Origin of the sequence: Pseudomonas sp. GM79, from assembly GCF_000282495.1 — a bacterium.
Taxonomy (GTDB): Bacteria; Pseudomonadota; Gammaproteobacteria; order Pseudomonadales; family Pseudomonadaceae; genus Aquipseudomonas.
Window position 1 is genome coordinate 1 of sequence record NZ_AKJE01000058.1, and the last position, 57,671, is coordinate 57,671.

The following is a 57,671-nucleotide window of genomic DNA, read 5'->3' on the forward strand; positions in this document are numbered from 1 at the left end:
CTGCCGGCTGCCGCCAATAATGGCTCGATCTACCAGGCCGGTTTCGAACAGAACCTGTACAGCGACCGCAAGGCGTTCCGGGTCGGTGACATCATCACCATCACCCTGAACGAGCGCACCCAGGCGAGCAAGAACGCCAACTCGCAGATCGACAAGAACAGCAAGACCGACATCGGCCTGAGCTCGTTTTTCGGGGGCGGCCTGAGCACCAGTGATCCAGTGGGCAGCGGTAGCCTGAGCCTGGACGTCGGTTATGAAGGTGACCGCGCCACCAAGGGCGACAGCAAGTCCGGCCAGAGCAACAGCCTGACCGGTTCGATCACCGTGACCGTCGCCGACGTGTTGCCTAACGGCATCATCGCCGTGCGCGGCGAGAAGTGGCTGACCCTCAACACCGGTGATGAACTGGTGCGGATTGCCGGCCTCGTTCGTGCCGATGACATCGCCACCGACAACACCGTGTCGTCGACCCGCGTCGCCGATGCACGCATCACCTATTCGGGCACCGGTGCGTTTGCCGATGCGAGTCAGCCAGGCTGGTTCGACCGTTTCTTCCTCAGCCCGCTGTTCCCTTTCTAGGTGGCTTCTCTGGTGAGCATGTTGAACTTCAAACACCTGATGGTGGCTGCGCTCCTGATGTCCGCAGCCTTCGACGCTCAAGCCGAGCGGCTGAAGGACATCGCCAGTATTTCCGGTGTGCGTTCCAACCAATTGATCGGCTACGGCCTGGTGGTCGGGCTTAACGGCACCGGCGATCAGACGACCCAGACCCCGTTCACCCTGCAGACCTTCAACAACATGCTTTCGCAGTTCGGCATCAAGGTGCCGGCAGGTTCGGGCAACGTGCAATTGAAGAACGTCGCGGCGGTGTCGATCAGTGCTGATCTGCCGGCGTTCGCCAAGCCGGGCCAACAGATAGATATCACCGTTGCGTCCATCGGTAACTCCAAGAGCCTGCGTGGCGGCACGTTGTTGCTGACGCCGCTCAAAGGTATCGACGGCAACGTCTATGCCGTCGCTCAGGGCAACCTCGTAGTTGGCGGTTTCGATGCCGAAGGGCGTGACGGTTCGAAGATCACCGTCAACGTTCCGTCGGCCGGTCGCATCCCTGGCGGTGCGTCGGTCGAGCGTGCCGTGCCAAGCGGTTTCAATCAGGGCAACAGCCTGACCCTGAACCTCAACCGTTCGGACTTCACTACCGCCAAGCGCATCGTCGACAAGATCAACAACATGCTTGGCCCTGGCGTCGCTCAGGCCATCGACGGTGGTTCGATTCGCGTGACTGCGCCACTCGATCCGAGCCAGCGGGTCGACTATTTGTCGATTCTCGAAAACCTCGAAGTCGATCCGGGCCAGGCGGTGGCGAAAGTCATCATCAACTCGCGCACCGGCACCATCGTGATCGGCCAGAACGTCAAGGTTTCCCCGGCCGCCGTGACCCATGGCAGCCTGACCGTAACCATCACCGAAGACCCGATCGTCAGCCAGCCCGGCCCTTTGTCCAATGGGCAGACGGCAGTGGTGCCGCGCTCGCGGGTCAACGCTCAGCAAGAAGCCAAACCAATGTTCAAATTCGGCCCGGGCACCACCCTCGACGAAATCGTCCGTGCGGTGAATCAGGTCGGCGCGGCACCGGGTGACTTGATGGCGATTCTCGAAGCGCTGAAACAGGCCGGCGCGTTGCAAGCCGATCTGATTGTGATCTGAGGGCGGCGACCATGGATATGCGCAAAAGCGGCCTGGTCAGTAGCAGCGATTCGGGTTCCTACTCGGACCTCAATCGCCTGAACCAGCTCAAGGTCGGCGACAAGAACAGCGATGCGAACATGCGCAAAGTGGCGCAGGAATTCGAATCGCTGTTTCTTGGTGAAATGCTCAAGTCCATGCGTTCGGCCACCGAAGCGCTGGGCCAGGACAACCCGCTCAACACGCCGGCAGCCAAGCAATACCAGGAAATGTACGACCAGCAGTTGGCCGTTTCCCTGTCCCGCGAAGGCGGCGGTATTGGCCTGGCGGACGTGCTGATGCGCCAGATGTCGAAGAACAAACCGATGGCGCCGGGTGAGGCTGCGGCAGCGTCTGCCGCCAAGCAAGCTGCCGCGAAAGCCGCCGTGGAAACACCGATTGCCGCCGGTACGGTCGCCACCAACGGGCCGCTGTCGCGTCTCAATGGTGAGCGCCCGTTGTGGGCTTCGCGCTCGGTGAAGACGCCGACAAACGCGGGCGAGGGCGCTCATCGCAATGACATGGCGCTGATCAATCAGCGGCGTCTGGCGCTGCCGCCGAAACTGGCTGATCGTTTGCTCGCCGGGCTGGTGCCGTCGGCATCGACCGCTGCAACAACCGCCACAACGGCGCAGAACACTATCCAGATGCCGCAGAGCACCAAGACCGGTTCCGGCCCTCTGTACAACGGCGATTGGCTGGCTGGGCAAACGGATACAGCGGCCAGCGGGCGTATGCAGATTTATGGGCGTGCCATGGCTCAAATACCGCTGGCACCAGCGAAGAAAGCCTTCAGTTCCGCCGACGAATTCGTCAACACCATGCTGCCGATGGCCAAAGAAGCTGCCGACCGTATCGGTGTCGATCCACGTTATCTGGTGGCTCAGGCTGCCCTGGAAACCGGTTGGGGCAAATCGGTCATGCGCGCCCAGGATGGCAGCAGCAGCCACAACCTGTTCGGCATCAAGGCCAGCAGTAACTGGAAGGGCGATTCGGCGCGGGCGATCACCAGCGAATTCAGAAATGGCGAGATGGTCAAGGAGACGGCCGAGTTCCGTTCCTACGGCTCTTACAAAGACAGCTTCCATGACCTTGTAACGCTGCTGCAAAGCAATAATCGCTATCAAGATGTGCTGAAGTCAGCCGATAACCCAGAACAGTTTGTACGCGAGTTGCAAAAAGCCGGGTATGCAACCGACCCGGATTACGCAAGCAAGATCTCGCAGATAGCCAAGCAGATGACGAGTTACCAAAACTACGCTGCGGCGGGCGCTTCCACTACGCCTTTATAGGCACAAGGCATAAGGTCTGAACCATGAGTTTGCTCAATATCGGGATGTCGGGTCTGGCCGCTGGCCAATCCGCGCTGATGACTACCGGCAATAACATTGCCAACGCCGACACCGCCGGGTACTCACGCCAGCAAACCGTGCAGGGCACCAAGGCTTCGAATCAGTTCGGCAATGTCTACATCGGCACCGGTACGACCCTGGCCGATGTGCGTCGGGTGTACAACAGCTACCTCGATGCGCAACTGCAGACCACCACTTCGCTTAACAGCGACTCGGCTGCCTACGCTGGGCAGATCAGCCCGCTCGATAAGTTGCTCTCGGACAGCGGCACCGGCCTCAATGGCGCCCTGACCAAGTTCTTCGCCTCGGTACAGAACGTCAACGCCAAGCCGGGCGACGATGCTTCCCGCCAACTGCTGCTCAGCGATGCGCAGGCCCTGAGCAACCGGTTCAACTCGATCTCCAGCCAGTTGACGCAGCAGAACGCCAACGTCAACGGCAACCTGGCGGACATGGCCGATCAGGTCAATAAACTGGCCGCCACCGTGGCCCAGCTGAACCAGAAGATTTCCGAAGTTTCCAAAGCCGGCGGCCAGCCCAACGACTTGCTCGATGCGCGCAACGAGACCGTACGCCAACTGTCCACTTTCACCGGTGCGCAGGTGATGGAGCGTGACGGTAACCTCGACATTTACCTGGGCAGCGGTCAGCCGCTGGTCATGGGCAGCACCGCCAGCAAGCTGGAAGTGGTGCCGAGCAAAGACGACCCTTCGCGCTCGGCCATTCAGCTCAATCGTGGTTCGAGCACCATCGACATCACTTCGGTGATGACCGGTGGTGAAATGGGCGGCTTGCTGCGCTATCGCAGCACCGTGCTGGACCCGGCCATGAACGAGCTGGGGCGTGTGGCGCTGGTCGTCGCCGATCAGATGAATACCATCCAGGCCCAGGGCATCGACAAGAACGGTGACTTCGGTTCGAACCTGTTCAACAGCATCAACAGTGCCGCGCAAATGGCTCAGCGCAGCGTCGCCACGGTCGGCAATAGCGCCGGCTCGGGCAACTTTGACGTGAGCATCGAGGACAGCGGCAAGCTGACCATCAACGATTACAAGGTCATTTTCACCAGCGCCACGAACTACACCGTGCAGCGCCTGCCTGAAGGCACCGCCATGGGCGCATTCAGCACGCTGACCACGCCGCCACCAGTGATCGATGGTTTCTCGATGAAGCTCACCGGTGGCACCGCAGCCGCCGGCGACACCTTCAAGATCACTCCGACCCGCAATGCTGCGACCAACATCAAGACCGAAATGACCGACTCCAAACGTCTGGCCATCGCGGCACCGTTGGGTGCGTCCATCGCGGCGAGCGGCAGCGGCAATGGCACCCTGACCATTCCGGCCAGCGGCCAACCGACCCTGACCACCCAATTCGATATCTACGACGCGGCCACCAAAACCGCGATGCAGAACGGCCTGAAAAATTCCACGCCGGCCAAGGTTGTATTTGGTGCGGTGTCCGCCGACGGCACCAGCCAGGCCTACCAGTTTCTGGATGCCAAGGGTGGGGTGATCAGCAGCGGCACCATCAAGCCAGGTGAGAGCAACACCCTGAGCCTGAGCATTCCGCTCAAGGATTCCACAGGTGCGCCGATCCCGCCTGCGCCCGCTACTCAGTACACCGCGGCCTTCAGCATGACCATCGCCGGCTCCCCGAGTAACGGCGCCGGGATCAACGTCTCGCTCAGTCAACCGGGCAGCCTGGACAACCGTAACGGCACCGCACTGGCCGGCTTGCAGACCGCGCAGACCGTGGACACCGGATCCGCCAGCAAAGGCATTTCCCTGACCGACGCCTACGGCAAACTGGTTGAGGGCGTAGGCGCCAAAGCCGCCCAAGGCAAGCTCGACAGCGCTGCCACCGAAGCGATCCTGGCCAACGCCAAGGGCGCTCGCGACTCGTTGTCCGGGGTCGACCTCGATGAGGAAACCGGCAACCTGGTCAAGTATCAGCAGTACTACACCGCGTCTTCGCAGATCATCAAGGCTGCGCAGGAAATCTTCAGCACACTGATCAACAGTCTTTAAGGAGTCGTAGCCCATGCGCATTTCTACCGCCCAGTTTTACGAGTCCTCTGCCGCCAACTATCAGAAGAACTTCGCCAACGTGGTCAAGAGCAGCGAAGAGGCCAGCAGCCTGGTTCGTGTGAATACCGCGGCGGATGATCCGGTCGGCGCTTCGCGTTTGCTGCAACTGGGTCAGCAGGCTTCGATGCTTGATCAGTACGAAGCCAATACCACCACCATCAAGGCGACCCTGGGCACCACTGAAGCAGTGATGACCAGCATCAATAACGTGCTGCAACGCGCCAAGGAATTGGCCGTGGGCGCAGGCAACGCCGGTTATACCGATGCCGACCGCCAGGCCAATGCATCGGAGCTGGGGCAGATCGAAGAGCAGCTGCTCAGCCTGATGAACAGCAAAGACGAGAACGGTAAATACATCTTCGCCGGTTCCAAGGGCGATACCGTGCCGTTCACACGTAACAACGATGGCACCTACAGCTACAACGGTGACCAGGTAACGCTTGACCTGGCGATCGGCGACACCATGTCGATGGCCACCAACAGCACCGGTTGGGATGCATTCCAGCAGGCGATCAACACCAGCCGTAGTGAGGTCACCCGGACCGCGCCGGTCGTGGATGACGGCCGCGTGACCCTGTCCAACGGCCAAGTGTCGTCGAACGTCACCTACAACGCCAAATTCCGCAGCGGCGAGCCGTATACCGTGGACTTCGTCAGCGGCACCCAGCTGAAAATCACTGACTCGGGCGGCAATGACGTGACTGCCGAAGCCAGTCAGGGCGGCGCGTTCGATCCTGCCAGCAAGACCGGCCAGGCCGTCACTTTCCGTGGCGTCGAGCTGACCCTGAACATCAACCTGAGCGCCGGCGACACGGCGGCGACCGTGCTGCCTGGCCACACGTTTACCCTGGCGGCCAAGCCGGACACCTTCAGCGCAACCGGCAGCCCGGGCAACCCTTCGGCGGCGCAGGTCACCACCAGCAGCATCACCAACCCGGCGGATTACCACGCCAGTTTCCCTACAGGTTCGGCGATCCTCAAGTTCACCAGCGCCACCGCCTTCGACCTGTATGCGGCGCCTTTGACGGCCAGCAGCAAGCCTGTGTCTAGCGGAACCATGGCCGGCAGCGTCGCCACTGCATCGGGTGTGAGTTTCACGTTGAGTGGTACGCCGGCTGCCAACGATCAGTTCAGCATCGCGGTCAACACTCACGAAACCCAGAACATCCTGGACACCGTGAACCAGTTGAAAACCGCGCTGAATACGCCAACCAACGGTGATCCGATCGCTACTCAGAAGCTGCAAGCGTCATTGGCTTCCGGTATTGCCAACCTGGCCAGCGGCACCGATCAGCTGTCCAGTGCCTTAAGCTCGGTCGGTGGTCGCGGTGCTGCCCTGGATACCCAGAGCGATACCAACCAGAGCTTGAAACTGGCCAATGCCCAGACCCAATCATCGATCCGCGATTCCGATCCGGCTGAAGTGATGACCCGTCTGACCTTGCAACAAACCATGTTGCAAGCCTCGCAACTGGCCTTCAGCAAGATTGCTCAGTTGGGCCTGTTCAACAAGGTCTGAGCCTGCGCCTGCCGAGCAGTCAACCGTCTTTTTTTAAGCGGTTCCGGGGCCTCTGCCTGAAAGGGTAGAGGCCCGCCGCTCGAGAGTTTCCGCCGTGAATCAACGCCCCCTCGTCAGCATCGTCATCCCAGCCTTCAACCCGCGCTTCTTCAGTCAGGCATTGGAAAGTGCGCTCGCCCAGACCTACGAGCACGTCGAGATCGTCATCTGCGACGATTCGTCCTGCGACGAAATCCGCGACATTGTCGAGACCTTCGTCGAGCCGGCTCACCCGATTCGTTACTTGCGCAATCCGCAGCGTCTGGGTTTGCAGAAGAACGTATTGCGTTGCGTCGAGCAAGCCCGGGGCGAGTTCATTAAAGTGCTGTGCGACGACGACCGTCTGTTTTCACCGAGCATTGCCTTGCAGGCGCAGGTGTTGATTGACCACGCGGACGTGAATGTGGTGTTTGCTCTGCGGATGCTCAGCGACGCCGGCAATTTCATCTTGCCGCCACGGGTCGACAACTGCCGGTTCTCGCCGAACGACGCCTTGCTCAAGGGCGATGACATGCTGGCGATCTTCGAGGGCACGCCGAAGAATTTCCTCGGTAACTTCAGTTCGACCCTGATGCGTCGCGCCGATGTACTGGAGCTGTTGCCGGCGCTGATTCAGGAAGGTGCCGGTTTCGTCGCCATGCTCGATTTCGCCTTGTTCGTGTGCTTGATGCGTCGCGGCAATCTGGTGTCGCTGAGCACTGTGTTGAGCACTGAACGTCTGTACCCGGAGCGCCTGAGCAAAACCCCGGAAATGGTCAAGGCCGCAGCCGTGGAGTGGAGCTGGCTTTCGCAGATGCTCGCGGCGCGCAGCGGTGAATCGGCACCGGCATCGGGTTGGGTGCGCTATATCGAACTGACCAAAATCACCGACCAGCCCCACGCCTGGGAAGAGTTGTGTGTGGTGCGCATTCTGGGCAACCGCAACACGGTGGTGAATGGCCGGGTGGGCGGGGAGAGCGAAAGCTACGCCGATTTCTATCGCGAATGGCTGGCGATCCGCAGGTTCTGCGATGTCGAGCAACGGCTCATGCCGCAGCGCCTCGACAGCTGGACATACCGTCCGCAGATCGTGCCGATCGTGATCGACAGCACCGCTGACGGTGCGGGGCTCAAGACGACGTTGCAGAGCATCAGCCGGCAACTGTACGCGCCTCAGGCAGTACTGGTGTTGTCCGATGCCTTGTGTGCGCCCGACGATCGCGTGGTGCAGTTGCCGTTCCAGGCGGATTGGGCGCAACAGCTCAACGCCGTGGTACCGCAACTGGAAGGTGCTCACTGGTTTTATCTGCTGCACGCTGGCGACACCTTGCGTGAGTCGGCTCTGCTGATCCTGGCCGAACGTATTGCGGGTTCGGCGGGCATTCTCTGTGCCTACAGTGACGAAGGTGCGTTGGTCGATGACGAGTCGATCGATCCGGTGTTCAAACCCGATTTCAACCTCGACCTGATGCGCGCCTATCCCTATGTCGGCCGAACCCTGGCCTTCGAGCGGCAGCGCTTCATGGCGCTGGGCGGTTTCGATCCGGCTCACGGTGAGCTGGCGCCGCATGATTTGTTATGGCGTCTGGTGGAAGAGGCCGGGCCGCAAACCATCGAGCACATCGCCGAAATCCAGGTAGAGTCGACTCAGTCTTTCGCCGCCTGGCTGTCATTGCCCGAAGTGATCGAGAGCAACGCCGGCATGGTCAGTGCGCACCTGGATCGTATTGGCGTGGCGCACGCGATCCGGCAGGAAGCGTTGCCGCTGATCAACCGCATCGACTACCTTCATGGGGTGCGACCGCTGGTGTCGATCATCATCCAGACCGGCGATTCGCTGTACGCGTTGCAGCGGTGCATCGAAGGCCTGATCGAGCGTACGGCTTATAGCCAATACGAAATCCTGATCGTCGACAGCGGCACGGACGACCCGGCGATGCTCGACTGGCTGGAGGCGATGTCGCAGTTGGGTGCCGCAATGCTGCGAGTATTGCGTTACGCCGGTGACGCCAACGACGCGGCGATCCGTAACTTTGCCGCGAGCCTGGCGCATGGCGAGTACTTGCTACTGCTCAGTGCGCAAACAGTAATCTGCGACAGCGACTGGCTGGATGAATTGCTCAATCACGCCCAGCGCCCCGAAGTGGGTGTGGTCGGTGCCCGCATCCTCAGCCCCGAGGGCTCGATCGTCAGTGCCGGGTTGATTCTTGGGCTTGCCGGACCCGTCGGTTCGCCATTTTATGGCGAAGCGGCCGGTTCTCGCGGCTACATGCAGCGTTTGCACGTGACCCAGAACTGGAGTGCGGTGAGCAGTCACTGCCTGATGGTGCGCAAGCAAGTGTTCGATGAACTCGAGCAGTTCGATGAGGTGACCTTCACCCAAGGCCTCAGCGACGTCGACTTGTGTTTGCGGGCGACCAAGGATGGCTACCTGGTGGTCTGGACGCCTTACGCCAGCGTGGTGTGGGTGCCGCAAGATGTGTCGCCGGCACAGCCTTCGACACTGGCGCTGCGCGAGCGTGAACAGGAGGACTTTTATCGCAAATGGCTGCCGAAGATCGCCAAGGATCCGGCCTACAGCCCGGCGCTGAGCCTTGGGATTTCCAGCTTCAGTCTGGAGCCGTCACTGCGCAATAACTGGAACCCGTTTTGTACCCGTGCCTTGCCGTTGATTCTCGGTCTGCCGGTTAACAGCACCGCCGTTGGCCATTACCGGGTAACCGCGCCGCTGGCCGAACTCGAAGCAGCCGGTCGGGTGATCGCGCGGGTGGCCTATGAGTCGCCGTCGACCGTGGAGATCGAGCGTCTGTCACCAGACACGATCATTCTGCAAGGTCGTTACAGCGAAGGCGCCGCGGGTGACATTCTGCGGATGAAAAAGTATTCCAGTGCGCTACGAATTTTCGAACTCGACGACTACATCGTCAGTGCGCCGAAGAAAAACACCCACGCCCGCAACAAACCGGTCAATACCGAGCAGTTGTTGCGCGAAGGCATTGGCCTGTGCGATCGCGTAGTGGTCACCACTCAGCCGCTGGCCGATGCCTTGTCGAGTATGCACAGCGAGATCCGCGTGGTGCCGAACATGCTATCGCCGGACCCTTGGGCGACACTGGCCAGTCACCGTCGCACCTCCAGCAAGCCGCGAGTCGGCTGGGGGGGCGGCACCAGCCACACCGGTGACCTGGAGATCATTGCCGAGGTTGTGCGCGAACTGGCGGACGAAGTCGAGTGGGTGTTCTTCGGCATGTGCCCTGACGCCTTGCGTCCGTATGTTCACGAGTTTCACTCCACCATCGGTTTGCAGAGCTACCCATTCAAACTGGCCAGCCTGAACCTTGACCTGGCGTTGGCACCGCTGGAGTTCCATATCTTCAACGACTGCAAAAGCAACCTGCGCCTGCTGGAGTACGGCGCCTGCGGGTACCCGGTGATCTGCACCGACACCGAGGCCTACCGCGGCCACTTGCCGTGTACCAAGGTCTATAGCAACAGCACGGATGAGTGGCTGCAGGCGATCCGCATGCACCTGGCCGACCCGGATGCCAGCTACCGCATGGGCGATGAATTGCGTGAAGCGGTGCATCGGGATTTCATGCTGCGCGCAGACAACCTCAACCACTGGTTATGGGGCTGGTTGCCGGACTGATTCTGTTATTACCTTCTAAGAATCAATAATCGCAGCCTTCGACAGCTTCACAGCAATGTGTTGACTGGCGAAGGCTGCGATCTTTTTTGTCCTGCGCAATTGGCTCACTTCCTGCAAGTCGCCCGTATATCGCCATAAAACCTTCACCCCCGAGGGGATGACCGGCCCAATGGCTGCGGGTAAATGATGTGCATGACGGCTCGCCGACCCTTGCGGGGGGGCTGCCGCGCCGCGCGAAGAGCAAGAGGACAGCGATGAAGGCAGTAATTCTGGCGGGTGGTCTCGGTACGCGCATCAGCGAAGAGTCGCACCTCAAGCCCAAGCCGATGATCGAGATCGGCGGCAAGCCAATTCTTTGGCACATCATGAAACAGTACTCTGCCCACGGGATTCATGATTTCGTGATCTGCCTTGGCTACAAGGGCTATGCGATCAAGGACTTCTTCGCCAATTACTTCCTGCACACCTCCGACGTCACCTTCGACATGCGCAACAACCGCATGGACGTACACCAGAACTACAGCGAACCGTGGAGCGTCACGCTCATCGACACCGGCGAGGAAACCATGACCGGTGGCCGCTTGTTGCGCGCCGGCCGTTACCTCAAGGACGAAGAGGCGTTCTGCTTCACCTACGGCGACGGCGTCTCTGATATCAATATCCGTCAACTGGTGGACTACCACAGCGCCCACGGTCGTCTGGCGACCGTCACCGCCGTACAACCGCCGGGCCGTTACGGTGCCCTGGAGCGTCACGGCGATCAGGTGCTTGGTTTTACCGAGAAACCCCGTGGCGACGGTGGCTGGATCAATGGCGGTTTCTTTGTGCTTTCGCCGAAAGTGCTGTCATACATCGGCGGTGACGAAACCACTTGGGAAGCCGAGCCCTTGGCGCGTCTGGCCCAGGATGAACAGTTGAAGGCCTTCGAGCACGAAGGTTTCTGGCATCCGATGGACACCTTGCGCGACAAGAACCACCTCGAAGCGCTGTGGCAGAGTGGGGAGGCCCCATGGAAGCAATGGGACTGAGCTCGCAATTCTGGCGCGGCAAACGTGTTCTGCTGACCGGCCACACCGGTTTCAAAGGCAGCTGGTTGACGTTGTGGCTGCAAAGCCTCGGTGCCGAGGTCAGCGGGTTTTCGCTTGATCCATCCACCGAGCCGAGCCTGTTCGAACTGGCCCGCGTGCACGAGGGCATCAATGATCAGCGCGGTGACCTGCGTGATCTCGGTGCCTTACTGGAATTGATCGCCGAAACCCAGCCGCAAATCGTTCTGCACTTGGCGGCTCAACCGCTGGTGCGCGAAGGCTATCGCGATCCGCTTGGCACCTATTCCAGCAACGTCATGGGCACGCTCAATCTGCTTGAAGCGATCCGCCAGGTCGGCGGCGTGCGCGCCTGCGTGCTGGTGACCACCGACAAGGTTTATGCGAACAAGGAATGGCTGTGGCCATATCGCGAGGACGAAGCCCTCGGCGGTCATGACCCTTACAGCAGCAGCAAGGCTTGCTGCGAATTGTTGGCGCAGTCTTACGCCGCATCGTTTTTCCCGGCCGACAAGTACGCCGAGCATGGCTTGGCGTTGGCCACCGCGCGTGCCGGCAACGTGCTGGGCGGTGGCGACTTTGCGCCTGAGCGCCTGATTCCCGATGTGCTCAAAGCCTGGTCGGCGGATGAGCCGGTGACATTACGCTACCCGCAGGCAGTACGCCCATGGCAGCACGCGCTTGAACCATTGGCCGGTTATCTGCAATTGGCCGCCGGCCTCTACGAGCAAGGCCAGGAGTTTGCCGGTGCGTGGAACTTTGGCCCGAGCGAAGCGGACATGTGCAGCGTCGGTGAAGTGGTCGAGTTGCTCGCCAGCCGCTGGCCGCAAGCGCGCGGCTTGCGCATCGAACCGAGTGATTTGCATGAGGCCGGTCTGTTGCGTCTGGACAGCAGCCGCGCCCGTCAACTGTTGGCCTGGCAACCGCGCTGGTCGTTACAGCAGTGCCTGACCCAGACCCTCGATTGGCACCTGGCATGGCAGAACGGCGATGACATGCGTGAAGTCACCCTGAACCAGTTGAACATGTACCGAGGCGCGCTGTGAGCGAATTCCTGTTGAAAGCCTTGCCGCTGGCCGGTCTGTTCAGTGTCCAGCACAAACGCTTCGAAGATGATCGCGGGCACTTCGCTCGGCTGTTTTGCGAAGGCAGCCTGAGCGCCTTCGGCCAGCCGTTTCATATTCGCCAGATCAACCATTCCTGCACACGTTTACGGGGCAGTGTGCGCGGTCTGCATTATCAAAATTCCAATGCGCCGGAAGCCAAGTTGATCACCTGCCTGCGTGGTGAGGTCTGGGACGTGGCGGTGGACTTGCGGCCCGACTCCGAGACATTCCTGCACTGGCACGCCGAACACCTGCGGGCCGGTGACGGCCGCAGCCTGCTGATCCCGGCCGGGTTCGCCCACGGTTTCCAGACCCTCACCGATGACGCCGAATTGCTCTACCTGCACAGCGCCGATTACACGCCTGCGCACGAGGGCGGTTTGAGCGTGAACGATCCACGGCTGGCCATCGCCTGGCCGTTGCCTGTCAATAATCTGTCGGCCAGGGATTCCAGCCATCCCTTGCTCGATGAACACTTCGCTGGAGTGCGTCTATGAATTGCCGTGGTTGCGCTGCACCGCTGAGCCTGCCGCTGATCGATCTCGGGACCTCGCCGCCGTCCAATGCCTACGTGCATGCGGATCGCCTGGAACAAGCCGAGCAATGGGTGCCGCTGAAGGTCGCGGTGTGTCAGCAGTGCTGGCTGGTGCAGACCGAGGATTACACCCGCGCCGACAGTCTGTTCGACGCCGAGTACGCCTATTTCAGTTCGTTCTCCAGCACCTGGCTGGCCCATGCCGAGAAGTATGTGGCCGAGATGGTCGAACGCTTCGGCCTGACCGCCGACAGCCGCGTGGTGGAAATCGCCGCCAATGATGGTTACCTGTTGCAGTACGTGGCGGGGCGCGGCATCCCTTGTCTGGGCGTTGAGCCAACCCGCAGCACCGCGCAGGCGGCGCGGGAAAAAGGCCTGCAGATTCGTGAACTGTTTTTCGGTCGCGACACCGCTGCTCAGCTGAAAAATGAAGGCTGGGCCGCTGACCTGATGGCTGCCAACAACGTGCTCGCCCATGTGCCGGACATCAATGATTTCCTCGGTGGTTTCGCCACCTTGCTCAAGCCGACAGGCGTGGCGACGTTCGAGTTTCCGCAACTGCTGACGCTGATGGCGGGGCAGCAGTTCGACACGCTGTATCACGAGCACTATTCCTATCTGTCCCTGACTGCCGTGCAGACTCTGTGCGAGCGCAATGGGCTGGAGGTGTTCGATGTCAGCCAGCTGACGACTCATGGCGGATCGCTGCGGGTGTTCGTGCAGCGCAAGGACGGTGAACGCCGCGCCGTCCAACCAACTGTGCAACATCAGTTGCAGGCTGAACTGGACGCGGGGGTGAAGACGCCCGAGTACTACGCGACCCTGGCGCCAGCGGCCGAACGCATCAAGCATGACCTGCTGCGCTTCCTGTTGCAGGCCAAGGCCGACGGCAAGCGCGTGGTCGGTTATGGCGCGGCGGCCAAGGGCAACACCTTGCTCAACTACGCCGGGGTCAAACCGGACCTGCTGGCCTGGGTGGTCGACGCCAATCCGCACAAGCAGGGCAAGTATTTGCCGGGCAGTCGCATTCCGATCGTTTCGCCGGCGCAGATCGATCTGGAGAAACCCGATTACATCCTGGTTCTGCCATGGAATCTGTTGCACGAAGTCAGTCAGCAACTGGCGCAAGTACGGCAGTGGGATGGCCGCTTCGTGATCGCCGTGCCTGAGTTGACCGTGCTGTGAAAGTGCTCGTGACCGGTGCCACCGGGTTCGTCGGCCGCCATTTGGTCGAAGCCTTGCTCGCGCGTGGCTGTGAAGTCCGGGCCGTGGCGCGTAACGCCGAAGCCGCTGCGAGTTTGCCGTGGATCAATGCCGTGGAGTTCATCGCGGCAGATATTCACGCCGACGATCTGAACATCGCAGCGCTGACCGATGGCATCGACGCCCTGGCGCATCTGGCGTGGCCGGGGTTGCCGAACTATCAGGCGCTGTTCCATTTCGAGCATAACTTGATGGCCGATTACCGGTTCATCAAGGGTGCGGTCGAGGCGGGCGTGTCCCAAGTATTGGTGACGGGCACCTGTTTTGAATATGGCCTGCAAAGCGGACCGCTCAGCGAGCAGACCGAGGCGCGGCCGAGTAACCCTTACGGGGTGGCGAAGAACACGCTACGGCTGTTCCTCGAAAATCTGCAGCGGATTCAACCGTTCACCCTGCAATGGGCGCGGTTGTTTTACCTGCACGGGGAAGGGCAGAACCCTAACAGTTTATTGGCTGCGCTGGACCGGGCAATCGAGGCCGGGGACGCCAGCTTCAACATGTCGGCCGGCGAACAGCTGCGCGATTACCTGTCGATTGAAACGGCGGCCGGTTACCTCGCCGCGATCCTGCAACAGCGCGAATTTGATGGCGTGATCAATTGCTGCAGCGGCCAACCGATATCGGTCAGGGCGCTGGTCGAACAACGGCTGCGTGAACGCGGCGCATCGATCACTTTGAACCTGGGCCATTACCCTTACCCGACCCATGAACCGATGGCGTTCTGGGGCGTGGCGGACCGCTTGCAACAGCTACTGGGAGCAGAGCATGAGGCATGAGTTGTATCGGGTCGCCGACCTGCCGGTGTTGCAGAACCGTACCTTTGCCGACCCGGAGTCGGCCAGGGCTTCGGCCAGCGCCGACATGCTGTTGGTGCAGGACGAGGCGAGCGGGCTGATCTTCAATCAGGCTTTCGATGCCGACAAGCTCAGCTACGACGCCGACTATCAGAACGAGCAGGCGCATTCCGGCCAGTTCCAGAAACACCTGAGCGATGTCGAAGGGATCATTGCCCGCCACTTCAAGGGTCAGGAACTGATCGAAGTCGGCTGCGGCAAAGGCTACTTTCTTGAGCTTCTCAAAGGTCTGGGTTACGCCATCACCGGCATTGATCCGGCCTACGAAGGCGACAACTGCGATGTGATTAAAGCACCGTTCACTCGCGGCCTGGGGCTGTCGGCGGACGCCATCGTGCTGCGGCATGTACTGGAGCATATCCAGAACCCGGTGAGTTTTCTCGCCGAGATGGCCGAGGCCAATCAGGGCGGGCAGATCTACATCGAAGTGCCGTGTTTCGACTGGATTCTCGAACACCGTGCCTGGTTCGACCTGTTCTACGAACACGTCAATTATTTCCGCCTCGATGACCTGCGCCGGATGTTCGGCACGGTGCATGAGGCCGGTCACCTGTTCGGTGGCCAGTATCTGTACATCGTCGCCGACCTGTCCACGTTGCGCCGGACCCCGGAACAACCGGTGCCGCGCCTGACGCTGCCGGAAGGTTTCACCGCCAGCCTCGACCGCGCCGTGCAGATCATCCAGGCCGCGCCCGAGCAGGGTTCGGCGATCTGGGGCGCCTCGTCCAAAGGCGTGATTTATTCGTTGTTCCTGCAACGAGCGGGCGTGGCGGTGGATCGCGTGGTGGATATAAACCCGGCCAAACAGGGCCGATATCTGCCCCTGAGCGGCGCGCGGGTGTCCTCGCCCCAAGAGGCCATGGATGCCTTGCCCGAAGGCGCCAACCTGTTTGTGATGAACTCCAACTACCTCGAAGAAATCAAGCGGATGACCGGTGGACGCTACGTCTATCACGCCGTCGACAGCGCTTCGTTCCAGTGACCAATGAGAATTTTGAAATGACCGACAACAGCATCAACAAAGCCTTCGAAGCTGAATGCCAGGCAGAAATCGCCCGCCAAGGCGATGACCAGAAACTCACCGGCCTGGCCCGGGATTTCTTCAACGAATCGGCCAAGCACAAATACAGCTACCACTTCTCGTGGATGGGCCGTCCGATCATCCAGCTGCCGCAAGACATGATGGCGATGCAAGAGATCATCTGGCAGGTCAAACCGGATCTGGTCATCGAGTGCGGCATTGCCCACGGCGGCTCGATCATTTACTACGCATCGTTGCTGGAGCTGCAAGGCCACGGCGAAGTGCTGGGCATCGACCTCGACATCCGTGCGCACAACCGTGAAGCCATCGAAAGCCACCCGATGAGCAAGCGTATTTCGATGATCGAAGGTTCGAGCATCGACCCGACCATCGCCGCCAAAGTGCGCGCTGCCGCCGAAGGCAAAAAAGTCATTCTGGTGCTGGATTCCAACCACACCCACCATCACGTGCTCGAAGAGCTGCGTCTGTATGCGCCATTGGTTTCGGTGGACAGCTACTGCGTGGTCATGGACACCGTGGTCGAAGACATGCCGGCCGACTTCTTTCCGGATCGTCCATGGGGCCCGGGCGACAATCCGAAGACTGCGGTATGGAAGTACCTGGAAGAAAACAAGGACTTCGAAATTGACCAGCAACTGCAAAACAAGCTGCTGATCACCGTAGCGCCGGACGGCTATCTGCGTCGCGTTCGTTAATCAAAAGTGGTTTCAGGTTCTTGGCGATTGGCCGGTTGTGGGGATAGAAAGATGCAGGTTCAAAACAGTGCTCAAAACAACGTTGCACCGCTGAACGAGCGGTTTACGGTAGTGGTGATTTCCCACAACCGGAACGCGTTCCTGCGGCGTACCTTGCAGTACTACAGCAGCTATCCCTGCACGGTTCTGGTTCTGGATTCGTCCGCTGAGGGGGACGAGAACATGGCCCGGGACTTCCCGTCGGTCGACTATCGCCACTTGCCTCAATACACCTACAAGGGGCTGCAGGAAAAACTCACCTACGGCGTCAATCAGGTCACCACGCCTTACATGGTATTTGCCGCCGACGATGACTTCCTGCTGCACCGCGCGCTGACCGAGTCGGTGGCGTTTCTCGAAGCCAATCCCGACTACGGCTTGTGCCATGGCTACGGGATCATGTACCTGACCCGTGCCACTGAAGTGAACTACTTCCGTCGCGACCGCAAGGTTCATGAAGATTACAACTCGGAGCAGGCCGAAGACCGTGTGGTGCGGTTCATGGATAATTTCCTGCCGCCGTTCTATGCAGTCACCCGTACCGACTTGCTGCAACAGTGGTACAGCCTTCTGCCAGCGGGCACCAGTTTCGAATGGCAGGAAATCGGCCACACTTTCTACTTGTTGGCCTGCGCGAAGGCGCGGATCCTGCCGATTCCGTTCGCCGTGCGGGAAATGAACTATGGCGCTTCGGACCACAACACCAACGTGTTGACGGTGCTGACTTTCAAAGACGCCAAAAGCGTTGCCGAACGCGAGCAGTTTGCCCAATTCCTGGCCTCGATCCCGACGCCACTCAGCGACAACAAGGATCCGGCCCGGGTCAAACAAATTGCCCTGGACAGTTTTGCCGCCATGGCCGATTGCCTGGTCGAAGGCCGCTCTCTCAAAGGCACCATGATTATTCGCTCGGCCTGGCGCGAGGCGGGGGAAGAGCCGATTCGTTCATTCGGCCCGGAGCAGTTCGTCGAAATGCCGTTCTACAACAAACCGGTGTTCGATCTGCTGACCGAGTTCGAATTCCTGCTGCACGCCATGCCTGCCGGTCGCCTGCAACTTCAGGAGCTGGAAGGCATCCTGCTCAAGCAGCATGAGTTGATGCGCGTTCACCCCAACGACACCGACCGCACAGTGCGTAGCCGGTTGTGGGAGGCCTTGAGCCTGAACGTGTTCAACCGCGCGGTGGTCAAGCGCCTGGCGGAGTCATTGAAAGACAGTGACGAGCAGGAAGAAGGCCTCAAGCTGCAAGCCTGGGCCGAGCGACTGAACGCTTTACCGGGTCAGCAAGACCGCCGACTGCTCGAGAACATGCCGTCCGGCCGCTTGCTGAGCTGGCTCGAAGCGCGCAACCCGGATGCCGCGCAGCTCAAGGCAATCGCTGCACAGTTGGCCAGGCATAATGGCGGTCCTCAGTTCGGCATCCTGTTGCTGGATCTGGATGCCGACATGGTCAAGTTGCAGGCGACCTTCGACAGCTTGGTCGGTAGCCACTGCAAGGCGTTCAAACTGGTGGTGTTCACTGCCGGTGATTTACCGGCGACCACATCCGTGCGCGACACCGTGCACTTCGTCAAAGTCACCGCGACCAATTATGTGGAGCGCATCAACCAGATCGTCGCTCAGTCCACCGCCGATTGGCTGTTGCTGGCCGAGGCCGGTGATCAGTTCACTGCCAGCGGTTTGCTGCGCGCCAGCCTGGAGCTGACCGGTGCCGAGGGTGTACGTGCAGTGGCGATGGACGAGCTTCAGCGTCAGGCCAACGGTGCTCTGGCGGATGTGTTCCGCCCCGGGGTCAATCTCGACCTGCTGCAAACCGTGCCGTCGCTGATGGCGCGCCACTGGTTGATCCAGCGTGATGTGTTGGCTCAGGCCAAAGGTTTCTCGACCGAGTACCCCCAGGCCCTGGAATTCGATCTATTGCTGCGCCTGATCGAGGACGGTGGCCTGGCAGGGCTGGCACATCTTGCTGAACCCTTGCTGATTTGCAATGCCCCGGTAGAAGAGTCCAGCGCTCAGGAACGTCAGGTGCTGACTCGCTCTCTGGCGGCACGGGGGTATCGCGCTCAGGTCAGCTCGACGCTGCCGCAGACTTACCAGATCGACTATCAACACACTGAGCGGCCGCTGGTGTCGATCATCCTCCAGAGCCAGGACAACCTTGAGTCGCTGCAACGAGCGCTGGTCAGCGTGCTGCAGCGCACCCGTTATCAACGTCACGAAGTGCTGATTGCCGACAACCACAGCCAGTGCGAAGAGCTGGCGACCTGGCTGAGCAGCCTTGAAGGCAAGGGCGATCGCCTTCGTGTAATGCGTAGCGGTCAGCGCCTGAGTGCCTCGGCACTGAACAATTTTGCCTGTGCCGAGGCCAAGGGGAACTACCTGGTGCTGCTGTCGGCGGAATCCGAAGTGGTCAATGCCAATTGGCTTGACGCCATGCTCAACCAGGCTCAGCGTCCGGAAGTCGGCATCGTTGGCGCCAAACTGATGGACATTCGTGGTGTCACCACCCAGGCCGGTCTGGTCCTGGGTTTGAATGGCGAGATCGGCTCGGTCTTTGTCGATGAACGTAAGGACGCCAAGGGCTACATGAACGGCCATCAGGTCGAGCAGAACTGTTCGGCAATATCCGGTGCCTGTCTGATGGTTCGCAAGGACGTGTTCGAAGCGGTGGGCGGTCTGGACGAGGAACATTTCGACGAAGCTTTTGGCGATATCGACTTGTGCCTGAAAGTCGCCGATGCCGGTTACCTGACTGTCTGGACGCCACAAGCACAATTACTGCACCCGGGCCTGCTGCCCGATGCGCCTCAAGCACGCGCCGCTTTGCGCGACAAGTGGCAGGCCCGCTTCAAACACGACTCGGCCTACAACCAGAACCTGGCCTTGACCGGCAAGGGCTTTACTCTCAGCGAACCGACCAGCGTGAACTGGGCGCAGTTGCTCGCATAAGCCTGGCTGACAGGTAAAAGGACTCAAGGCATGTTCAACGGTAAATCGATTTTCATCTCCGGCGGCACCGGCTCGTTCGGGCGCAATTTCATCCGCCGCTTGCTGGAGCAATACCAGCCCAAGCGGGTGGTGGTGTTCTCCCGCGATGAGCTCAAGCAATACGAGATGCAGCAGACGTTCAACGCGCCGTGCATGCGTTACTTCATTGGTGATGTGCGCGATGCCGAGCGTTTGCGTCAGGCCATGCGCGGCATCGATTACGTGGTGCATGCCGCGGCCCTCAAGCAAGTGCCAGCGGCGGAATACAACCCCACCGAATGCATTCGTACCAACGTCAATGGCGCGGAAAACATCATTGCCGCGGCCATCGACAACGGCGTGAAAAAAGTCGTCGCACTGTCTACCGACAAGGCAGCCAGCCCGATCAACCTGTACGGCGCGACCAAGCTGCTGTCGGACAAACTGTTCGTGGCGGCCAACAACATTGCTGGCGAACAGCAGACTCGTTTTGCCGTGGTGCGCTACGGCAACGTGGCTGGCTCGCGGGGTTCGGTGGTGCCGTTCTTCAGCAAGCTGATTGCCGAGGGCGCCAAAGAGCTGCCGATCACCGATGAGCGCATGACGCGTTTCTGGATCACCCTCGATCACGGTGTGAAGTTTGTGCTCGACAGCTTCGCCCGCATGCACGGCGGTGAAGTGTTTGTGCCGAAGATCCCGTCGATTCGCATCGTCGATCTGGCGCTGGGCATGGCTGGACATTTGCCGCACAAAAACGTCGGCATCCGTCCGGGGGAAAAGCTCCATGAACTGATGGTGCCGCTGGACGACGCGCGCATGACCCTGGAGTTCGATGATCACTACACCATTCAGCCGTCGATTCGCTTCACTAGCGTCGACGTGGATTTTGCCGTCGACAAACTGGGCGAGCAGGGCCGGCCGGTGAGCGAAGATTTCGAGTACCGCTCCGACACCAACCCGCACTTCCTGTCGGTCGGCCAGATCGCTGATCTGCACGCGGAGTTGTCGGCATGATTCCCTACGGTCGGCAAAGCCTGGATCAGGAAGATATTGACGCGGTGGTTGCCGTGTTGCAGTCCGACTGGCTGACGCAGGGGCCGACCATCGAGCGTTTCGAACAGGCCATGGCCGAGCGTTGCCAGGCCGATTTCGCGGTGGCGGTGTGCAATGCCACTGCGGCGTTGCACATTGCCTGCCTCGCCGCCGGCCTCGGGCCAGGCGATCGATTGTGGACCACGCCGAACACCTTTCTGGCCTCGGCCAACTGCGGGCGTTACTGCGGCGCCGAGGTTGATTTTGTCGACATCGACCCGCTGACCTGGAACCTCGACGCCTACACTTTGGCGTCGAAGCTTGAAATCGCCGAGCGCGACGGCACGCTGCCGAAAGTGCTGGTGGCGGTGGCGTTCTCCGGGCAGAGCTGTGATATGCGCATGATCGCCGAACTGGCCGAGCGCTATGGTTTTACGGTGATCGAGGACGCTTCCCACGCGGTCGGCGCATCTTATGCCGGACGTCCGGTAGGGTGCGGCGATTTTGCGGCGATGACGGTGTTCAGTTTCCACCCGGTGAAGATCATCACCAGCGCCGAAGGCGGCATGGTCCTGACCAACCGCCCGGAACTGGCCGAGCGCTTGCAGCGCCTGCGCAGCCACGGCATGACCCGTGCCCCTGCGCAGATGAATGAACCCAGCCACGGTCCCTGGTACTACCAGCAAGTGGAACTGGGCTTTAATTACCGCATCACCGACCTGCAAGCGGCCCTCGGTCTGTCACAGCTGAACAAGCTCGATGGCTTCATCGAGCGTCGTCGTGAACTGGCGGCGCGTTATGAGCGGTTGCTGGCGTACTTGCCGCTGACCTTGCCCAGTGCGCAGCCCGAGGCCGAATCGGCTTGGCATTTGTATGTGGTGCGCTTGCAGACCGACCGAATCAACCTCAGCCATCGACAGGTGTTCGAAGGCTTGCGAGCGGCAGGGGTGGGTGTGAACCTGCACTATATTCCTCTGCACTTGCAGCCGTACTATCGCGACCTGGGTTTTGCCGAGGGGGATTTCCCCCAGGCCGAACGTTATTACGCCGAGGCCATCAGCCTGCCGCTGTTTCCTCTGCTGAGCGATGAACAACAGGATTATGTGGTCGAGCAATTGCGACGACTGATTCTTGAGGCATAGCAACTTGAGGCATAGCAACTTGAGGAGTACCGACTCTTGAGCAGTGTTGCGATCATTCCGGCCCGCGGTGGCAGCAAGCGAATCCCGCGCAAGAACCTCAAGCCATTCGATGGCGTGCCGATGATCGTCCGTTCGATTCGCACGGCGCTGGAGTCGAACCTGTTCGACCAAGTGATCGTCAGCACCGACGATGAAGAGATCGCCGAGGTCGCACGGGCCAATGGGGCTCAAGTGCCGTTCATGCGGCCCGCGGCGCTGGCCGACGATTTCACAGGGACTGCAGCGGTGATCGTACATGCCTTGCAGCAATTGCCGCCGTTCGACTATGCGTGCTGCGTCTACGCGACGGCGCCCCTGTTGCAGGCGCGTTATCTGCGTCAGGGGCATGAGTTGCTGGTGCAGCATCCGGACAAGTCTTTCGCGTTTTCAGTCGCCGGTTTTGGCTTCCCGGTACAACGGGCCTTGACCCTCGACGAGCAGGGCGCCTTGACCTCGCTCTACCCGGAGTTTCGCGAGATCCGTTCCCAGGACTTGCCTGAAGCTTTTCAAGATGCCGGGCAGTTCTACTGGGGGCGTAGCGAGGCCTGGTTGCGTGGCGATGTGCTGTTCTCGCCGGCAAGCCTGCCGGTGATTCTGCCGCGTCATCTGGTGCAGGATATCGACACGCTTGAAGACTGGACGCGTGCCGAATATCTCTATTGCGCCTTGAAGGCTGGGGGTGAGCTGCAATGAGGGTGCTAATCCGCGCTGACGCGTCGCCGACCATTGGCAGCGGCCATATCGCCCGTTGCCTGACCCTGGCCAGGGTGTTACGCAAGCAGGGCACGCATGTTGCCTTCGCGTGTCGTCAGTTGCCGGGGCATCGGCTGGACAGTCTGCAGGCTGAGGATTTCGAGATTTTCGCGCTGCCGGAGCGCTATCCCGATGAAGACCCACAGCAGGCCATCGAGTCGATGCTGCCGTGGCAGGCGGACATCGCTGCGCTGGGGCAAGCATTGGAAAGTCATCCGGCTTTCGACTGGATCATCGTCGACCACTATGGCCTCGATCAGCATTGGCAGACCGCCGCGCGCCGTTGGGCTCCGCGAATCGCGGCGGTGGACGATTTGGCCACTCGGCAATACAGCGTCGATCTGCTGCTCAATCAAAATCTGTCGGGCACGCCAGAGGCTTATGCCTCACTGCTGACGCCCGATTGCCAGACCCTGCTGGGCCCACGGTTTGCCCTGCTGCGCGATGAGTTCTGTTGCCCGGCAATCGAGATCAAACCTCGGGCCAGGCGAGTGCTGGTGAATTTCGGCGGCTTCGATGCGGCCATGCAGACCCATCACGCGATGTTGGCACTGGCGGACCTCCATGAGCTGGAAGTCGATTTCGTGGCAGGTGCCGACAATCCGGCCTGGGAGCAGATGCAGAGTCTGGTGGACTATCGTCCGAACTGGCGCCTGCACAGTTTTGTCAGCGATTTCTACCAGCTGATGACCGAGGCCGACCTGTTCATCGGTGCCGGTGGCGGTACCAGCTGGGAGCGGGCGGCCATGGGGCTGCCGACGATCTGCATTGCGGTCTCGAATAATCAGCAGGCCAACGGCGAGGTGATGGCGACCTCGGGTGCTCATGTGTTCCTGGGCAATCGCGACCGGGTCAGCGTCGAGCAGTTGCATCAGACCATCGGTTTTGTCGTGGGCAATCAGGGGATTCGTCAGAGTCTGGCCGAACGCTCGCGGCAGTTGGTCGATGGCCGTGGGGCGCAGCGGGTGGCGGCAGCGCTGGCGGGGGCGGTGTTGCAGGTTCGTCAGGCCACTCAGGATGATGCGCAATTGTTGTTCGATGGGCGCAATGCCGAAGCGGTTCGGCGCTGGTCGCTGGACACGCACGTCATTGACTGGCAACGGCATCGGGACTGGCTGGCCGCGAACCTGAGCAATCCGCGGCGGTTGCTGTTAATCGCCGAAGCGGATGATGGCCCGGTCGGTGTGCTGCGTTATGACCTCGACGATGCTCGCGCCGAAGTCTCGATTTATCTGTTCGAAGGCCGATTCGGCCTGGGCTGGGGCAGGGCGCTGCTGGCGCGGGGCGAAGCCTTCGTCACCGCTCATTGGCCGCGACTGGAAGCCATCACCGCTCAGGTGCTGCCGGCCAATTCGGCATCGCTGAAAGTTTTCCGCGAGGCTGGTTTCACTCAGAGTGCTTGCGCGTTCACGCGCGTATTGAAGGATCCAAAACAATGACCAGTTTCAAGATCGGCAACCGCTCGATTGGTGCCGATGCGCCGCCGTTCATCATTGCCGAGATGAGCGGCAACCATAACCAGTCGCTGGACGTGGCGCTGCACATCGTCGAAGCCGCGGCCAAGGCCGGTGCGCACGCCTTGAAGCTGCAAACCTATACTGCCGAGACCATGACGCTGGATCTGTCCGAAGGCGAGTTCTTCATCAAGGACCCCAACAGCCTGTGGGCCGGTTCTTCACTGTACGCGCTGTACGAGAAGGCCCACACGCCGTGGGAATGGCACGCGCCGATTTTCGCCCGGGCCAAAGAGCTGGGCATGCTGGCGTTCTCCACACCGTTCGATGACACCGCCGTAGACTTCCTCGAAAGCCTGGACGTGCCCGCCTACAAGATCGCCAGTTTCGAGAACACCGACCTGCCGTTGATCCGGCGGGTCGCTGCCACCGGCAAGCCGTTGATCATCTCCACAGGCATGGCCAGCATCGCCGAACTCGACGAAACCGTGCGTGCCGCCCGTGAGGCCGGTTGCAAGGACCTGGTGTTGCTCAAGTGCACCAGCACGTACCCGGCGACGCCCGCCAACAGCAATGTGCGCACCATCCCTCATCTGCGGGAGCTGTTTGGCTGTGAAGTCGGTTTGTCCGATCATTCGATGGGCGTTGGAGTGTCCGTCGCCGCGGTAGCGCTGGGGGCGACGGTGGTGGAAAAACACTTCACCCTCGACCGTGCCGCCGGTGGCGTGGACGCCAGTTTTTCCCTGGAACCGACTGAACTCGCCAGCCTGGTGATCGAAACCGAACGCGCCTGGCAGGCCATGGGTCAGGTGCATTACGGCGTGACCGAGGCCGAGCGCAAATCTCTGGTATACCGACGTTCGCTATACGTCACTCAGGACATGGCCGCCGGTGAGCCTTTCACCGTTGCCAATCTGCGGGCCATCCGGCCTGGCCTGGGGCTGGCCCCCAAACACGCTGAAACCCTTCTGGGCCGCCGTGCGCACCAGCCCATCAAGCGCGGAACACCGCTGGATTGGTCGTTGGTTGAATAACCGCTTGTGCGGCTGATTCGGCAAAATAGCGTGACCTGCGAGTCATAACGCGCATCTTCACTGTATTGTATAAAAAGGGGAGATGGCGCCTGGACTGTTTTTAGCCCAGTGATGGCCTTTTATTCTTCCCGCTGTCACCCCCTTGAGGGCGACGTTTATTCGTTGTTTGTCGGCGCCCCTCGATTCCTTGCGAGCGGTGGTATTGGGCTGTTTATTATTGGGAAGCCGTAATGATTGGCATAAAGAGCATTGCGAGCTACGTTCCTGTAGCCGGCGTGGACAATTACGCACAAGGTGCAAAATTCGAAAAGGATGAAGAATTCATCCTGGGCAAGATCGGTTCGGCCTTCCTGCCGCGCAAAGATGCGGGGCAAGAAACTTCGGACCTGTGTGTCGAAGCAGTCAACGCGCTGTTCGCCAACAATCCCGATTTGAAGCGTGAAGCCATCGACGTGCTGATCGTCGTTACCCAGAACGGCGATGAAGAAGGCTTGCCGCACACCGCCGCCATCGTTCAGGACAAACTGGGCCTGCCAACGACCGTGGCTGCGTTCGATATTTCCCTGGGCTGCTCGGGTTACGTCTACGGCATCTACGCCATCAAGGGCTTCATGGAGGCCGCGGGCCTGAAGAATGGCCTGCTGGTGACCGCCGATCCGTATTCGAAGATCGTCGACCCGGAAGACCGCAACACCACCATGCTTTTTGGCGATGCCGCCACGGCTACCTGGATGGGCGAAGACGCGCCATGGCAGTTGGGCAAGGCCAAGTTCGGCACTGACGGTTCCGGCGCGCCGCACCTGAAGGTTTCCGACGGGGTGTTCTTCATGAACGGCCGTCAGGTCTTCAACTTCGCGCTGCTCAAAGTGCCGGCGCATTTGCATGAGCTGCTCGCTGACTCGGGCCTGACGGCTGACGATATCGATGCCTTCTGCATTCACCAGGGCAGTGCGGCGATTGTCGACGCCGTGGCACGGCGTTTCGAGGGTGAGCCTGAGAAGTTCATCAAGGACATGGTAGAAACCGGTAATACCGTGTCGTCGAGCATTCCGTTGCTGCTGGAAAAACACGTGCTCGATTCCAAGTGGAAGCGCGTGGCGCTCAGCGGTTTCGGTGTTGGTTTGTCCTGGGGTTCGGCGATCATCTATCGTCCTTGAGCTTCTAAAAGCCAGGCACAAAAAAAGCGTTCAAGGTGTAACCTTGAGCGCTATTTTTTTGCCCGAATGAAAAGCGAGGCTCCATGAGCGAGTTCTTTGAGCGCAACGTCGAGATCATACAGCGCCGCTGGCCGCTGCTGTCTGCGCGCTTGCTGATTGAGGACGTGAGCCTGTTGCAGGCCGATCTGGTTGAAGGCCTGGGCTCGACGTTGAGCATCAACGGCATTCAGTTGACCAGTCGCCATGACCGCACCCATGAAGCGCAGCTTCAAGCCGAAAGCCTGCCGCTCGACAGTCCGGCGGTGCATGTCTACGGCGCCGGGCTTGGCGATCTGCAGAGGGAGTTGCTGCAGCGCGCCGGGCTCGAGCGTTTGTATGTGCACATCCTCAACGGCGCGGTGTTTGCGCTGGTGCTGCAACTGCTCGATCAACAGCAGTGGCTCAGCGATCCGCGAGTCGAGCTGTTGTATGCCGGCGATCTGGCGGAAATCCAGCTGCCGTTCTTCGCGTTGCCGTCCGAGCTGGTGCTGGCCGATGACTTCAATGCGAAGATTCGTGATCGGTTGATCAGCGAAATACACCTGAGCTTCAATAATCGTGAGTTTGACCCCCAGGATCCGGACATCGTCGAGCGTTTGCAGGCCAGCCTGGAGTTGGTGCAGGCCGATCGGGATGTGACCGGGTTGTTCGGTTCGTGCAAAGGGCAGGAGGTATTCGTCATTGCCACGGGCCCGAGCCTTGAGCAGCACTTCGAGACCTTGCTCGCGATTCGTAATCAGGCCGAACGGCCGTTGTTCATCTGTGTTGATACGGCTTACCGACCACTGATCGATCACGGGATCCGACCTGATGTGGTGGTCAGCATCGACCAGCGCATCTCGGCTCGGCATCTACCATGTGAAGACACGACCGATATCATCCTGGCGTATATGCCCATGGTCGATCCCCTAGTGCTTGAAGCCTGGCAGGGACCGCGCTATGCCAGTTACTCCGCCAGCCCGATTTACCAGAAGATGCGTCGGCAACAGCCCAAAGGCGAGCTGTATGTCGGCGGTAGCGTGATTCATCCCGCGGTAGACCTTGCGGTGAAGATGGGCGCAGCGCAGATCACCTTGTTCGGTGCCGACTTTGCCTTTCCCAATGACAAGACCCATGCGGGCTGGAACGATGGCGACCTGGGACCGCAACTGGGCGCCGCCAAGCATTGGGTGCTCGATGGTAACGGTCAACGCATCAAGACCCAGCTCAATTTTCGCAGTTACCTGTGTGAGCTGGAGCGCTTTATCGCAGGGCATCCTCAGGTGCGCTTCTATAACAGCAGCCGGACAGGCGCGATGATTGCCGGTACGGCTTTTCATCCGGAGTGGGTGTCATGAGCGGGCTTGAATCCTTTGTCGTCGACTCTGAGCAATGTGCAACATTGTTCCGTTTGGGGCGTGATGTAGAAGCCGGGCTGGCGATGATCGAGCTGATCGTTGCGGTGCAGCCGTCCTTTGATCTGACGCCGCAGGTTGTTCAGCAGCAGTGGGTGCTGTTGCTCGGCCAGATGCTCGAATGCCAGGAGGCGCAAAATTGGCTGGCGCTGGCGGACTATCTGGAATACGAACTGGCCCAGTTGCTGCGCGACAGTCTGTCCATTTAAACAATTTCTCTTCTGCCGGTGCAGGCGAATCCTCGCCAGTCTGTCACCGGCATTTCCCTGACGTCATTTTTTCGCTGCTTGAACACAGTCAAGCCCTTGATTTACGGGGGGTGGCAACGTGATGGCAAATATTTTTCAAAATCCCCTAAAGCAAGTTCCAATCCCGACGATAACTATTACGAAGGTTCTCTAGGCCATACCCGGCGGTTGCCAGGGCCGGAAGCCGCAGTACCCAACCAACGAGGAATTCGTCATGGCTTTAACAGTAAACACCAACGTCACATCGTTGAACGTTCAGAAAAACCTGAACCGTGCTTCCGACGCTCTGTCGACGTCGATGACTCGCCTGTCTTCCGGCCTGAAAATCAACAGCGCTAAAGACGACGCCGCCGGCCTGCAAATCGCTACCCGTATGACTTCGCAGATCCGCGGTCAGACCATGGCTATCAAAAACGCCAACGACGGTATCTCGATCGCTCAGACCGCTGAAGGCGCGATGCAAGAATCGACCAACATTCTGCAGCGTATGCGTGAACTGGCTGTTCAATCGCGAAACGACTCGAACGGCACTGCTGACCGTGCTGCTCTGAACAAAGAATTCGCTTCGATGTCGGACGAGCTGACTCGTATCGCCAAGTCGACCAACCTGAACGGCAAGAACCTGATCGACGGCACCGCTGGCACCATGACCTTCCAGGTTGGTTCCAACACCGGCGCTACCAACCAGATCACTCTGACCCTGGACAGCGGCTTCGACGCAGCTACCCTGTCGGTTGACTCGGCTACCGTTCAGATCACTGGTAACAACTCGGCAACCGCCGAAGCCTCGATGAACAACGCGCTGACCAAAATCGACGCCGCTCTGGCCAAGATCAACTCCAGCCGTGCTGACCTCGGTGCTGCACAAAACCGTCTGTCCAGCACCATCTCCAACCTGCAGAACATCAACGAAAACGCCAGTGCTGCACTGGGTCGCGTACAAGATACCGACTTCGCTGCTGAAACTGCACAGCTGACCAAGCAACAAACTCTGCAACAAGCTTCGACCGCAGTTCTGGCTCAGGCCAACCAACTGCCATCCGCTGTACTGAAACTGCTTCAGTAATAGCTGATGCGTTTTGGCGGGGGAGTGCGCTTGTCGCGCTCTCTCGCTTTTTACTTTAAGAGGTGATGGACATGGATATGAGCGTCAAGCTGAACTTGTCTTATCCTGCGGCCAAGCAGGCGACGACTGTTGCCGACAAGCCGGCGGAGAAGCCTCGAGCGGTAGTTGCTCCAGTAGCTGCCGTCAAGGAAGAAGGTAAGGGCGAACAGACCGAGCAGGACAAACTGAAGATGGCTGTTCAGGAAATTGAAAAATTCGTTCAGTCGGTCAAGCGCAACCTGGAATTCTCTATCGATGAGCCATCGGGCAAAGTGGTCGTCAAAGTCATTGCCAGCGAATCCGGTGAGGTGATCCGCCAGATCCCCAACGAAGAAGTCCTGAAACTGGCCAATAGTTTGAATGATGCAAGCAGCCTGTTGTTCAGCGCTAAAGTCTGACAACTGGCACGAATTTTGTTGCTATGTTCTTTTGGGCGTTGTAGTGGTCAAAAGGCCGGCGACACACTGAAGGGAGTTTCACATGGCAAGTCCAATTCTACCGGGCACAGGTTTAGGCTCCGGCCTTGATACCGGTGCTATCGTTAAAGCCTTGGTGAACGCCGATAAAGCGGCCAAGCAAGGTCAGATCGATCGTGGAACCGCCACTAACTCGGCGAGTATTTCCGGGATTGGTACCTTGAAGTCGCTGTTGGCTACGTTCCAGAAAGCGCTTACCGATCTGGGTAGTACGACAACCCCTCAGTTCACGGGTTTTGCCGCGACGTCGTCCGATGTAAAAGTGCTGACCGCTACGTCCAGTAACGCGGCTGTCGCCGGTAACTACGTGGTCGACATCACCAGCCTGGCCACCTCCTCGAAAGTAGCCTCTGCTGCGTTTGCCGGTGGTACAACCAGTGCGATCCCTGCTGGCACGCTGACCATCACCCAGAATGGCAAAAGCTATCCGGTAACTGTGGGTGCAGGCGCCACGCTGCAATCGGTGCGTGATTCGATCAACAGCCAATACCAGTCCAGTGGCTTGAGCGCCAACATTGTGACCGACAGCTTCGGCTCGCGCCTGGTGCTGGGTTCCACGACGACTGGCGCGGGTTCCGACATTTCCGCCAGCGGTATTGCCGGTCTGGAAATCGATGGGACCGCCCCGATGGCCACCCCGCCGACTGCCACTTCTTCGGGGGCTATTGGTGCTCCGGCCCAGGACGCGGTGTTTAGCGTCGACGGTCTGGCGATGACCAGCAAGTCCAACACCATCGACAAGACGATTTCCGGGTTGAGCCTGAGTTTGCTCACCACCGGCAAGTCGACCGTCACCGTGGCGTCCAACAATGATGGTCTGAAGGCGTCGATCCAGAAGTTCGTCGATGCGTACAACGCCGTCGCCAACGCTGTGACTTCTTTGACCAAGCCGTCCCTGGATGACGATGGCAAGCTGACCGTTTCCGCGGCGCTGACCGGTGACCCGCTGCCACGTTCGATTCTGGATTCCTTACGGGGCCCGCTGTCCCAGACCGGTGCCGGCGACAAGCTGACCGTGCTTTCCCAGTTGGGTATCACCACTAACCAGAAGACCGGCGCACTGGATTTCGACAGCACCAAGTTCAACACTGCAATGAACGACAAGAAGCTGGGCGGTGAGGTTCAGGCACTGTTCACCGGTACCAACGGTCTGATTGAGCGTATGAACAATGCGATCAAGCCTTACACCGAAGGTAAAACCGTCAATGGCAAAGCAGTCGACTCGATCCTGGATGCGCGCGCCAAGAGCCTCGATTCAACCAAGAAAAAGCTGAGCAATGACCAGGCAGCCCTGGATCGCCGAATCGAGACCCTGACCGCGGTACTGACCAAAAAGTACAACGACATGGACACCCTGGTCGGCAAGTTGAAGGCGACAGCCAGCAACATCACGTCGATGTTTGAAGCGATGACCGCGCAACAGAAGAACTCGTAACCTTTACAGTGCCAAAAGCCCGGCAGCGTTCACACGCTCCGGGCTTTTTGTTTTTGAATCTAAAGTTTTTTGACGCGTCGTCGATACACTGGTTATACGGACCACAGATTTCTGATGAGGTACAACATGAATCCAATGTTAGCCCTTCGCCAATACCAGAAGATTGGCGCTCAGGCGCAAACTTCCGAAGCCAGCCCGCATCGTTTGGTGCAGATGCTGATGGAAGGCGGCCTGGATCGTATCGCCCAGGCTAAAGGCGCGATGGAGCGTAAGGATATTCCGAATAAAGGCGTTCTGATCGGTAAGGCCATCGGCATTATCGGTGGTCTGCGTGAAGGTCTGGATCTGGAAAATCAGGCCGACTCGGTGACTGAGCTGGATAACCTTTACACCTACATGATGAAGCGTCTGGCTGAAGCCAACATCAAGACCGATCCAAAGATTCTCGACGAAGTCGCCGACCTGCTTCGCACGGTCAAAGACGGTTGGGATGCCATTGCCGCGCCGGGTCCGCAGTTTTAAGGAGATCACCATGAGTCTTGTATTGCAGCGAATCGAACAAACCCGCGATGCCCTCGTCGATGCATTGGCCGAGCGCAACTGGGAAGCCATTGGTGAATTGGACCTGGCTTGCCGTTCCTGCATGGAAGACGTCTTGAGTGAAGCTTCGGTGGACGAGGCCGCGTTGCGCGACAACCTTGAGGAGTTGCTGGGGGTGTATAAACAGCTTCTGGAGGCGGCGACGGGGGAGCGCCAAGCGATAGTCGACGAGATGTCGCAGATCCACCAAGCGCAGAGCGCGGCAAAGGTTTACCATCTGTTTGGTTAATTAATCCCCGGTTAATCCAAACATAGTGCGCCATAAATTTGACTGTGCACGGTTTTTTGACTTAACTAGTGGCTGGTTCCAGATTTCAGGCGTCTACAGGCATAACGTGTCTGCAAGCGTCTAGCTTGCCCCTCATTTTGGGCATTGAGTTGACTAGGGAAGTTGCTATTGCATGTGGCGTGAAACCAAAATTCTGCTGATTGATGACGATAGCGTCCGCCGCCGCGATTTGGCGGTGATTTTAAATTTTCTTGGCGAAGAAAATTTACCCTGTGGCAGCCATGACTGGCAGCAGGCTGTCGGCTCTTTGTCATCAAGTCGTGAAGTAATCTGTGTCCTCATCGGGACGGTAAATGCTCCTGGTGCACTTTTGGGCCTGTTAAAGACACTCTCAACCTGGGATGAGTTCCTTCCAGTTTTGTTAATGGGCGATAATTCTTCCATTGACTTGCCGGAAGACCAGCGTCGTCGAGTGCTTTCGACTCTCGAAATGCCACCCAGCTACAGCAAATTGCTCGACTCGCTGCACCGTGCACAGGTCTATCGCGAGATGTATGACCAGGCGCGTGAGCGCGGTCGTCACCGTGAACCCAATCTTTTCCGTAGCCTCGTCGGCACCAGCCGGGCGATTCAACACGTCCGTCAGATGATGCAGCAAGTGGCCGATACTGATGCCAGTGTGCTGATCCTCGGCGAGTCCGGGACCGGCAAGGAAGTGGTCGCGCGCAACCTGCACTACCACTCCAAGCGGCGTGACGCGCCGTTCGTGCCGGTCAACTGCGGTGCTATTCCGGCCGAGTTGCTCGAAAGCGAATTGTTCGGCCATGAGAAGGGTGCCTTCACCGGAGCGATCACCAGTCGCGCCGGGCGTTTCGAGCTGGCCAACGGTGGTACCTTGTTCCTCGACGAAATCGGCGACATGCCGTTGCCGATGCAGGTCAAGCTGCTGCGCGTCTTGCAGGAACGCACCTTTGAGCGCGTGGGCAGCAACAAGACCCAAAGCGTCGATGTGCGGATCATTGCGGCGACCCACAAGAATCTCGAAAGCATGATCGAGATCGGCACTTTCCGCGAAGACCTCTACTATCGCTTGAACGTGTTCCCGATCGAGATGGCGCCATTGCGCGAACGCGTCGAAGACATTCCGCTGCTGATGAACGAGTTGATCTCGCGCATGGAGCACGAGAAGCGCGGTTCGATCCGTTTCAATTCGGCGGCGATCATGTCGCTGTGCCGTCATGGCTGGCCGGGCAACGTTCGCGAGCTTGCCAACCTGGTGGAGCGCATGGCGATCATGCACCCGTACGGGGTGATCGGTGTGGTCGAGTTGCCGAAGAAATTCCGCTACGTCGATGACGAAGACGAGCAACTGGTCGACAGCCTGCGCAGCGATCTTGAAGAGCGGGTGGCCATTAACGGTCATACCCCGGACTTCACCGCCAATGCCTTGTTGCCACCGGAAGGCCTGGACTTGAAGGATTACCTCGGTGGTCTGGAACAAGGGCTGATCCAGCAAGCGCTGGATGATGCCAATGGCATCGTGGCGCGGGCGGCAGAACGGCTGCGGATTCGTCGTACCACGCTGGTGGAGAAGATGCGCAAGTACGGCATGAGTCGTCGTGACGGTGATGAACAGGCGGATGATTGACGCCTGTTTTTCAACTCCTTCATTTATAGGTAGTTTTTTTTAGGCACGGGTATTGCTACATCCCTCGCAACGTTCCGTTTAACTGACGGTCAACCACGCGAGAGAGTCCGATGCCCCAAGCCGCCCAGATGTCTCCTGCCCTTGATGCTTCGGGGCAACCGTCGTCCGTAGAGCAGGCAAGCCGGCTTGGCCTTGAGCAGGCATTTGCGCTGTTCAGCCAGATGTCGAGCCAATTGACCGATTCCTACAGCATGCTCGAAGCCCGGGTCACCGAGCTCAAGGGCGAGCTGGCGGTGGTCAGTGCTCAGCGCATGCAGGAGCTGGCGGAAAAAGAACGCCTGGCCAACCGTCTGCAAAATCTCCTCGATCTGTTGCCCGGCGGCGTCATCGTCATCGACGCCCAGGGTATCGTGCGCGAAGCTAATCCCGCCGCGAGTGAACTGCTTGGTCTGCCTCTCGAAGGCGAGCTGTGGCGTCATGTGATTGCTCGATGCTTTGCACCGCGCGAGGACGACGGTCACGAAATATCCCTTAAGGACGGTCGACGTCTATCGATCGCCACGCGTTCGCTGGACGCCGAGCCCGGTCAATTGGTGTTGCTCAATGACCTGACTGAAACCCGTCATCTGCAAGATCAACTGGCTCGCCACGAACGTCTGTCGTCTCTGGGGCGTATGGTTGCCTCGTTGGCTCATCAGATTCGCACGCCGTTGTCCGCTGCATTGCTCTACGCCAGTCATTTGACTGAGCAGCAGTTGCCGGTCGAGACCCAGCAACGTTTTGCCGGGCGCCTGAAAGAGCGTCTGCATGAACTCGAACACCAGGTTCGCGACATGCTGGTGTTCGCCCGTGGCGAGCTGCCGCTGACCGATCGCGTGAGCCCCAAGATGTTGATGCAGTCGCTGCAAGCGGCAGCGCTGACCCACGTTCAGGACTTGCCGATTCGCTGGCAGTGCGACAGTCATGCCGGTGAGTTGCTGTGTAATCGCGACACCTTGGTCGGGGCGATCCTCAACCTGATCGAGAACGCCATCCAGGCCAGCGCCGGCGACGTTCGTTTGAAGGTTCATCTATATACCCGCGACAACAATCTGCGCCTGTGCATCAGCGACAGCGGCAGCGGTATCGACACGAAGGTACTGGCGCGTTTGGGTGAACCGTTTTTCACCACTAAAACCACCGGCACCGGCCTGGGCCTGACCGTGGTCAAGGCAGTCGCCCGTGCCCATCAGGGAGAATTGCAATTGCGCTCGCGGCCGGGTCGCGGCACTTGTGCGCAGGTGATCTTGCCGCTTTTTTCTGGTGAACAACCCAGCGCTCAGGGAGCGAAGTGAAGGACATGGCCATCAAGGTTTTACTGGTCGAGGATGACCGCGCGCTACGGGAAGCATTGGCCGATACGCTGCTGCTTGCCGGGCACGATTACACGGCGGTCGGTTCGGCGGAAGAGGCGTTGGCTGCGGTCGGCGCCGAGGCATTTAACCTGGTGCTCAGCGACGTCAACATGCCGGGCATGGATGGTCATCAACTGCTTGGATTGCTGCGGGCGCGTCAGCCGCAACTGCCTGTATTACTGATGACCGCTCACGGTGCGGTCGAGCGCGCAGTCGACGCCATGCGTCAGGGCGCGGCGGATTATCTGGTCAAACCCTTCGAGCCCAAAGCCTTGCTCGATCTGGTGGCGCGGCACGCGCTGGGCAATCTGGGCGCGACCGAGAGTGAAGGGCCTGTGGCGTTCGAGCCCGCCAGTGCGCAATTGCTGGAACTGGCTGCGCGGGTGGCACGCAGTGACTCCACGGTGTTGATCTCCGGTGAGTCCGGGACCGGCAAGGAAGTGCTGGCGCGTTACATCCATCAACACTCTCACCGCGCCAGTCAGCCGTTTATTGCGATCAACTGTGCAGCGATCCCGGACAACATGCTCGAAGCCACCTTGTTCGGTCACGAAAAGGGGGCTTTCACAGGCGCCATTGCGGCGCAGGCCGGCAAGTTCGAGCAGGCCGATGGCGGGACGATCCTGCTCGATGAAATCTCCGAAATGCCCCTCGGCCTACAAGCCAAATTACTGCGCGTGTTGCAAGAGCGTGAAGTTGAGCGAGTCGGCGCACGCAAGCCGATCATGCTGGACATTCGAGTGGTGGCTACCACCAACCGTGACCTCGCCGCCGAAGTGACGGCGGGGCGTTTTCGCGAAGATCTTTACTATCGCCTGTCGGTGTTCCCGCTGGCCTGGCGTCCGCTGCGCGAGCGCACCGCCGACATCCTGCCGCTGGCCGAGCGACTGTTGGCCAAGCACGTCAATAAAATGAAGCATGCCGTGGCGAAGCTTTCGCCCGAGGCGCAAGTTTGCCTGATCGCTTATCCGTGGCCGGGCAACGTGCGTGAGCTGGATAACGCGATCCAGCGAGCCTTGATTCTGCAGCAGGGCGGTTTGATCCAGCCGCAAGATTTCTGCCTGGCCGGGCCGGTGGCGTGCGCGCCGTTGCCGCCATTGGCGTCGACGCCCACGCGGGCCGTAGACGTCGAAGCTGAATCGGCGGGCGCCCTCGGCGACGACCTGCGGCGCCGTGAATTTCAGATGATCATCGACACCTTGCGTTCCGAGCGTGGCCGTCGCAAAGAAGCCGCCGAGCGACTGGGCATCAGCCCGCGCACTTTGCGCTACAAGCTGGCGCAAATGCGTGACGCCGGAATGGATGTGGAAGCGTACTTGTTCGCCACCTGAAAGTTGACGCAAGCAACACTGTTCTAAATGTGGGAGCGGCGGTGCGACGATTCGACTTGCTCGCGAAAGCTGTAGACCAGCCAGCATCTCTGTTGAATGGAAAACCGTATTCGCGAGCAAGCCCGCTCCCACATTTGTTTTGCGGTGATTCATGATTAAAGCAAAGCATGGAAGGCTTTTGTTTAGAGCGATCACCGAGCTGGCACCCTTGTTGCTAACACCTCACTACCCGCCGAGTGAGTGTCAAAAAATTGCGGGTAGCCAGAGACGTAGCTTCGTCAAAGAGAGAAACCATGAGCCAAGGTATTGAATTCAATCGGTTGATGCTGGATATGCGCTCCATGCAAATGGATGCCATGTCTGCGCCGAAATCGACTGCCGCAGTCCCTGAATTGGGTGGCAGCAGCTTTTCCGACATGCTCGGTCAGGCCGTCAATAAAGTGAACGACACCCAGCAGGCGTCAAATCAGTTGGCCAGTGCTTTCGAAATCGGTAAAAGCGGCGTCGACCTGACGGACGTGATGATTTCCTCGCAGAAGGCCAGCGTGTCTTTTCAAGCGTTGACCCAAGTGCGTAACAAGCTGGTTCAGGCATACCAAGACATCATGCAGATGCCGGTTTAAGGACGAGATTGAGTCATGGCAGAAGCAATCGCCGATAATGTTCCGGTCAAGGCCACTCCAATAGACGGCAAACCGCCGCTGTTCGGGTTGTCCTTCCTGGAAAACCTCTCCGAGATGACCATGTTGCGTCAGGTGGGCCTGTTGGTCGGCCTGGCTGCGAGCGTGGCGATTGGTTTTGCCGTTGTGTTGTGGTCCCAGCAGCCGGACTACCGGCCTCTGTACGGCAGCCTTGCCGGTATGGACGCCAAGCAGGTCATGGAAACCCTGGCCGCAGCCGATATTCCCTATACCGTTGAACCGAACTCCGGTGCCTTGCTGGTCAAGGCCGATGACCTGTCTCGTGCGCGGCTCAAGCTCGCGGGCGCTGGTGTCACTCCCAGCGACGGCAACATCGGTTTTGAGATCCTCGACAAGGAACAAGGGCTGGGCACCAGTCAGTTCATGGAAGCGACCCGTTATCGTCGCGGCCTCGAAGGCGAACTGGCACGGACCATTTCCAGCCTGAACAACGTCAAGGGTGCCCGCGTGCACCTGGCGATTCCGAAAAGTTCGGTGTTCGTGCGTGACGAGCGTAAGCCCAGCGCTTCGGTTCTGGTTGAACTCTATTCCGGTCGCTCGCTGGAGCCGGGCCAGGTCGTCGCTATCATCAATCTGGTTGCTACCAGCGTTCCTGAACTGAGCAAGTCGCAGATCACTGTGGTCGATCAGAAGGGCAACCTGCTGTCGGATCAGGCGGAAAACTCCGAACTGACCATGGCCGGCAAGCAATTCGATTACAGCCGTCGCATGGAAAGCATGCTGACCCAGCGTGTACACAACATCCTGCAACCGGTGTTGGGTAATGATCGCTATAAAGCCGAAGTTTCGGCCGATGTGGATTTCAGCGCCGTCGAGTCGACTTCCGAGCAATTCAACCCGGATCAGCCGGCGTTGCGCAGTGAGCAATCGGTCAACGAACAGCGCACCGCCAGCAATGGCCCGCAAGGTGTACCGGGTGCCCTGAGCAACCAGCCGCCATCGCCGGCCTCGGCGCCGCAAACCACCGGTGGCGCCACCGCGTCGGCTGGCATGGTGCAACCAGGCCAGCCATTGCTCGATGCCAACGGTCAGCAAATCATGGACCCGGCCACCGGCCAGCCGATGCTGGCGCCGTACCCGGCGGACAAGCGTCAACAATCCACCAAGAACTTCGAACTCGACCGTTCCATCAGTCACACCAAACAACAGCAGGGCCGTTTGAATCGCCTGTCGGTGTCGGTGGTGGTGGATGATCAGGTCAAGGTCAACGCGGCCAACGGCGAAACGACCCGCGCGCCGTGGAGCGCCGATGAATTGGCGCGCTTCACTCGCCTGGTGCAGGACGCCGTCGGTTTCGACGCCAGCCGTGGCGACAGTGTCAGCGTGATCAACATGCCGTTCTCCGCCGAGCGTGGCGAAGTGATCGCCGAGATTCCGTTCTACTCCCAGCCGTGGTTCTGGGACATCGTCAAGCAAGTGCTGGGTGTGTTGTTCATCCTGGTGCTGGTATTCGGTGTGCTGCGTCCGGTGCTCAACAACATCACCGGCGGCGGCAAAGACAAGCAACTGGCCGGCATTGGCAGCGACATGGAACTGGGTGGCATGGGCGGCCTGGACGGCGAACTGTCCAACGACCGTGTCAGCCTTGGTGGCCCGACCAGCATCCTGCTGCCGAGCCCGAGCGAAGGCTATGACGCACAGTTGAACGCAATCAAGAGTCTGGTGGCAGAAGATCCGGGTCGCGTGGCCCAGGTCGTGAAAGAGTGGATTAACGCAGATGAGTGATAACCGAGCCGTTGCCGCCAAACTGACCAAGGTCGACAAAGCCGCGATTCTGCTGCTGTCCCTCGGTTCCACCGATGCTGCGCAAGTGCTGCGCCACATGGGGCCCAAAGAGGTCCAGCGTGTGGGCGTGGCCATGGCCCAGATGGGCAACGTGCACCGTGAGCAGGTCGAACAGGTGATGAGCGAGTTCGTCGACATCGTCGGCGACCAGACCAGCCTGGGCGTCGGCTCCGATGACTACGTGCGCAAAATGCTCACTCAGGCATTGGGCGAAGACAAGGCCAACGGCCTGATCGACCGGATCCTGCTGGGCGGCAACACCAGTGGCCTCGACAGTTTGAAATGGATGGAGCCGCGCGCCGTCGCCGACGTGATCCGTTACGAACACCCGCAGATCCAGGCAATCGTGGTCGCCTACCTCGACCCGGATCAGGCCGGTGAAGTGCTGGGCAACTTCGACCACAAGGTCCGGTTGGACATCATCCTGCGGGTGTCTTCGTTGAACACCGTGCAACCGGCAGCCCTGAAAGAACTCAACCAGATTCTCGAGAAGCAGTTCTCCGGCAACTCGAATGCCTCGCGCACCACCCTGGGTGGCATCAAGCGTGCGGCCGACATCATGAACTTCCTCGACAGCTCGATCGAAGGTCAGCTTATGGATTCGATTCGCGAAGTCGACGAAGACCTGTCCGGTCAGATCGAAGACCTCATGTTCGTGTTCAACAACCTGTCCGATGTCGACGACCGTGGCATTCAGGCGCTGTTGCGCGAAGTGTCCTCGGACGTCCTGGTGTTGGCCCTCAAGGGCTCGGACGAAGGCGTCAAGGAGAAGATCTTCAAGAACATGTCCAAACGGGCGGCCGAACTGTTGCGCGACGACCTCGAGGCCAAAGGCCCGGTGCGCGTCAGCGACGTGGAAACCGCGCAGAAAGAAATCCTCACCATTGCCCGCCGTATGGCCGAAGCCGGAGAAATCGTTCTCGGCGGGAAGGGCGGCGAAGAGATGATCTAAGGTCACTATGTCGTCCAAACATGATGAGTCCAATACCGACCTGATCCGCGCCAAGGACGTCGGTGGTTTCGACATCTGGTCGTTGCCCAGCTTCGACCCATTTGTACCGGAGCCCGAGCCGGAACCGGAGCCTGAACCGCCGGAAATGGAAGAAGTGCCGCTGGAAGAAGTCCAGCCACTGACCCTCGAAGAGCTCGAGAGCATTCGCCAGGAGGCCTACAACGAAGGCTTCGCCGTTGGCGAAAAAGAAGGTTTCCACAGCACCACGCTCAAGGTCCGTCAGGAAGCCGAAGTGGCGCTGACGGCCAAGATCGCTGGCCTGGAACAGCTGATGGTCAATCTGTTCGAGCCGATTGCCGAGCAGGACACGCAGATCGAAAAGTCGCTGGTCGACCTCGTGCAGCACATCACCAAACAAGTGATTCAGCGCGAACTGGCCATCGACTCGACGCAGATCGAACACGTCATGCGCGAAGCGCTGAAGCTTTTGCCGCTGGGTGTGGGCAATGTGCGGCTATACATCAATCCACAGGATTTCGAACAGGTCAAAGCCCTGCGCGAGCGCCATGAAGAAACCTGGCGCATTGTCGAGGACGAATCCTTGTTGCCGGGCGGCTGCCGGGTCGAAACGGAGCACAGCCGCATCGACGCCACCATCGAAACCCGTGTTACCCAAGTCATGGCCAAGCTGTTCGATCAATTGCACGATCAGGCGCTGCACCCGGCCGCACCGGACTTGAGCCTGGAACTGCCAATCGACGAAAAACCCGCAGTTACACCGAACGAGCCGACACTGGACGATCCCGATGCGCCTTGATCGCACCAGCTTCGCCAAGCGCCTCGGTAGCTACGCCGAGGCCACGGAGCTTGCCAGTGCGCCGATCCTCGAAGGTCGCCTGCTGCGCATGGTCGGCCTGACCCTCGAAGCCGAAGGCTTGCGCGCCGCCATGGGCAGCCGCTGCATGGTCATCAACGATGACAGCTATCACCCGGTGCAGGTCGAAGCCGAGGTCATGGGCTTCTCTGGCAGCAAAGTCTTTCTGATGCCAGTTGGCAGCGTCGCCGGCATCGCCCCCGGTGCCCGTGTGGTTCCCCTGGCTGATACCGGTCGCTTGCCCATGGGCATGAGCATGCTCGGTCGGGTGCTCGATGGCGCCGGGCGTGCGCTGGATGGCAAGGGTGGCATGAAGGCTGAAGATTGGGTGCCGATGGACGGCCCGACCATCAACCCGCTCAAGCGCGAACCCATCAGCGAGCCGCTGGACGTGGGCATTCGCTGCATCAACGGTTTGTTGACGGTTGGTCGCGGTCAGCGGCTCGGGCTGTTCGCCGGTACTGGCGTGGGCAAGAGTGTGCTGCTGGGCATGATGACCCGCTTCACCGAGGCCGACATCATCGTCGTCGGGCTGATCGGTGAGCGAGGTCGAGAAGTTAAAGAATTCATTGAGCACATCCTCGGTGAAGAAGGGCTCAAGCGTTCGGTGGTGGTGGCGTCGCCAGCGGACGATGCGCCGCTGATGCGGCTGCGCGCGGCCATGTACTGCACGCGAATCGCCGAGTATTTTCGCGACAAGGGCAAGAACGTCCTGTTGCTCATGGATTCGCTGACCCGTTTCGCCCAGGCCCAGCGGGAAATCGCCCTGGCCATCGGAGAACCTCCAGCGACCAAAGGCTATCCGCCGTCAGTGTTCGCCAAGTTGCCGAAACTGGTGGAGCGTGCCGGTAACGCTGAAAAGGGCGGCGGTTCGATCACCGCGTTCTACACGGTATTGTCCGAAGGCGATGATCAGCAAGACCCGATCGCCGACTCGGCGCGGGGTGTGCTCGACGGACACATCGTGCTGTCCCGGCGTCTGGCCGAGGAAGGGCATTACCCGGCCATCGATATCGAAGCCTCCATCAGCCGGGTCATGCCGTCGGTGGTCGGCATCAAGCACATGAACCACGCGCAGACGTTCAAGCAATACTGGTCGCGCTATCAGCAGAGCCGCGACTTGATCAGTGTCGGCGCCTATGTGTCCGGCGGTGATCGGGAAACCGATACCGCGATCAATCTGCAACCGGCCATGACCATGTACCTGCGCCAGGGCTTGAACGACAACATCAGCATGGGCGCCAGCGAGAACCATCTCGCTTCGATCTTTGCGCCAGCGCCGGGCGGTTAACCCGTCATGGCCTCGAGCCGCGCAGCACGTCTGGCGCCTGTGGTGGAAATGGCTGAAAAGGCCGAAAAGACCGCTGTCCTGCGCCTGGGACATTTTCAGGGCCAGGTTCGCCTGGCGGAAAGCAAACTCGCCGACCTGGAAAACTTCCGCCTCGAATACCAGGAACAATGGATCGTACGCGGCAGTAGCGGCGTGTCGGGCCAGTGGTTGCTGGGTTATCAGGGCTTTCTCGCGCAATTGGGCACGGCCATCGACCAGCAGCGTCAGAGTCTGAACTGGCACCAAAATAACCTGAACAAATCCCGGGAAGCCTGGCAGCAGGCGTTTGCCCGGGTCGAAGGCTTGCGCAAACTGGTTCAGCGCTACATGGATGAGGCACGGCAACTGGAAGACAAGCGCGAGCAAAAGCTGCTGGATGAACTGTCCCAGCGGTTACCGCGTCACGATCCGTATTGAGCGTTGGTTTCAAAAGATCGCAGCCTTCGGCAGCTCCTACATTGACCGCATGTAAACCCCATCCTGTAGGAGCTGCCGAAGGCTGCGATCTTTTGATTCTGATTTCCTGCCTTGCTCCAGCTTCCATCAGGTGCTAAACCTTGTACACGTACGTTCGTTCGCCAATGACAAGGAAGCCGTGAAATGTCAGTCGTTACAAAAGTATCCCCGGATGGGCAAAAGCTGACGATTTCGATCAAGGGTCGATTCGATTTCGGTCGGCATCAGGAGTTTCGCGAGTCCTACGAGGGACTCAACAAGAAACCCGAATCCATAGTGGTGGACCTTAAGGAGGCCACTTATCTCGATAGTTCTGCTCTGGGCATGCTGCTCTTGCTGCGCGATCACGCCGGTGGCGACAACTCCGATATTCGCGTCGTCAACAGCAGTACCGATGTGAAGAAAATCCTCGCCATCTCCAATTTCGACAAGCTGTTCGACATCAGTTGACCGTCATGCAGCCGCTCGAACCGCTGACGATACTGATCGCCGAAGACAGCGCGGCCGATCGCATGCTGCTGTCGACTATCGTCCGGCGCCAGGGCCATGAAGTGCTGACGGCCGCCAACGGTGCCGAGGCGGTCGAAGCATTCCGCTCGCAGCGACCGCACCTGGTGCTGATGGACGCCATGATGCCGGTGATGGACGGTTTCGAGGCGGCGCAGCAGATCAAGGCACTGGCCGGCGAAACGCTGGTGCCGATCATCTTTTTGACGTCGCTGACCGAAAGCGAAGCCTTGGCTCGTTGTCTGGAGGCCGGGGGCGACGATTTTCTGGCAAAGCCTTACAACCAGGTGATCCTCGCGGCCAAGGTCAAGGCGATGGACCGCTTGCGACGTTTGCAAGCCACGGTGCTGGAGCAGCGCGACTTGATCGCCAGGCATCACGATTACCTGCTCAACGAACAGCGGGTAGCCAAAGCCGTGTTCGACAAGGTCGCCCACTCCGGTTGCCTGAATGCCCCGAACATCCGTTACCTGCAATCGCCCTATGCGCTGTTCAATGGCGATCTGTTGCTGGCCGCGTTCACTCCGGCTGGCGACATGCATGTGCTGCTCGGTGATTTTACCGGCCATGGTTTGCCGGCCGCTGTCGGTGCCATGCCGTTGGCCGAAGTCTTCTATGGCATGACGGCCAAGGGTTACGGTTTGTCCGAAACCCTGCGCGAGATGAACGCCAAGCTCAAACGTATTCTGCCAGTGGACATGTTCTGCTGTGCGGCGCTGCTGTGCCTGAGCTTTCAGCGAGGGTCGGTGGAAGTCTGGAACGGCGGAATGCCGGACGGTTACCTGCACAGTATCGCCAGTGGCGAGCGCACGGTGCTGACGGCACGGCACTTGCCGCTGGGCGTGCTGAGCTCGCAAACCTTCGATGATCGCACCGAGGTGTTCCCGATGGCCGTCGGCGATCGGGTGTTCCTGCTGTCCGATGGGGTGATCGATACCTGTGATGCCAATGAGCAGTTGTTTGGCGTAGAGCGGCTGGAGCAAGTGTTTGCAGCCAATCGCCAGCCCGATGCACTGTTCGAAGAGATCGAGCAGGCACTGCGGGATTTTCGTGGCGAGGCTCGTGATGACGTGAGCATGGTCGAGGTCCGTCTGCTGGAGGCCGCGCAACTGAGCCCGCCAACGCCAGTGTATTCCGACAGCGGCCAGTCGTGCCCGCTGGACTGGTCGGTGAGTTTCGAGTTCCGCGCCGCCACCCTCAAGCGCTTCAATCCGCTGCCGTACTTGTTGCAGTTGCTGCTTGAGGTGCATGGTCTGCGGGCTCAGAGTGGCGCACTCTACAGTGTGCTGGCAGAGCTTTATTCCAATGCTCTGGAGCATGGCGTGTTGGGCCTGGATTCGAGTTTGAAACGCGATGCGGCAGGTTTTGCGCGTTATTATCAGCAGCGCAATGCACGCCTGGACGAGTTGCGCGATGGCTATGTGCGGGTGCATTTGCAGGTGACGCCAAAAGGCGAGGGCGGTTGCCTGGTGGTCCGGGTCGAAGACAGTGGCAAAGGCTTCGATGTGGCGCGGGTCATGGCGCGTCCCGTCGATGACGTCCGTCTGTCAGGACGTGGGGTCAATTTGATCCGCCAGTTGAGCGATCATGCGACCTGGTCCGATAATGGTCGAAGTGCTCGCGTGGAGTTTTTCTGGGAGGCTCTGGCATAATGCCAGGCGTTCTTGATCAAGGAGTGAACAAGTGAATGACACACATCTGGACCGCGACGTGCTGAGCGCGTTGCAGGAAGTGATGGAGGACGGGTATCCAGAATTGCTCGATACCTTTCTCGCCGATTCCGAAGAGCGTTTACGCGTCCTGCGAAAGGCCGAGGATGCCGCGCAGCTTATGAATGCTGCCCATAGTTTCAAAGGTAGCAGCAGCAACATGGGCGCCAGTTATCTGGCCAAGCTGTGCGGTGAGCTGGAGCAGCGTGCCAAAGAAAAGAGTCTCGTCGGCATTGAACGGCTCATTGATGACATTGACGGCGAATTCGCTATTGTCCGACCGCTCTACGAAGCGGAGCGCCAGCGTTCCCAGGCTGAACCAGCATCCGTCCGGCGCTTTTAGCGGCCAGCGAACAAAGCTGGCTCGACCCTTGCTAATAACTTACTCAACTGTACCTACGATCCCAGTGCAGCGGAGACCGTTTTATGCCCGTTACCCCAAACATCCTTCTTCAGGCCGCCACGACGGCCAAGGCTCAAGCCGCGTCCGCCAATGCACCGGCGCTGACGGCCGAGCCCGGGGACAAGGCCTCCAGCTTCGCTCAGGTCTATGCCAATCAGGCGCAGAATAAACCCTCCGCCATGGCGGACGGCTCGGCTAAACCCGCACGCGACAAAGTCTCGGACAGCGTCGGCAAAAAGGACGTGAGCAACGACAAGTCTGCCGCCCCGGAACCGACGGTTGCCGATAGCGGCAAATCCTTGCCCGCCGATAAACCGGCGCAGGCTGACGGCAAGACGGCCTGCGATGACGCGTCGGATACGGCCGAGGCGTCGACACCGGTGGCTGATACCGCGCCTGTCGATCCGGCCCTCGATCCTGCGTTGGTGGTGCAGCCGGTGTTACCAGCTCCTGTGCCGGAAACGCCAACAGTTGTGGCCACTGCGCAATCACAAGTTGAGGCACCTGTCGCCGTCGTCGTTACCCCGGCTGCGGCACAGACTGTTGCGACCATCGATCCGGATTTCGATCCCGAAGCCGATCCTCTCGATGCGCTGCCAGCCGTGCGCATGGCCATGGAGCAGGGCGGGCACGTTTCGCCCGCCAGTCAGGCCCAGCCCAAGGCGGCACCGATCTCGGCTCAAGTCGACGGCGAGCCAACTTCGGCACAGAACTTTGCCACGGGCATGGCGGGCATGCTCGATGTGCAAGCCGATCAGGACAGCACCAGCCAGGGCGGCGAGAAGGCTTTCAGTGGCCTGATCGATGACGGCCTCAAGGATCTCAAGTCCGCCAGCAGCGATACCCGTGTCGATGATTTCGCCAATCGTCTGGCGGCGTTGACCCAGGCGGCAACGCCGAAGACTGCCAATGCATTACCGGTAAACCAGCCAATCGCCATGCATCAGAGCGGTTGGACCGAGGAGGTGGTCAACCGGGTCATGTACCTGTCCAGCGCCAATCTCAAGGCGGCCGACATTCAGTTGCAACCGGCCGAGCTGGGGCGCCTGGATATTCGGGTGAACATGGTTCCGGATCAGCAGACCCAGGTGACCTTCATGAGTGCCCATCCAAGCGTTCGTGAAGCGCTCGACGGGCAAATGCATCGCCTGCGTGACATGTTCGCGCAACAGGGCATGGGCCAGGTCGACGTCAACGTTTCCGATCAGTCCCGTGGCTGGCAGGGGCAGGGTCAGGAGCAGGCTCAACAGGGGCAGGGTGGGCGTGCCAACGCCAATGGCGGTCGCCTCGACTCTGCCGATGAAGAGCTTCCCGCGACTGTCGCCGAAGTAGCCGCCAACACCACCAGCGTGATTGGCACCAGCGCCGTCGATTATTACGCCTGATCAAACGCAGAAAACCTTGTGGGAGCGGGCTTGCTCGCGAATGCGATTTAACATTCAACAGTTATGTTGGCTGTCACACCGCATTCGCGAGCAAGCCCGCTCCCACATTTGATTGGTGCTCGCCGATCATTCGCCGTCTCCCTACCTCCCGACACTTCTGGCATAACACTTGCTCTTGCCTTGCCGTGCGACTGTGAAAACCCGAATAGTGACGGATTATTGGCATGGCTAAGAGCGACGCAGCACCAGTGAAAGACCCCGCAACCAAAGGCAAAATCAAGCTGATCATTGTGATCGTCGTGGCCCTGTTGCTGGCGATCGGCTTGTCCGTGGGGGCGACCTGGTTCTTCATGCACAGCGCCCAAAGCAAGCCTGCCCCCGCGGCTGAAACGGCGGTGATCGGCAAGCAGCCAGCGATCTTCGAGCCCATGGCGCCGGCTTTCGTGGCCAACTACAACCAGAACGGTCGCCAGCGCTACATGCAGGTGAGCATCACCCTGCAGGGCCGCAATCAGGCCGATCTGGAAGCGCTCAAAGTCCACATGCCGGTGATTCGCAATAACCTGGTGATGCTGTTTTCCGGTCAGGATTTCGCCACGCTGGCGACCCCGGTCGGCCAGGAAATGTTGCGTCAGAAGGCCACGGCCAGCGTCCAGGAAGTGGCGCAGAAAGAGCTTGGCAAAGTGGTGATCGAACAGTTGCTTTTCACTAATTTCGTACTGCAGTAGGAACACGACATGGCCGTGCAGGACCTGCTGTCCCAGGATGAGATCGATGCGCTGTTGCATGGCGTCGACGATGGTCTGGTACAGACCGATAACGCTGCCGAACCCGGCAGTGTCAAAAGCTACGACCTGACCAGCCAGGATCGCATCGTCCGTGGACGCATGCCGACCCTGGAAATGATCAACGAGCGTTTCGCCCGCTACACCCGCATCAGCATGTTCAACATGCTGCGCCGCTCGGCGGACGTTGCCGTCGGTGGTGTGCAGGTGATGAAGTTCGGCGAATACGTGCACTCGCTGTACGTGCCGACCAGCCTCAACCTGGTCAAGATCAAACCGCTGCGCGGCACCGCACTGTTCATTCTCGACGCCAAACTGGTGTTCAAGCTGGTGGACAACTTCTTCGGCGGCGATGGCCGTCACGCGAAGATCGAAGGGCGTGAATTCACCCCCACTGAACTGCGTGTGGTGCGCATGGTGCTGGAACAGGCCTTCGTCGATTTGAAGGAAGCCTGGCAGGCGATCATGGAAGTGAACTTCGAGTACATCAACTCGGAAGTGAACCCGGCCATGGCCAACATCGTCGGCCCGAGCGAAGCGGTTGTGGTCTCGACGTTTCACATCGAACTCGATGGTGGTGGCGGCGACCTGCACGTGACCATGCCGTACTCGATGATCGAGCCGGTGCGCGAGATGCTCGACGCCGGCTTCCAGTCGGACCTCGACGATCAGGATGAGCGCTGGATCAATGCCTTGCGCCAGGACGTGCTGGACGTCGATGTACCGATCGGTGCCACCGTGGCCCGCCGTCAGCTGCGCCTTCGCGACATCCTGCACATGCAGCCCGGGGACATTATTCCGGTCGAGATGCCGGAAGAAATGATCATGCGCGCCAACGGCGTACCGGCCTTCAAGGTCAAGATGGGCTCGCACAAAGGCAACCTCGCGTTGCAGGTGATCGAGCCGATCGAGCGCCGCTGACCGGCGCTCCAACTCCCCCCTTTAATTGACTGCTCTTGAGTGAGCAGGTGCCCGCCGAGGACAAATGATGAACGACGATATGAATGCCCAGGACGACCAGGCACTGGCTGATGAGTGGGCTGCGGCCCTGGAAGAAACCGGTGACGCCGGGCAGGACGATATCGATGCCTTGCTGGCCGCCGACGCCGCCGGTTCGCCGTCCAACCGTCTGCCGATGGAAGAGTTCGGCAGCGTGCCGAGGAACAATGATCCGGTGACGCTGGACGGTCCGAACCTGGACGTGATCCTCGATATTCCGGTGTCGATTTCCATGGAAGTCGGCAGCACCGATATCAACATCCGCAACCTGCTGCAACTCAACCAGGGCTCGGTGATCGAGCTTGACCGTCTGGCCGGCGAGCCGCTGGACGTGCTGGTCAACGGCACGCTCATCGCCCACGGTGAAGTGGTGGTGGTCAACGAAAAGTTCGGCATCCGCCTGACCGACGTGATCAGCCCAAGCGAACGCATCAAGAAGCTGCGCTGAGTGAAAAAGGTTCTGGGTTCTTTGCCGGGATTAGCGCTGGCGTTGCCGTTCAGTGTTCTGGCTGCCGAACCGGTTGCGACTGCGACAGCGGCCGCTGCACCGGCTGTCAGCAGCGGTGTGGCCGGGCAATTGACGCAACTGGTGTTCGGCTTGCTGCTGGTGCTGGGGTTGATCTTCTTCCTCGCCTGGCTGCTGCGCCGGGTCCAGCAGGCCGGGCCGGCCGGCAAGGGGCAGGTGATCGAGCTGATCGGTTCGCGCGCACTGGGTCCCCGTGACCGTTTGATGCTGGTGCAGGTCGGCAACGAACAGATCCTGCTCGGCCTGAGCCCTGGCACCATCACCGCGCTGCATGTACTCAAGGAACCGGTGCAGGTGCCGGACAATGCCGAGAAAGCCACGCCGGAATTTGCCCAGCATCTGCTGAAGATGCTCGGCAAGGATCAGAAGGATAAGAAGTAATGGGTGCGTTACGCATCGTCTTGACGCTGGCCCTGATGCTGGCCGCGCCGCTGGCGTTCGCCGCCGATCCGTTGTCGATCCCGGCAATCACCTTGGGCACTAACGCCGAAGGCGCTCAGGAATATTCGGTCAGCCTGCAAATCCTGCTGATCATGACTGCGCTGAGTTTCATCCCGGCGTTCGTCATGCTGATGACCAGTTTCACCCGGATCATCATTGTGTTCTCGATCCTGCGTCAGGCCCTGGGCTTGCAGCAGACACCGTCGAACCAGATCCTCACCGGCATGGCGTTGTTCCTCACCATGTTCATCATGGCGCCGGTGTTCGATCGCGTGAATCAGGATGCCTTGCAGCCGTATCTGGCGGAGAAACTCACCGCTCAGGATGCCGTGGCCAAGGCCCAGGTGCCGATCAAGGACTTCATGCTGGCCCAGACTCGCAGCAGCGATCTGGAGCTGTTCATGCGCTTGTCCAAGCGCACTGACATTGCTTCGCCTGATCAGGCGCCACTGACGATTCTGGTGCCGGCGTTCGTGACCTCTGAGTTGAAAACCGCGTTCCAGATCGGCTTCATGATCTTCATCCCGTTCCTGATCATCGATCTTGTGGTGGCTAGCGTGTTGATGGCGATGGGTATGATGATGCTTTCGCCACTGATCATTTCCCTGCCGTTCAAAATCATGTTGTTTGTGCTGGTGGATGGCTGGGCGTTGATCATCGGGACCTTGGCCAGCAGCTTCGGCGGCGTTTCACCATGACGCCGGAAGTGGCCGTAGATATCTTTCGCGAAGCGCTGTGGCTGACCACCATGATGGTCGCGGTGCTGGTGATCCCTAGCTTGCTGGTGGGGCTGTTGGTGGCGATGTTCCAGGCTGCCACCCAGATCAACGAACAGACCCTGAGCTTCCTGCCGCGCCTGCTGGTGATGCTGGTGACGCTGATCGTTGCCGGCCCGTGGCTGGTGCAGACTTTCATGGAATACATCCTGCAGCTGTACGGCAGTATTCCTCAGGTCATCGGCTAAACCATGTCGCTGCTGCAGTTGACCGATACCCAGATCAGCACCTGGGTGGCAACGTTCATGTTGCCGTTGTTTCGCATCGGTTCGCTGCTGATGGTCATGCCGATTTTCGGCACGACGCTGGTGCCCATTCGCGTGCGCCTGTATTTCGCCCTGGCGATCACCTTGGTGATCGCGCCCGGCCTGCCGCCGATGCCGCCGGTCAATGCACTGGACCTGAGTGCTCTGTTGTTGATTGCCGAGCAGATCATCATTGGCGCAGTGTTGGGTTTCTCCTTGCAGCTGTTCTTCCAGGCTTTCGTGGTCGCCGGGCAAATTGTCGCGATCCAGATGGGCATGGGCTTCGCCTCGATGGTCGACCCTACGAACGGTGTGTCGGTGGCGGTGATCGGGCAGTTTTTCACCATGCTGGTGACCCTGCTGTTCCTGTCAATGAACGGTCATCTGGTGGTGTTCGAAGTGCTCACCGAAAGCTTCACCACGCTGCCGGTCGGCGGCGGCTTGATGGTCCATCATTTCTGGGAATTGGCCGGCAAACTCGGCTGGGTACTTGGTGCGGCGCTGTTGCTGGTGCTGCCGGCGATCACGGCGTTGCTGGTGGTCAACATTGCGTTTGGCGTGATGACCCGTGCGGCGCCGCAGTTGAACATCTTCTCGATCGGCTTCCCGCTGACCCTGGTGCTCGGGCTGTTCATTGTCTGGGTCGGCCTGGCGGACATTCTCAATCAGTATCAACCGCTGGCCGCCGAGGCTTTGCAGTTGTTACGTGAACTGGCACGGGCGCACTGAGTCATGGCTGAGAGCGAAAGCGGTCAGGACAAAACAGAAGACCCCACGGAGAAACGTAAAAAGGACTCCCGTGAGAAGGGCGAAATTGCGCGCTCCAAGGAGCTCAATACCTTGGCGGTCATGCTCGCCGGCGCCGGTGCGCTGCTGATTTTCGGTGGTGCATTGGCGCAGGACATGATGGAACTGATGCGGATGAACTTCACGCTGTCGCGGGAAGTGATTCTGGATCAGCGCAACATGGGCACCTTCTTGCTGCACTCGGGACAGATTGCCCTGTTGGCGATTCAGCCGGTGATGATCACTTTGCTGTTGGCTGCGTTGATCGGCCCGATCTCTCTCGGTGGCTGGCTGTTCGCGGCCGGCTCCATGGCGCCCAAGTTCAGTCGCATGAACCCCGGCGCGGGCCTGAAACGGATGTTCTCGGCCAAGTCTTTGGTTGAGCTGCTCAAGGCTCTGGCGAAGTTTTTCATCGTCTTGTTCGTGGCGTTGGCGGTCCTGTCGTCGGACATCGATGATCTGTTGCGCATCGCCCACGAGCCATTGGACATGGCGATCATTCACAGCTTGCAGGTGGTCGGCTGGAGTACCTTGTGGATGGCGTGCGGGCTGATCATCATCGCCGTGGTCGACGTGCCGGTGCAGCTCTGGGAAAGCCACAAGAAGCTGCAGATGACCAAGCAGGAAGTGCGCGACGAGCACAAGGATCAGGAAGGTAAACCAGAGGTCAAGCAGCGCATTCGCCAGTTGCAACGCGAGATGTCGCAGCGGCGGATGATGGCGGCCATTCCCGAGGCCGACGTGGTCATCACCAACCCGACTCACTACGCCGTGGCGCTCAAGTACGACCCGGACAAAGGCAATGCGCCGGTGCTGTTGGCCAAGGGTAGCGATTTCCTTGCCTTGAAAATCCGCGAAATCGCCGTGGCCAATAATGTGCTGCTGCTCGAATCGCCGGCGCTGGCGCGTTCGATCTACTACTCCACCGAGTTGGAGCAGGAAATTCCCGGCGGGCTGTATCTGGCGGTCGCCCAGGTATTGGCCTACGTCTACCAGATTCGCCAGTACCGCGCCGGCAAGGGCAAGCGTCCGGATCCGCTCCAGGATGATTTGCCGATTCCACCGGATTTGCGGCGGGATTCTTAAACGCGGAAAGATCGCAGCCTCGTTGCACTCGACAGCTCCTACGCAGCTCCTGCTTGCGCCCTGTAGGAGCTGTCGAGTGCAACGAGGCTGCGATCTTTTGATCTTCCGCACTTGAAAGCACCTCTATTCCAAACCCCGGCAAAAGTTGGAAGGCTTCTTGCAATAGCCGCCCTGCGCCTGCTTCAGGCGTCAAAGATTTGCTTCAAAGGAACGGGGAAAACCGGTGGATCGCTCTCAGTTAATCAACACTGCACGCACAAACGTTGCCGACCTCAGTCGGGGCAATCTGGGCGTGCCGCTGTTGCTGCTGGTCATGCTGGCCATGATGATGTTGCCGGTGCCGCCGTTCCTGCTGGACGTGTTTTTCACGTTCAACATTGCCTTGTCCATCGTCGTATTGCTGGTCTGCGTGTACGCCTTGCGACCGCTGGATTTTGCCGTGTTCCCGACCATTCTGCTGGTGGCGACGTTGTTGCGACTGGCGCTGAACGTGGCCTCGACACGGGTGGTGATGCTCCACGGTCAGGATGGTCATGCCGCCGCCGGTAAGGTGATCCAGGCCTTCGGTGAAGTAGTGATCGGCGGTAACTACGTGGTTGGTATCGTGGTCTTCGCGATTTTGATGATCATCAACTTCGTCGTAGTGACCAAGGGTGCCGGGCGGATTTCCGAGGTGAGCGCGCGTTTTACCCTCGATGCGATGCCCGGCAAACAGATGGCCATCGATGCCGACTTGAACGCCGGCCTGATCGATCAGAACCAGGCGAAACTGCGCCGGATGGAAGTGGCTCAGGAGGCCGAGTTCTACGGTTCGATGGACGGTGCCAGCAAGTTCGTGCGCGGTGACGCTATCGCCGGGCTGCTGATTCTGTTCATCAACCTGATCGGCGGCATGGCAGTCGGTATCTTCCAGCACGGCATGACCTTTGGCGATGCCGGTCGGGTGTACGCCTTGTTGACCATCGGTGACGGTTTGGTGGCGCAATTGCCATCACTGCTGTTGTCGACTGCCGCCGCGATCATGGTGACCCGGGCTTCCGGCTCGGAAGACATGGGCAAGCAGATCAATCGTCAGATGTTCGCCTCGCCGAAAGCCTTGGCAGTAGCCGCTGGCTTGATGGCGGTGATGGGCCTGGTGCCAGGCATGCCGCATTTTTCCTTTCTGAGCATGGCAGCCCTGGCGGCCGGCGGCGCTTACCTGTTCTGGAAGAAGCAGAACACGGTCAAGGTTCAGGCCCTGCAAGAGGTCAAGCGTCAGCAGGAGCTGCTGCCATCGCCGGCCCGCGCCCAGGAAACCAAGGAGCTTGGCTGGGATGACGTGACCCCGATCGACATGATTGGCCTCGAAGTCGGCTACCGCCTGATCCCGCTGGTGGATCGCAACCAGGGTGGTCAGTTGCTGGCACGGATCAAGGGTGTGCGTAAAAAGCTCTCCCAGGACCTGGGTTTCCTGATGCCGACGGTGCATATCCGTGACAACCTCGACCTGGCGCCAAGCGCCTACCGCCTGACCCTGATGGGCGTGATCCTGGCCGAGGCCGAGATTTACCCGGACCGCGAACTGGCGATCAACCCGGGGCAGGTCTACGGCACGCTCAACGGCATTACCGCCAAAGATCCGGCTTTTGGTCTGGAGGCGGTCTGGATCGAAATCAGCCAGCGTGCCCAGGCGCAATCCCTCGGCTACACCGTGGTCGACGCCAGTACAGTCGTGGCAACCCACTTGAACCAGATTTTGTACAAGCACTCCAGCGAGCTGATCGGCCACGAAGAAGTCCAGCAACTCATGCAATTGCTGGCCAAAAGCTCACCGAAGCTGGCTGAAGAGCTGGTGCCGGGGGTGGTTTCGCTGTCGCAGCTGCTCAAGGTCTTGCAAGCATTGCTGGCCGAACAGGTGCCGGTACGGGACATTCGCAGCATCGCCGAAGCCATCGCGAACAACGCCGCCAAGAGTCAAGATACTGCCGCTTTGGTGGCTGCGGTGCGCGTCGGCGTATCCCGTGCAATCGTGCAAAGCATTGTAGGCACTGAGTCGCAGCTGCCTGTGATCACCTTGGAGCCAAGGTTGGAACAAATATTGCTCAATAGTCTTCAGAAGGCAGGACAAGGCTCGGAAGAGGGCGTTCTGCTGGAGCCAAGCATGGCAGAGAAACTGCAACGTTCGTTGATCGAAGCGGCGCAGCGTCAGGAAATGCAAGGTCAACCGGTGATTCTGCTGGTGGCCGGTCCGGTTCGCGCGATGCTCTCGCGATTCGGCCGACTGGCAGTCCCGGGTTTGCATGTGTTGGCTTATCAGGAAATCCCTGACAACAAGCAAGTGACCATTGTTGCGACAGTAGGGCCCAACGGCTGAGGTAGTGGTTTATGCAAGTTAAGCGTTTTTTCGCCGCCGATATGCGTCAGGCCATGAAACTGGTTCGTGATGAGCTGGGCGCTGATGCCGCCATCATTGGCAATCGCCGGATTGCCGGCGGTGTCGAGCTGACGGCCGCCCTGGATTACAAATTGTCGGCGCTGGCCCCGCGTGTTCCGAACATGGAACTCGAGGACGAGCTGCGCAAGACCCAGTCGCGGATCGTTACCGCCCAGGCCGAACTGAGCCTGCGTGGCGATGGCGAGAGCGACAACAGCACCAATCGCCAATTGTTTGCCGGCCTGCCGCTGACCGCCGCCGAGCCGCTGATCGAACCGACTTACGCTGAACCTCGTCGTGCTGCACCAGCCCCCGCGGCAGCCTCCGGTGGAGTTGACCCGCGAGCCTTCGATTCGATGCGTTTCGAACTCAACAGCCTGCGTGAACTGATGGAAGTTCAACTCGGCTCGCTGGCCTGGAATCAGCTGCAAGGCAGCCGTCCGGCCCAGGCCAACCTCTGGCGTCGCCTGCAGCGCATCGGCCTGTCCGGCCCGTTGTCGCGCGATCTGCTGGCACTGATTACCGATATTGAAGAACCCCGTCAGGCCTGGCGCATGTTGCTTGCGCACCTGGCGCGGATGATCGCCACTCCGGAAGTCGAGCCGTTGGAAGAGGGTGGTGTGATTGCCATGGTTGGTCCGGCAGGCATGGGCAAGACCACCACGCTGGCCAAGCTCGCAGCCCGTTATGTGCTCAAGTACGGCGCGCAAAACATTGCGCTGGTGAGCATGGACAGCTATCGCATCGGCGCTCAGGAACAGCTCAAAACCCTGGGCCGCATCCTCAACGTGTCGGTCACCCACGTCGACCCGGGTCAATCGCTGGTGCAGGCGCTGGAGCCTTTGCTGCGCAAACGCGTGGTGCTGATCGATACCGCTGGCCTTCAGGCCAGCGACCCGGCATTGCGCATGCAGCTCGAAAGCCTGGCTGGACGTGGCATCAAATCAAAAAATTATCTGGTCTTGGCAACCACTAGCCAGAAACAGGTTCTAACTGCCGCTTATCACAGTTACAAACGTTGCGGCCTCGCCGGCTGCATCCTGACTAAACTGGATGAAACGGCAAGTCTGGGCGAGGTGTTGAGCCTGGCTATCAGCCATGAGTTGCCGGTGGCTTACCTGACCGATGGTCCGCGGATTCCGGATGATTTGCATCTGCCGCGTCGTCATCAGTTGGTCAGCCGCGCCGTCAGCGTACAAATGCAGGAAGAACCCAGCGAAGAAGCCATGGCTGACATGTTCGCTGATATTTACCACAGCCCGACCAAGCAGGTTGGCTGAGGTACTAATGAACAGTTTTTGTACCTACATCGATGGTCTGCCATGCATTGTTCCGTTGATGAACGCGCAGCCAGTAATGTGGCCTCCGTCTAAGTAAGACAAGGTAAAGAAATAACATGGGCAGCATGCATCCCGTACAGGTGATCGCGGTGACCGGCGGCAAAGGTGGCGTCGGGAAGACTAACGTGTCAGTGAACTTGTCCCTGGCTCTAGCTGAGCTCGGCCGGCGCGTCATGCTGCTGGATGCCGATCTGGGACTGGCGAACGTCGACGTCCTGCTGGGACTGACACCCAAACGCACCTTGGCCGACGTGATCGAAGGCCGCTGTGAGCTGCGCGACGTACTGTTGCAAGGGCCCGGCGGCATCCGCATCGTCCCGGCGGCGTCCGGCACCCAGAGCATGGTTCATTTGAGCCCGGCCCAGCATGCCGGCCTGATCCAGGCCTTCAGCGACATCGGCGACAACCTCGACGTATTGGTGATCGACACCGCTGCGGGGATTGGTGACTCGGTAGTCAGTTTCGTTCGTGCAGCCCAGGAAGTGCTGCTGGTGGTGTGCGATGAGCCGACCTCAATTACCGACGCCTACGCGCTGATCAAATTGTTGAATCGCGACTACGGCATGAACCGCTTCCGCGTCCTGGCCAACATGGCGCAGAGTCCACAGGAAGGCCGCAATCTGTTCGCCAAGTTGACCAAGGTCACGGATCGTTTCCTCGACGTCGCCTTACAATACGTCGGTGCCGTGCCTTACGACGAAAGCGTGCGCAAGGCCGTGCAGAAGCAGCGTGCTGTCTACGAAGCCTTCCCGCGTTCCAAGTGCGCCCTGGCGTTCAAGGCCATTGCGCAGAAGGTCGATACCTGGCCACTGCCGGCCAACCCGCGCGGGCACCTGGAGTTTTTCGTCGAGCGCCTCGTGCAACAGACCGCAGGACCCGTCCTATGACAGCCAGTGGTTACAACCTCTACAAGAAGTCGGCACGTGACGCGCAGTACGAGCTGATCGAGCGTTACGCGCCACTGGTCAAACGCATTGCCTATCACTTGCTGGCGCGTTTGCCAGCCAGTGTCCAGGTCGAAGACCTGATCCAGGCCGGGATGATCGGCCTGCTTGAAGTATCAACCAAATACGACGCCAGCAAAGGCGCGAGCTTCGAGACGTACGCGGGCATTCGAATCCGCGGCGCGATGCTCGATGAAGTGCGCAAGGGGGACTGGGCGCCACGTTCGGTTCACCGCAATACCCGCATGGTCAGCGACGCAATTCGCTCGATTGAAGCTAAAACCGGCCGTGACGCTAAAGATCACGAAGTTGCGGCCGAACTCCAATTGAGTCTCGACGATTATTACGGGATTTTGAACGACACCCTCGGTAGCCGGTTATTCAGTTTCGACGATCTGTTGCAGGACGGCGAACACGAAGGGCTGCACGAGGATGGCGCCAGTGCTCATCTCGAGCCGTCGCGCGATCTGGAAGATGAACGCTTCCAGGCGGCGCTGGCGGACGCGATTGCCAATTTGCCGGAGCGTGAGCGACTGGTGTTGGCGCTGTACTACGACGAAGAGTTGAATCTCAAGGAAATCGGTGAGGTCCTGGGGGTCAGCGAATCGCGGGTCAGCCAGTTACACAGCCAGTGCGCGGCCCGTTTGCGGGGGCGTTTGGGGGAGTGGCGAGCGCGCTGACAGGCAGTGTGGGGACACTGCGAACGAGGTGGGTACGGCATTTTGCTGCATCGACCACGGCCCGTTGTAATCCATACAACTGTTGAGTGTTACGCCGAATTGATTGAACGGCGCGTTCAGGTGCTGCGCGCGTTTTAA

At 59.7% G+C, this 57,671-nt stretch carries 52 protein-coding genes; all 52 read left to right on the forward strand.

All coding sequences use genetic code 11. From position 1 onward, the window contains the following. Positions 1–579, forward strand: a 579-nt coding sequence (gene flgH / locus PMI36_RS13115) for a flagellar basal body L-ring protein FlgH (RefSeq protein WP_050549263.1), incomplete at its 5' end; no start/stop codon positions are given. An 18-nt stretch (positions 580–597) separates the two neighbouring features. Further along, entirely contained in the window at positions 598–1,707 is a 1,110-nt protein-coding gene (locus PMI36_RS13110; RefSeq protein ID WP_008072568.1) for a flagellar basal body P-ring protein FlgI, read from the forward strand. 11 nt (positions 1,708–1,718) lie between these two features. Continuing rightward, complete coding sequence (gene flgJ, locus PMI36_RS13105; protein WP_008072571.1) at positions 1,719–3,017, forward strand: flagellar assembly peptidoglycan hydrolase FlgJ; 1,299 nt, start codon at positions 1,719–1,721, stop codon at positions 3,015–3,017. 23 nt (positions 3,018–3,040) lie between these two features. After that, positions 3,041–5,107, forward strand: a complete 2,067-nt coding sequence (gene flgK / locus PMI36_RS13100; protein ID WP_008072573.1) for a flagellar hook-associated protein FlgK — start codon at positions 3,041–3,043, stop codon at positions 5,105–5,107. Positions 5,108–5,120: 13 nt separating this feature from the next. After that, positions 5,121–6,686: a flagellar hook-associated protein 3 gene (locus PMI36_RS13095; RefSeq protein WP_008072574.1), complete on the forward strand. Its 1,566-nt coding sequence runs from the start codon at positions 5,121–5,123 to the stop codon at positions 6,684–6,686. A 94-nt stretch (positions 6,687–6,780) separates the two neighbouring features. Continuing rightward, entirely contained in the window at positions 6,781–10,353 is a 3,573-nt protein-coding gene (locus PMI36_RS13090) for a glycosyltransferase (RefSeq protein ID WP_008072575.1), read from the forward strand. 254 nt (positions 10,354–10,607) lie between these two features. Beyond that, complete coding sequence (rfbF, locus tag PMI36_RS13085) at positions 10,608–11,381, forward strand: glucose-1-phosphate cytidylyltransferase (protein WP_008072576.1); 774 nt, start codon at positions 10,608–10,610, stop codon at positions 11,379–11,381. Next, positions 11,363–12,445: a CDP-glucose 4,6-dehydratase gene (rfbG, locus tag PMI36_RS13080; RefSeq protein WP_008072577.1), complete on the forward strand. Its 1,083-nt coding sequence runs from the start codon at positions 11,363–11,365 to the stop codon at positions 12,443–12,445. Before rfbF ends, rfbG begins: the two co-directional genes overlap by 19 nt. Next, positions 12,442–13,002: a dTDP-4-dehydrorhamnose 3,5-epimerase family protein gene (locus tag PMI36_RS13075; RefSeq protein WP_008072578.1), complete on the forward strand. Its 561-nt coding sequence runs from the start codon at positions 12,442–12,444 to the stop codon at positions 13,000–13,002. The genes rfbG and PMI36_RS13075 overlap by 4 nt, the downstream gene beginning before the upstream one ends. Beyond that, positions 12,999–14,225, forward strand: coding sequence for a class I SAM-dependent methyltransferase (locus PMI36_RS13070; protein WP_008072579.1), 1,227 nt, complete (start codon positions 12,999–13,001; stop codon positions 14,223–14,225). Before PMI36_RS13075 ends, PMI36_RS13070 begins: the two co-directional genes overlap by 4 nt. Continuing rightward, positions 14,222–15,079: an NAD-dependent epimerase/dehydratase family protein gene (locus tag PMI36_RS13065; RefSeq protein WP_008072580.1), complete on the forward strand. Its 858-nt coding sequence runs from the start codon at positions 14,222–14,224 to the stop codon at positions 15,077–15,079. The genes PMI36_RS13070 and PMI36_RS13065 overlap by 4 nt, the downstream gene beginning before the upstream one ends. After that, entirely contained in the window at positions 15,069–16,139 is a 1,071-nt protein-coding gene (locus PMI36_RS13060) for a class I SAM-dependent methyltransferase (protein ID WP_008072581.1), read from the forward strand. Before PMI36_RS13065 ends, PMI36_RS13060 begins: the two co-directional genes overlap by 11 nt. Before the next feature lie 17 nt (positions 16,140–16,156). Then, positions 16,157–16,894 (forward strand): cephalosporin hydroxylase family protein, encoded by a 738-nt coding sequence (locus PMI36_RS13055; RefSeq protein ID WP_008072582.1) that lies wholly within the window; start codon positions 16,157–16,159, stop codon positions 16,892–16,894. Positions 16,895–16,945: 51 nt separating this feature from the next. Continuing rightward, positions 16,946–19,882, forward strand: coding sequence for a TIGR00180 family glycosyltransferase (locus PMI36_RS13050; protein ID WP_008072583.1), 2,937 nt, complete (start codon positions 16,946–16,948; stop codon positions 19,880–19,882). Positions 19,883–19,912: 30 nt separating this feature from the next. Then, entirely contained in the window at positions 19,913–20,914 is a 1,002-nt protein-coding gene (gene pseB / locus PMI36_RS13045; protein WP_008072584.1) for a UDP-N-acetylglucosamine 4,6-dehydratase (inverting), read from the forward strand. Next, on the forward strand, positions 20,911–22,074 hold the full coding sequence (gene pseC / locus PMI36_RS13040) for a UDP-4-amino-4,6-dideoxy-N-acetyl-beta-L-altrosamine transaminase (RefSeq protein WP_008072585.1): 1,164 nt from the start codon (positions 20,911–20,913) through the stop codon (positions 22,072–22,074). The genes pseB and pseC overlap by 4 nt, the downstream gene beginning before the upstream one ends. A 36-nt stretch (positions 22,075–22,110) precedes the next feature. Further along, on the forward strand, positions 22,111–22,806 hold the full coding sequence (pseF, locus tag PMI36_RS13035) for a pseudaminic acid cytidylyltransferase (protein ID WP_008072586.1): 696 nt from the start codon (positions 22,111–22,113) through the stop codon (positions 22,804–22,806). Further along, entirely contained in the window at positions 22,803–24,305 is a 1,503-nt protein-coding gene (pseG, locus tag PMI36_RS13030; protein WP_008072587.1) for a UDP-2,4-diacetamido-2,4,6-trideoxy-beta-L-altropyranose hydrolase, read from the forward strand. The genes pseF and pseG overlap by 4 nt, the downstream gene beginning before the upstream one ends. Further along, positions 24,302–25,354, forward strand: coding sequence for a pseudaminic acid synthase (gene pseI / locus PMI36_RS13025; RefSeq protein WP_008072589.1), 1,053 nt, complete (start codon positions 24,302–24,304; stop codon positions 25,352–25,354). The genes pseG and pseI overlap by 4 nt, the downstream gene beginning before the upstream one ends. A 230-nt stretch (positions 25,355–25,584) precedes the next feature. Then, complete coding sequence (locus tag PMI36_RS13020) at positions 25,585–26,511, forward strand: ketoacyl-ACP synthase III (RefSeq protein WP_008072591.1); 927 nt, start codon at positions 25,585–25,587, stop codon at positions 26,509–26,511. A gap of 83 nt (positions 26,512–26,594) precedes the next feature. Further along, positions 26,595–27,887, forward strand: coding sequence for a motility associated factor glycosyltransferase family protein (locus PMI36_RS13015; RefSeq protein WP_008072593.1), 1,293 nt, complete (start codon positions 26,595–26,597; stop codon positions 27,885–27,887). Further along, positions 27,884–28,153: a hypothetical protein gene (locus PMI36_RS13010; protein WP_008072596.1), complete on the forward strand. Its 270-nt coding sequence runs from the start codon at positions 27,884–27,886 to the stop codon at positions 28,151–28,153. Before PMI36_RS13015 ends, PMI36_RS13010 begins: the two co-directional genes overlap by 4 nt. 253 nt (positions 28,154–28,406) lie before the next feature. Next, the gene (locus tag PMI36_RS13005) at positions 28,407–29,258 is read left to right on the forward strand and encodes a flagellin domain-containing protein (protein WP_008072599.1); all 852 of its coding nucleotides are present in this window, start codon (positions 28,407–28,409) and stop codon (positions 29,256–29,258) included. Positions 29,259–29,329: 71 nt separating this feature from the next. Then, positions 29,330–29,695, forward strand: a complete 366-nt coding sequence (locus PMI36_RS13000) for a flagellar protein FlaG (RefSeq protein ID WP_008072600.1) — start codon at positions 29,330–29,332, stop codon at positions 29,693–29,695. An 82-nt stretch (positions 29,696–29,777) separates the two neighbouring features. After that, complete coding sequence (fliD, locus tag PMI36_RS12995; RefSeq protein WP_008072602.1) at positions 29,778–31,208, forward strand: flagellar filament capping protein FliD; 1,431 nt, start codon at positions 29,778–29,780, stop codon at positions 31,206–31,208. Positions 31,209–31,334: 126 nt separating this feature from the next. Beyond that, entirely contained in the window at positions 31,335–31,730 is a 396-nt protein-coding gene (gene fliS, locus PMI36_RS12990) for a flagellar export chaperone FliS (RefSeq protein WP_008072603.1), read from the forward strand. A 10-nt stretch (positions 31,731–31,740) separates the two neighbouring features. Continuing rightward, positions 31,741–32,037 carry a hypothetical protein gene (locus PMI36_RS12985; protein ID WP_008072606.1) on the forward strand — a complete coding sequence of 99 codons (297 nt, stop codon included), beginning with the start codon at positions 31,741–31,743 and terminating at the stop codon, positions 32,035–32,037. A 172-nt stretch (positions 32,038–32,209) separates the two neighbouring features. Next, entirely contained in the window at positions 32,210–33,685 is a 1,476-nt protein-coding gene (locus PMI36_RS12980; RefSeq protein ID WP_007894189.1) for a sigma-54 dependent transcriptional regulator, read from the forward strand. A gap of 128 nt (positions 33,686–33,813) precedes the next feature. Beyond that, a complete protein-coding gene (locus PMI36_RS12975) occupies positions 33,814–35,019 on the forward strand; it encodes a sensor histidine kinase (RefSeq protein ID WP_162130629.1) in 1,206 nt (401 codons plus the stop codon). Positions 35,020–35,024: 5 nt separating this feature from the next. After that, positions 35,025–36,410: a sigma-54-dependent transcriptional regulator gene (locus PMI36_RS12970; protein WP_008072610.1), complete on the forward strand. Its 1,386-nt coding sequence runs from the start codon at positions 35,025–35,027 to the stop codon at positions 36,408–36,410. Positions 36,411–36,703: 293 nt separating this feature from the next. After that, positions 36,704–37,033: a flagellar hook-basal body complex protein FliE gene (gene fliE, locus PMI36_RS12965; RefSeq protein ID WP_008072611.1), complete on the forward strand. Its 330-nt coding sequence runs from the start codon at positions 36,704–36,706 to the stop codon at positions 37,031–37,033. Positions 37,034–37,048: 15 nt separating this feature from the next. Beyond that, entirely contained in the window at positions 37,049–38,836 is a 1,788-nt protein-coding gene (gene fliF, locus PMI36_RS12960; RefSeq protein WP_008072613.1) for a flagellar basal-body MS-ring/collar protein FliF, read from the forward strand. Further along, a complete protein-coding gene (gene fliG, locus PMI36_RS12955; RefSeq protein WP_007894195.1) occupies positions 38,829–39,848 on the forward strand; it encodes a flagellar motor switch protein FliG in 1,020 nt (339 codons plus the stop codon). The genes fliF and fliG overlap by 8 nt, the downstream gene beginning before the upstream one ends. 7 nt (positions 39,849–39,855) lie before the next feature. After that, complete coding sequence (gene fliH / locus PMI36_RS12950; protein WP_008072615.1) at positions 39,856–40,665, forward strand: flagellar assembly protein FliH; 810 nt, start codon at positions 39,856–39,858, stop codon at positions 40,663–40,665. After that, positions 40,655–42,013 (forward strand): flagellar protein export ATPase FliI, encoded by a 1,359-nt coding sequence (fliI, locus tag PMI36_RS12945; protein ID WP_008072617.1) that lies wholly within the window; start codon positions 40,655–40,657, stop codon positions 42,011–42,013. Before fliH ends, fliI begins: the two co-directional genes overlap by 11 nt. Positions 42,014–42,019: 6 nt before the next feature. Further along, positions 42,020–42,469: a flagellar export protein FliJ gene (gene fliJ / locus PMI36_RS12940; RefSeq protein WP_007894198.1), complete on the forward strand. Its 450-nt coding sequence runs from the start codon at positions 42,020–42,022 to the stop codon at positions 42,467–42,469. Positions 42,470–42,652: 183 nt separating this feature from the next. Then, entirely contained in the window at positions 42,653–42,958 is a 306-nt protein-coding gene (locus PMI36_RS12935; protein ID WP_008072618.1) for an STAS domain-containing protein, read from the forward strand. Positions 42,959–42,963: 5 nt separating this feature from the next. Then, positions 42,964–44,667 (forward strand): ATP-binding SpoIIE family protein phosphatase, encoded by a 1,704-nt coding sequence (locus PMI36_RS12930; RefSeq protein ID WP_008072621.1) that lies wholly within the window; start codon positions 42,964–42,966, stop codon positions 44,665–44,667. Between the two features lie 31 nt (positions 44,668–44,698). Further along, a complete protein-coding gene (locus PMI36_RS12925; protein ID WP_008072624.1) occupies positions 44,699–45,067 on the forward strand; it encodes an Hpt domain-containing protein in 369 nt (122 codons plus the stop codon). Positions 45,068–45,150: 83 nt separating this feature from the next. Beyond that, a complete protein-coding gene (locus PMI36_RS12920) occupies positions 45,151–46,512 on the forward strand; it encodes a flagellar hook-length control protein FliK (RefSeq protein ID WP_008072626.1) in 1,362 nt (453 codons plus the stop codon). 224 nt (positions 46,513–46,736) lie between these two features. Further along, positions 46,737–47,240, forward strand: coding sequence for a flagellar basal body-associated protein FliL (fliL, locus tag PMI36_RS12915; protein ID WP_008072628.1), 504 nt, complete (start codon positions 46,737–46,739; stop codon positions 47,238–47,240). 9 nt (positions 47,241–47,249) lie between these two features. Further along, positions 47,250–48,218, forward strand: a complete 969-nt coding sequence (gene fliM, locus PMI36_RS12910) for a flagellar motor switch protein FliM (protein WP_008072629.1) — start codon at positions 47,250–47,252, stop codon at positions 48,216–48,218. Positions 48,219–48,285: 67 nt separating this feature from the next. Then, entirely contained in the window at positions 48,286–48,744 is a 459-nt protein-coding gene (gene fliN, locus PMI36_RS12905; RefSeq protein WP_008072631.1) for a flagellar motor switch protein FliN, read from the forward strand. Next, complete coding sequence (gene fliO, locus PMI36_RS12900; protein ID WP_008072632.1) at positions 48,745–49,203, forward strand: flagellar biosynthetic protein FliO; 459 nt, start codon at positions 48,745–48,747, stop codon at positions 49,201–49,203. It abuts the gene before it with no gap. After that, complete coding sequence (gene fliP / locus PMI36_RS12895) at positions 49,203–49,961, forward strand: flagellar type III secretion system pore protein FliP (RefSeq protein ID WP_008072635.1); 759 nt, start codon at positions 49,203–49,205, stop codon at positions 49,959–49,961. The genes fliO and fliP overlap by 1 nt, the downstream gene beginning before the upstream one ends. Further along, positions 49,958–50,227, forward strand: coding sequence for a flagellar biosynthesis protein FliQ (gene fliQ, locus PMI36_RS12890; protein WP_007948918.1), 270 nt, complete (start codon positions 49,958–49,960; stop codon positions 50,225–50,227). Before fliP ends, fliQ begins: the two co-directional genes overlap by 4 nt. A gap of 3 nt (positions 50,228–50,230) precedes the next feature. Continuing rightward, positions 50,231–51,013 carry a flagellar biosynthetic protein FliR gene (fliR, locus tag PMI36_RS12885; RefSeq protein WP_008072637.1) on the forward strand — a complete coding sequence of 261 codons (783 nt, stop codon included), beginning with the start codon at positions 50,231–50,233 and terminating at the stop codon, positions 51,011–51,013. A gap of 3 nt (positions 51,014–51,016) precedes the next feature. Further along, the gene (gene flhB / locus PMI36_RS12880) at positions 51,017–52,156 is read left to right on the forward strand and encodes a flagellar biosynthesis protein FlhB (RefSeq protein WP_008072638.1); all 1,140 of its coding nucleotides are present in this window, start codon (positions 51,017–51,019) and stop codon (positions 52,154–52,156) included. A 223-nt stretch (positions 52,157–52,379) separates the two neighbouring features. Further along, positions 52,380–54,509, forward strand: a complete 2,130-nt coding sequence (flhA, locus tag PMI36_RS12875; protein ID WP_008072641.1) for a flagellar biosynthesis protein FlhA — start codon at positions 52,380–52,382, stop codon at positions 54,507–54,509. A gap of 11 nt (positions 54,510–54,520) precedes the next feature. Continuing rightward, positions 54,521–55,849: a flagellar biosynthesis protein FlhF gene (gene flhF, locus PMI36_RS12870; RefSeq protein WP_008072642.1), complete on the forward strand. Its 1,329-nt coding sequence runs from the start codon at positions 54,521–54,523 to the stop codon at positions 55,847–55,849. A 116-nt stretch (positions 55,850–55,965) separates the two neighbouring features. Next, positions 55,966–56,796 carry a flagellar synthesis regulator FleN gene (fleN, locus tag PMI36_RS12865; RefSeq protein WP_003222917.1) on the forward strand — a complete coding sequence of 277 codons (831 nt, stop codon included), beginning with the start codon at positions 55,966–55,968 and terminating at the stop codon, positions 56,794–56,796. Then, positions 56,793–57,533, forward strand: coding sequence for an RNA polymerase sigma factor FliA (fliA, locus tag PMI36_RS12860; protein WP_007894214.1), 741 nt, complete (start codon positions 56,793–56,795; stop codon positions 57,531–57,533). Before fleN ends, fliA begins: the two co-directional genes overlap by 4 nt. The last annotated feature ends 138 nt before the right edge of the window (positions 57,534–57,671 follow it).

Excerpts from the sequence above, each read along its gene's own strand:
- PMI36_RS13110 (WP_008072568.1), top strand. The coding sequence starts at position 598 with ATGTTGAACTTCAAACACCTGATGGTGGCTGCGCTCCTGATGTCCGCA.
- flgJ (WP_008072571.1), top strand. The coding sequence starts at position 1,719 with ATGGATATGCGCAAAAGCGGCCTGGTCAGTAGCAGCGATTCGGGTTCC.
- flgK (WP_008072573.1), top strand. The coding sequence starts at position 3,041 with ATGAGTTTGCTCAATATCGGGATGTCGGGTCTGGCCGCTGGCCAATCC.
- PMI36_RS13095 (WP_008072574.1), top strand. The coding sequence starts at position 5,121 with ATGCGCATTTCTACCGCCCAGTTTTACGAGTCCTCTGCCGCCAACTAT.
- rfbF (WP_008072576.1), top strand. The coding sequence starts at position 10,608 with ATGAAGGCAGTAATTCTGGCGGGTGGTCTCGGTACGCGCATCAGCGAA.
- rfbG (WP_008072577.1), top strand. The coding sequence starts at position 11,363 with ATGGAAGCAATGGGACTGAGCTCGCAATTCTGGCGCGGCAAACGTGTT.
- PMI36_RS13070 (WP_008072579.1), top strand. The coding sequence starts at position 12,999 with ATGAATTGCCGTGGTTGCGCTGCACCGCTGAGCCTGCCGCTGATCGAT.
- PMI36_RS13060 (WP_008072581.1), top strand. The coding sequence starts at position 15,069 with ATGAGGCATGAGTTGTATCGGGTCGCCGACCTGCCGGTGTTGCAGAAC.
- PMI36_RS13055 (WP_008072582.1), top strand. The coding sequence starts at position 16,157 with ATGACCGACAACAGCATCAACAAAGCCTTCGAAGCTGAATGCCAGGCA.
- PMI36_RS13050 (WP_008072583.1), top strand. The coding sequence starts at position 16,946 with ATGCAGGTTCAAAACAGTGCTCAAAACAACGTTGCACCGCTGAACGAG.
- pseB (WP_008072584.1), top strand. The coding sequence starts at position 19,913 with ATGTTCAACGGTAAATCGATTTTCATCTCCGGCGGCACCGGCTCGTTC.
- pseC (WP_008072585.1), top strand. The coding sequence starts at position 20,911 with ATGATTCCCTACGGTCGGCAAAGCCTGGATCAGGAAGATATTGACGCG.
- pseG (WP_008072587.1), top strand. The coding sequence starts at position 22,803 with ATGAGGGTGCTAATCCGCGCTGACGCGTCGCCGACCATTGGCAGCGGC.
- pseI (WP_008072589.1), top strand. The coding sequence starts at position 24,302 with ATGACCAGTTTCAAGATCGGCAACCGCTCGATTGGTGCCGATGCGCCG.
- PMI36_RS13020 (WP_008072591.1), top strand. The coding sequence starts at position 25,585 with ATGATTGGCATAAAGAGCATTGCGAGCTACGTTCCTGTAGCCGGCGTG.
- PMI36_RS13015 (WP_008072593.1), top strand. The coding sequence starts at position 26,595 with ATGAGCGAGTTCTTTGAGCGCAACGTCGAGATCATACAGCGCCGCTGG.
- PMI36_RS13010 (WP_008072596.1), top strand. The coding sequence starts at position 27,884 with ATGAGCGGGCTTGAATCCTTTGTCGTCGACTCTGAGCAATGTGCAACA.
- PMI36_RS13005 (WP_008072599.1), top strand. The coding sequence starts at position 28,407 with ATGGCTTTAACAGTAAACACCAACGTCACATCGTTGAACGTTCAGAAA.
- PMI36_RS13000 (WP_008072600.1), top strand. The coding sequence starts at position 29,330 with ATGGATATGAGCGTCAAGCTGAACTTGTCTTATCCTGCGGCCAAGCAG.
- fliD (WP_008072602.1), top strand. The coding sequence starts at position 29,778 with ATGGCAAGTCCAATTCTACCGGGCACAGGTTTAGGCTCCGGCCTTGAT.
- fliS (WP_008072603.1), top strand. The coding sequence starts at position 31,335 with ATGAATCCAATGTTAGCCCTTCGCCAATACCAGAAGATTGGCGCTCAG.
- PMI36_RS12985 (WP_008072606.1), top strand. The coding sequence starts at position 31,741 with ATGAGTCTTGTATTGCAGCGAATCGAACAAACCCGCGATGCCCTCGTC.
- PMI36_RS12980 (WP_007894189.1), top strand. The coding sequence starts at position 32,210 with ATGTGGCGTGAAACCAAAATTCTGCTGATTGATGACGATAGCGTCCGC.
- PMI36_RS12975 (WP_162130629.1), top strand. The coding sequence starts at position 33,814 with ATGTCTCCTGCCCTTGATGCTTCGGGGCAACCGTCGTCCGTAGAGCAG.
- PMI36_RS12970 (WP_008072610.1), top strand. The coding sequence starts at position 35,025 with ATGGCCATCAAGGTTTTACTGGTCGAGGATGACCGCGCGCTACGGGAA.
- fliE (WP_008072611.1), top strand. The coding sequence starts at position 36,704 with ATGAGCCAAGGTATTGAATTCAATCGGTTGATGCTGGATATGCGCTCC.
- fliF (WP_008072613.1), top strand. The coding sequence starts at position 37,049 with ATGGCAGAAGCAATCGCCGATAATGTTCCGGTCAAGGCCACTCCAATA.
- fliG (WP_007894195.1), top strand. The coding sequence starts at position 38,829 with ATGAGTGATAACCGAGCCGTTGCCGCCAAACTGACCAAGGTCGACAAA.
- fliH (WP_008072615.1), top strand. The coding sequence starts at position 39,856 with ATGTCGTCCAAACATGATGAGTCCAATACCGACCTGATCCGCGCCAAG.
- fliI (WP_008072617.1), top strand. The coding sequence starts at position 40,655 with ATGCGCCTTGATCGCACCAGCTTCGCCAAGCGCCTCGGTAGCTACGCC.
- fliJ (WP_007894198.1), top strand. The coding sequence starts at position 42,020 with ATGGCCTCGAGCCGCGCAGCACGTCTGGCGCCTGTGGTGGAAATGGCT.
- PMI36_RS12935 (WP_008072618.1), top strand. The coding sequence starts at position 42,653 with ATGTCAGTCGTTACAAAAGTATCCCCGGATGGGCAAAAGCTGACGATT.
- PMI36_RS12930 (WP_008072621.1), top strand. The coding sequence starts at position 42,964 with ATGCAGCCGCTCGAACCGCTGACGATACTGATCGCCGAAGACAGCGCG.
- PMI36_RS12920 (WP_008072626.1), top strand. The coding sequence starts at position 45,151 with ATGCCCGTTACCCCAAACATCCTTCTTCAGGCCGCCACGACGGCCAAG.
- fliL (WP_008072628.1), top strand. The coding sequence starts at position 46,737 with ATGGCTAAGAGCGACGCAGCACCAGTGAAAGACCCCGCAACCAAAGGC.
- fliM (WP_008072629.1), top strand. The coding sequence starts at position 47,250 with ATGGCCGTGCAGGACCTGCTGTCCCAGGATGAGATCGATGCGCTGTTG.
- fliN (WP_008072631.1), top strand. The coding sequence starts at position 48,286 with ATGAACGACGATATGAATGCCCAGGACGACCAGGCACTGGCTGATGAG.
- fliP (WP_008072635.1), top strand. The coding sequence starts at position 49,203 with ATGGGTGCGTTACGCATCGTCTTGACGCTGGCCCTGATGCTGGCCGCG.
- fliQ (WP_007948918.1), top strand. The coding sequence starts at position 49,958 with ATGACGCCGGAAGTGGCCGTAGATATCTTTCGCGAAGCGCTGTGGCTG.
- fliR (WP_008072637.1), top strand. The coding sequence starts at position 50,231 with ATGTCGCTGCTGCAGTTGACCGATACCCAGATCAGCACCTGGGTGGCA.
- flhB (WP_008072638.1), top strand. The coding sequence starts at position 51,017 with ATGGCTGAGAGCGAAAGCGGTCAGGACAAAACAGAAGACCCCACGGAG.
- flhF (WP_008072642.1), top strand. The coding sequence starts at position 54,521 with ATGCAAGTTAAGCGTTTTTTCGCCGCCGATATGCGTCAGGCCATGAAA.
- fleN (WP_003222917.1), top strand. The coding sequence starts at position 55,966 with ATGGGCAGCATGCATCCCGTACAGGTGATCGCGGTGACCGGCGGCAAA.
- fliA (WP_007894214.1), top strand. The coding sequence starts at position 56,793 with ATGACAGCCAGTGGTTACAACCTCTACAAGAAGTCGGCACGTGACGCG.